At 63.5% G+C, this 42,190-nt stretch carries 45 protein-coding genes and 1 pseudogene (1 of these 46 running past the window's edge); 23 read left to right on the forward strand and 23 right to left on the reverse strand.

Features of this window, described 5'->3' with window-relative positions; translation table 11 throughout:
- The 6 genes from KNN17_RS13650 to KNN17_RS13675 form a co-directional block, all read left to right on the forward strand.
- Positions 1 to 57: the 3' end of an FAS1-like dehydratase domain-containing protein gene (locus KNN17_RS13650; protein WP_241709580.1), read on the forward strand. 828 nt of this gene lie to the left of the window's left edge; only the last 57 of its 885 coding nucleotides appear in the window; the start codon falls outside the window, past its left edge; it ends in the stop codon at positions 55 to 57.
- 41 nt (positions 58 to 98) lie between these two features.
- Complete coding sequence (locus tag KNN17_RS13655; RefSeq protein ID WP_241709581.1) at positions 99 to 1,295, forward strand: acetyl-CoA C-acetyltransferase; 1,197 nt, start codon at positions 99 to 101, stop codon at positions 1,293 to 1,295.
- A gap of 1 nt (position 1,296) precedes the next feature.
- Entirely contained in the window at positions 1,297 to 2,508 is a 1,212-nt protein-coding gene (locus KNN17_RS13660; RefSeq protein WP_241709582.1) for a CoA transferase, read from the forward strand.
- 60 nt (positions 2,509 to 2,568) lie between these two features.
- A complete protein-coding gene (gene fabG, locus KNN17_RS13665; protein WP_241709583.1) occupies positions 2,569 to 3,312 on the forward strand; it encodes a 3-oxoacyl-ACP reductase FabG in 744 nt (247 codons plus the stop codon).
- 387 nt (positions 3,313 to 3,699) lie between these two features.
- On the forward strand, positions 3,700 to 4,806 hold the full coding sequence (locus tag KNN17_RS13670) for an IS110 family transposase (RefSeq protein ID WP_241709584.1): 1,107 nt from the start codon (positions 3,700 to 3,702) through the stop codon (positions 4,804 to 4,806).
- Between the two features lie 444 nt (positions 4,807 to 5,250).
- Positions 5,251 to 6,300, forward strand: a complete 1,050-nt coding sequence (locus KNN17_RS13675) for an IS110 family transposase (RefSeq protein ID WP_241709585.1) — start codon at positions 5,251 to 5,253, stop codon at positions 6,298 to 6,300.
- Positions 6,301 to 6,465: 165 nt separating this feature from the next.
- On the opposite strand, the gene KNN17_RS13680 is transcribed toward KNN17_RS13675, so the two are convergent.
- From KNN17_RS13680 to panD, 3 genes are all read right to left on the reverse strand, one after another.
- Positions 6,466 to 7,518, reverse strand: coding sequence for an MBL fold metallo-hydrolase (locus KNN17_RS13680; protein WP_241709586.1), 1,053 nt, complete (start codon positions 7,516 to 7,518; stop codon positions 6,466 to 6,468).
- A gap of 123 nt (positions 7,519 to 7,641) precedes the next feature.
- Positions 7,642 to 8,523, reverse strand: a complete 882-nt coding sequence (gene panB, locus KNN17_RS13685; RefSeq protein ID WP_241709587.1) for a 3-methyl-2-oxobutanoate hydroxymethyltransferase — start codon at positions 8,521 to 8,523, stop codon at positions 7,642 to 7,644.
- Positions 8,520 to 8,963, reverse strand: coding sequence for an aspartate 1-decarboxylase (panD, locus tag KNN17_RS13690; protein WP_241709588.1), 444 nt, complete (start codon positions 8,961 to 8,963; stop codon positions 8,520 to 8,522). Before panD ends, panB begins: the two co-directional genes overlap by 4 nt.
- Before the next feature lie 114 nt (positions 8,964 to 9,077).
- Between panD and KNN17_RS13695 the strand changes: the two genes are divergently transcribed.
- The 3 genes from KNN17_RS13695 to KNN17_RS13705 are packed head-to-tail and all read left to right on the forward strand — an operon-like array spanning position 9,078 to position 11,180.
- Positions 9,078 to 9,518, forward strand: coding sequence for a MarR family winged helix-turn-helix transcriptional regulator (locus tag KNN17_RS13695; protein ID WP_241709589.1), 441 nt, complete (start codon positions 9,078 to 9,080; stop codon positions 9,516 to 9,518).
- Positions 9,511 to 10,923, forward strand: coding sequence for an MFS transporter (locus tag KNN17_RS13700; RefSeq protein ID WP_241709590.1), 1,413 nt, complete (start codon positions 9,511 to 9,513; stop codon positions 10,921 to 10,923). The genes KNN17_RS13695 and KNN17_RS13700 overlap by 8 nt, the downstream gene beginning before the upstream one ends.
- Positions 10,924 to 10,949: 26 nt before the next feature.
- On the forward strand, positions 10,950 to 11,180 hold the full coding sequence (locus KNN17_RS13705) for a hypothetical protein (RefSeq protein WP_241709591.1): 231 nt from the start codon (positions 10,950 to 10,952) through the stop codon (positions 11,178 to 11,180).
- Here KNN17_RS13705 and KNN17_RS13710 read toward each other — a convergent pair.
- The 6 genes and pseudogenes from KNN17_RS13710 to KNN17_RS13735 form a co-directional block, all read right to left on the reverse strand.
- A complete protein-coding gene (locus KNN17_RS13710) occupies positions 11,109 to 11,474 on the reverse strand; it encodes a transposase (RefSeq protein WP_241709624.1) in 366 nt (121 codons plus the stop codon). The two genes, KNN17_RS13705 and KNN17_RS13710, sit on opposite strands and share 72 nt — an antisense overlap.
- A gap of 127 nt (positions 11,475 to 11,601) precedes the next feature.
- Positions 11,602 to 11,885, reverse strand: a pseudogene (locus KNN17_RS13715) (carboxymuconolactone decarboxylase family protein).
- A gap of 70 nt (positions 11,886 to 11,955) precedes the next feature.
- Positions 11,956 to 12,678: a flavodoxin gene (locus KNN17_RS13720; protein ID WP_241709592.1), complete on the reverse strand. Its 723-nt coding sequence runs from the start codon at positions 12,676 to 12,678 to the stop codon at positions 11,956 to 11,958.
- Between the two features lie 17 nt (positions 12,679 to 12,695).
- Positions 12,696 to 13,553, reverse strand: coding sequence for an aldo/keto reductase (locus KNN17_RS13725; protein WP_241709593.1), 858 nt, complete (start codon positions 13,551 to 13,553; stop codon positions 12,696 to 12,698).
- Positions 13,554 to 13,585: 32 nt separating this feature from the next.
- Positions 13,586 to 13,996, reverse strand: coding sequence for a (R)-mandelonitrile lyase (locus KNN17_RS13730; RefSeq protein WP_241709594.1), 411 nt, complete (start codon positions 13,994 to 13,996; stop codon positions 13,586 to 13,588).
- A complete protein-coding gene (locus KNN17_RS13735) occupies positions 13,993 to 15,366 on the reverse strand; it encodes a DHA2 family efflux MFS transporter permease subunit (RefSeq protein ID WP_241709595.1) in 1,374 nt (457 codons plus the stop codon). Before KNN17_RS13735 ends, KNN17_RS13730 begins: the two co-directional genes overlap by 4 nt.
- Before the next feature lie 130 nt (positions 15,367 to 15,496).
- On the opposite strand from KNN17_RS13735, the gene KNN17_RS13740 reads away from it, so the two are divergent.
- The 8 genes from KNN17_RS13740 to KNN17_RS22695 all read left to right on the forward strand — a co-directional run bounded on the left by KNN17_RS13740 (position 15,497) and on the right by KNN17_RS22695 (position 22,239).
- Positions 15,497 to 16,402: a helix-turn-helix transcriptional regulator gene (locus KNN17_RS13740; protein ID WP_241709596.1), complete on the forward strand. Its 906-nt coding sequence runs from the start codon at positions 15,497 to 15,499 to the stop codon at positions 16,400 to 16,402.
- Between the two features lie 102 nt (positions 16,403 to 16,504).
- The gene (locus tag KNN17_RS13745; RefSeq protein ID WP_241709597.1) at positions 16,505 to 17,236 is read left to right on the forward strand and encodes an SDR family oxidoreductase; all 732 of its coding nucleotides are present in this window, start codon (positions 16,505 to 16,507) and stop codon (positions 17,234 to 17,236) included.
- Between the two features lie 104 nt (positions 17,237 to 17,340).
- Positions 17,341 to 18,228 (forward strand): aldo/keto reductase, encoded by an 888-nt coding sequence (locus tag KNN17_RS13750; RefSeq protein ID WP_241709598.1) that lies wholly within the window; start codon positions 17,341 to 17,343, stop codon positions 18,226 to 18,228.
- Positions 18,225 to 18,986: an SDR family oxidoreductase gene (locus KNN17_RS13755; RefSeq protein ID WP_241709599.1), complete on the forward strand. Its 762-nt coding sequence runs from the start codon at positions 18,225 to 18,227 to the stop codon at positions 18,984 to 18,986. The genes KNN17_RS13750 and KNN17_RS13755 overlap by 4 nt, the downstream gene beginning before the upstream one ends.
- A gap of 586 nt (positions 18,987 to 19,572) precedes the next feature.
- Entirely contained in the window at positions 19,573 to 19,740 is a 168-nt protein-coding gene (locus KNN17_RS13760) for a hypothetical protein (RefSeq protein ID WP_241709600.1), read from the forward strand.
- Between the two features lie 48 nt (positions 19,741 to 19,788).
- Positions 19,789 to 20,634 carry an oxidoreductase gene (locus KNN17_RS13765; RefSeq protein WP_241709601.1) on the forward strand — a complete coding sequence of 282 codons (846 nt, stop codon included), beginning with the start codon at positions 19,789 to 19,791 and terminating at the stop codon, positions 20,632 to 20,634.
- Positions 20,631 to 21,452, forward strand: coding sequence for an oxidoreductase (locus KNN17_RS13770; RefSeq protein ID WP_241709602.1), 822 nt, complete (start codon positions 20,631 to 20,633; stop codon positions 21,450 to 21,452). Before KNN17_RS13765 ends, KNN17_RS13770 begins: the two co-directional genes overlap by 4 nt.
- Positions 21,453 to 21,987: 535 nt before the next feature.
- Positions 21,988 to 22,239 (forward strand): isochorismatase family protein, encoded by a 252-nt coding sequence (locus KNN17_RS22695; RefSeq protein ID WP_372489684.1) that lies wholly within the window; start codon positions 21,988 to 21,990, stop codon positions 22,237 to 22,239.
- 232 nt (positions 22,240 to 22,471) lie between these two features.
- Here KNN17_RS22695 and KNN17_RS22765 read toward each other — a convergent pair whose 3' ends face one another.
- On the reverse strand, positions 22,472 to 22,924 hold the full coding sequence (locus KNN17_RS22765; protein WP_443627612.1) for a hypothetical protein: 453 nt from the start codon (positions 22,922 to 22,924) through the stop codon (positions 22,472 to 22,474).
- Positions 22,925 to 23,727: 803 nt separating this feature from the next.
- Here KNN17_RS22765 and KNN17_RS13780 point away from each other — a divergent pair.
- The 3 genes from KNN17_RS13780 (at position 23,728) to KNN17_RS13790 (ending at position 25,969) form a co-directional block, all read left to right on the forward strand.
- Positions 23,728 to 24,120: a hypothetical protein gene (locus KNN17_RS13780; protein ID WP_241709603.1), complete on the forward strand. Its 393-nt coding sequence runs from the start codon at positions 23,728 to 23,730 to the stop codon at positions 24,118 to 24,120.
- A 3-nt stretch (positions 24,121 to 24,123) separates the two neighbouring features.
- Complete coding sequence (locus KNN17_RS13785) at positions 24,124 to 24,831, forward strand: RES domain-containing protein (protein ID WP_241709604.1); 708 nt, start codon at positions 24,124 to 24,126, stop codon at positions 24,829 to 24,831.
- Between the two features lie 238 nt (positions 24,832 to 25,069).
- Complete coding sequence (locus KNN17_RS13790) at positions 25,070 to 25,969, forward strand: hypothetical protein (RefSeq protein WP_241709605.1); 900 nt, start codon at positions 25,070 to 25,072, stop codon at positions 25,967 to 25,969.
- A gap of 337 nt (positions 25,970 to 26,306) precedes the next feature.
- Here KNN17_RS13790 and KNN17_RS13795 read toward each other — a convergent pair whose 3' ends face one another.
- From KNN17_RS13795 to KNN17_RS13855, 13 genes are all read right to left on the reverse strand, one after another.
- Complete coding sequence (locus KNN17_RS13795; RefSeq protein ID WP_241709606.1) at positions 26,307 to 27,248, reverse strand: glucose-6-phosphate dehydrogenase assembly protein OpcA; 942 nt, start codon at positions 27,246 to 27,248, stop codon at positions 26,307 to 26,309.
- The gene (gene zwf / locus KNN17_RS13800) at positions 27,245 to 28,804 is read right to left on the reverse strand and encodes a glucose-6-phosphate dehydrogenase (protein ID WP_241709607.1); all 1,560 of its coding nucleotides are present in this window, start codon (positions 28,802 to 28,804) and stop codon (positions 27,245 to 27,247) included. Before zwf ends, KNN17_RS13795 begins: the two co-directional genes overlap by 4 nt.
- A gap of 46 nt (positions 28,805 to 28,850) precedes the next feature.
- Positions 28,851 to 29,060 (reverse strand): hypothetical protein, encoded by a 210-nt coding sequence (locus KNN17_RS13805; protein WP_241709608.1) that lies wholly within the window; start codon positions 29,058 to 29,060, stop codon positions 28,851 to 28,853.
- A 138-nt stretch (positions 29,061 to 29,198) separates the two neighbouring features.
- The gene (hxlA, locus tag KNN17_RS13810; protein ID WP_241709609.1) at positions 29,199 to 29,822 is read right to left on the reverse strand and encodes a 3-hexulose-6-phosphate synthase; all 624 of its coding nucleotides are present in this window, start codon (positions 29,820 to 29,822) and stop codon (positions 29,199 to 29,201) included.
- Between the two features lie 55 nt (positions 29,823 to 29,877).
- Positions 29,878 to 30,465, reverse strand: a complete 588-nt coding sequence (hxlB, locus tag KNN17_RS13815; protein WP_241709610.1) for a 6-phospho-3-hexuloisomerase — start codon at positions 30,463 to 30,465, stop codon at positions 29,878 to 29,880.
- A gap of 82 nt (positions 30,466 to 30,547) precedes the next feature.
- A complete protein-coding gene (locus tag KNN17_RS13820; RefSeq protein WP_241709611.1) occupies positions 30,548 to 31,657 on the reverse strand; it encodes an alcohol dehydrogenase catalytic domain-containing protein in 1,110 nt (369 codons plus the stop codon).
- A 32-nt stretch (positions 31,658 to 31,689) separates the two neighbouring features.
- Complete coding sequence (locus tag KNN17_RS13825; RefSeq protein WP_241709612.1) at positions 31,690 to 32,007, reverse strand: 2Fe-2S iron-sulfur cluster-binding protein; 318 nt, start codon at positions 32,005 to 32,007, stop codon at positions 31,690 to 31,692.
- Between the two features lie 43 nt (positions 32,008 to 32,050).
- Complete coding sequence (locus KNN17_RS13830; protein WP_241709613.1) at positions 32,051 to 33,286, reverse strand: NAD(P)/FAD-dependent oxidoreductase; 1,236 nt, start codon at positions 33,284 to 33,286, stop codon at positions 32,051 to 32,053.
- Positions 33,283 to 33,840: a cupin domain-containing protein gene (locus tag KNN17_RS13835; RefSeq protein ID WP_241709614.1), complete on the reverse strand. Its 558-nt coding sequence runs from the start codon at positions 33,838 to 33,840 to the stop codon at positions 33,283 to 33,285. Before KNN17_RS13835 ends, KNN17_RS13830 begins: the two co-directional genes overlap by 4 nt.
- Positions 33,833 to 34,504 (reverse strand): 4-carboxy-4-hydroxy-2-oxoadipate aldolase/oxaloacetate decarboxylase, encoded by a 672-nt coding sequence (locus KNN17_RS13840; RefSeq protein ID WP_241709615.1) that lies wholly within the window; start codon positions 34,502 to 34,504, stop codon positions 33,833 to 33,835. The genes KNN17_RS13835 and KNN17_RS13840 overlap by 8 nt, the downstream gene beginning before the upstream one ends.
- A gap of 10 nt (positions 34,505 to 34,514) precedes the next feature.
- Positions 34,515 to 35,450 carry an ABC transporter substrate-binding protein gene (locus tag KNN17_RS13845; protein WP_241709616.1) on the reverse strand — a complete coding sequence of 312 codons (936 nt, stop codon included), beginning with the start codon at positions 35,448 to 35,450 and terminating at the stop codon, positions 34,515 to 34,517.
- Between the two features lie 37 nt (positions 35,451 to 35,487).
- Entirely contained in the window at positions 35,488 to 36,516 is a 1,029-nt protein-coding gene (locus KNN17_RS13850; protein ID WP_241709617.1) for an amidohydrolase family protein, read from the reverse strand.
- Positions 36,513 to 37,694 carry a cytochrome P450 gene (locus KNN17_RS13855; RefSeq protein ID WP_241709618.1) on the reverse strand — a complete coding sequence of 394 codons (1,182 nt, stop codon included), beginning with the start codon at positions 37,692 to 37,694 and terminating at the stop codon, positions 36,513 to 36,515. Before KNN17_RS13855 ends, KNN17_RS13850 begins: the two co-directional genes overlap by 4 nt.
- A 314-nt stretch (positions 37,695 to 38,008) precedes the next feature.
- On the opposite strand from KNN17_RS13855, the gene KNN17_RS13860 reads away from it, so the two are divergent.
- From KNN17_RS13860 to KNN17_RS13870, 3 genes are all read left to right on the forward strand, one after another.
- Positions 38,009 to 39,586, forward strand: coding sequence for an FAD-binding oxidoreductase (locus KNN17_RS13860; RefSeq protein ID WP_241709619.1), 1,578 nt, complete (start codon positions 38,009 to 38,011; stop codon positions 39,584 to 39,586).
- A gap of 233 nt (positions 39,587 to 39,819) precedes the next feature.
- On the forward strand, positions 39,820 to 40,422 hold the full coding sequence (locus KNN17_RS13865; RefSeq protein ID WP_241709620.1) for a TetR/AcrR family transcriptional regulator: 603 nt from the start codon (positions 39,820 to 39,822) through the stop codon (positions 40,420 to 40,422).
- Between the two features lie 547 nt (positions 40,423 to 40,969).
- Entirely contained in the window at positions 40,970 to 42,055 is a 1,086-nt protein-coding gene (locus KNN17_RS13870; protein ID WP_241709621.1) for a Gfo/Idh/MocA family protein, read from the forward strand.
- Positions 42,056 to 42,190: the final 135 nt, after the last annotated feature.

Here is a 42,190-nt window from a genome sequence, read left to right on the forward strand (position 1 = left end):
GCCGTCATAGCCTCTGGCGGGCAGGCAGCCGTCACTGCACGCATCAGCTTCCGCTGATCCCCACTCACTTTCCAGACCTTTACGAAAAGAGACACGAGATGTCCAGAGCCGCCATTATTGCCCCCGTACGCACCGGAGTCGGTGCCTTCGGGAAGTCCCTTCTGCCTGTCAGCGTCGAGCAACTCGGCGCGGCTGTTGTAAGGGCGGTGATCGAGCGTTCGGGCATCGATCCCCAGCTTATCGAAGATGTCGTGTTCGCGCAGTCGTACGCGTCGAGCGAGACGCCGTGCGTGGGCCGCTGGGTCGCACTCCAGGCCGGGCTACCGATTCACACCGCCGGTCTGCAGCTGGACCGCCGCTGCGGCGGGGGGCTACAGGCGATCGCCACCGCCGCCATGATGGTGCAAACCGGTGCCGCCGACGTCGTCATCGCCGGGGGCGTCGAGAGCATGAGCAACATCGAGTACTACTCCACGAACATGCGGTGGGGAGCCCGCACGGGCAACACGACCTTCTACGACCGCCTGGATCGCGGCCGTGAGCGCTCCCAGCCGGAGGAACGCTTCGGCTACATCTCCGGGATGATCGAGACCGCAGAGAACGTGGCCTATCGCTATGGAATCACACGGGAGGAAGCCGACGCATTCGCTGTGCGCAGCCACCACAACGCCGCGGCCGCGTGGGAACGGGGAGCCTTCGACAATGAGGTCGTCCCCGTCAGCGTGCCCCAGCGCAAGGGCGACCCCATCCTCTTTGCGCGGGACGAGGGCATTCGCCCCGATACCAGCATGGAAACCCTCTCCAACCTGCGTCCGCTGATGAAGGACGGGATCACGACCGCGGGCAACGCCAGCCAACAAAACGACGCGGCCTCCGCGTGCCTCATCGTTTCAGAGGACAAACTCGACGAGTACGGCGTCGAACCAATCGCGTTCCTCGAGGGCTGGGCCGCCGTAGGATGCGAACCGGCGGAGATGGGACTCGGCCCGGTACCGGCCGTCGAGAAGCTCTTCAAACGCGCGGGCCGCGGCTGGAGCGACATCGACCTCGTGGAACTCAACGAGGCCTTCGCCGCCCAGGCGCTTGGCGTATTGCGCGGCTGGGGATGGGAGGACCTGGACAGGCTCAACGTCAACGGCTCGGGGATCTCACTCGGACACCCGGTCGGCGCGACGGGCGTGCGCATCATGACCACGCTGTTGCATGAGCTCCATCGCCGCGGGGGCGGACGCGGACTTGAGACCATGTGCATCGGAGGCGGCCAGGGCATGGCGGCGCTCTTCGAGGTGGTGTGAAATGTCCCGGCACACACCCCGCCCGGCTCCGCTTGCGGGCCTTCGCGTCGTCGAGATCTCGGCCTTCGTCGCAGCCCCCCTCGGCGGCATGACGCTCGCCCAACTCGGCGCCGAGGTGATCCGGATCGACCCCATCGGCGGGAACATCGACCACAGCCGCTGGCCAGTCACGGATGACGGCAAGAGCATTTACTGGGCGAGCCTGAACAAGGGCAAACAGTCGGTGACGCTCAACCTCAACAGCATCGAGGGCCAGGCGATCGCGACCGAGATCATCGCCTCCGCGGGCACGCTGATCACGAACCTTCCGAGCCGCGGATGGCTCAGCTACCAGAATCTCGTTCAGCAGCGCCCTGACCTTGTGATGCTGAGACTCACCGGCAGTCACGATGGCTCCCCCGCCGTCGACTACACGGTCAACGCCGCAAGCGGATTTCCCGCGATCACCGGTTCCGACATGGAACCAATCAATCATGCCCTCCCGGCATGGGACATTGCCGCCGGGCTTTACATTGCGATGGGCGTGCTCGGCGCGGAGCTCGAACGGCGTCACTCCGGCGAGGGACAGGAAATCAACATTGCCCTGTCCGACGTCATGCTCGCGACGGTGGGAAATTTAGGCTACGTGGCGGAGATCCAAGTCAACGGCGCTACCCGCGGCCCCCTCGGCAACGGACTCTACGGCGCCTACGGCCAAAGCTTCACCTCCTCCGACGGGCGCGACGTTATGGTAGTCGTCATCTCAAATCGGCACTGGCGCTCCCTCGGCGAGGCGACGGGGCTCACAGACAAGCTAGCGATGATCGGTCCCATGCTCGACGTGGATCTCGGGAGTGAGGGCGGCCGCTATGAAGCACGCGAGGCCATCGACGCGGTGCTGAGACCTTGGTTCGCAGGGCACACCGCCGAAGAAGCCTCGAAAGTGCTCGCGAACGCAGGCGTGCTCCAGGGCATATTTCAAACCTTCGAGGAACTCGTCACGCGCGATCCGCGCTGCTCGACCGCGAACCCGCTCTTCACCGAGATTGACCAGCCCGGAATCGGACGGGTGCTCGCGCCGCGAATCCCGCTCAGCTATCTGGGCTCACCCCTCGCCGACGCTCAACCCGCGCCGGTGCTCGGTGAAAGCACTCATGAGGTCCTAACCACGGTTCTGGGTCGATCGTCGGACGAAATCGCTCGCCTCAGAACAAGCGGGATCCTCGCCTCCTGACGACCGGCTGAGCCGCCCCGGCCGCCGGCACCTCAACATCACCCTGCAAGGAGAATCACCATGGCATTACTCAAAGACCGCACGGCCGTCATCACCGGCTCTGCACAAGGGATCGGCTACGCGATCGCCGAAGCATTCGCCGCCGAGGGTGCAAACGTTGTCATCGCCGACATCAACGCCGATGCCGCTAACGAGGCGGCGGCACAGCTTGCGATCGGTAATCGTGCCATCGGCGCCGCCTGCAACGTCGCGGTCGCCGAGGACATTGACGCGCTCGTACAAGCTGCAACCAACACCTTCGGAACCCTCGACGTATTCGTCAACAATGCGGGCATAACCCGCGATGCAACAATGCGGAAGATGACCGAGGAGATGTTCGACCAGGTTATCTCCGTGCATCTGCGGGGCAGCTGGCTAGGCACGCGCGCTGCTTCCAACATCATGCGCAATCAGCGGCATGGAGGATCCATCGTCAATATCTCGTCGATCTCCGGCAAGGTTGGACTGCTTGGCCAAACCAACTACAGCGCAGCGAAGGCTGGCATTGTAGGACTCACGAAGGCCGCTGCAAAGGAGGTCGGTTTCGCGAATGTGCGGGTCAACTCCGTGATGCCAGGGCTCATCCGCACGCCCATGACTGAGGGCATGCGTGAGGACATCAAGGAGGCACGGCTGAAGGAGATCGCGCTCGGTCGCATGGGAGAACCCGCCGAGATCGCTCAGGCTGTGCTCTTCCTTGCCAGCGACATGTCTAGCTACATATCAGGCGCAGTGATCGAGGTTACGGGCGGGCGACACATGTAAGCATTTGCCCGGGTGGAAATGACCGGGATCAGATTCCAGAGCTGCTGAAACTCAGGCGACCGGCCTGCAGGATACAAAGGGCGTCAAACAGGTGCGGTAAGTTGCCTAGAGATATGAAGTGAGGGTTGCGGATCTTTCCGTCCGGGACGGGCATTATCGCCGGGGCGGTCCCGCAGTGCCGGCTTAGGGTGCTCCGCTGCGCCCGGATGGAGGGCGGCGCTGCGGGACCTGGAACCCGGCGGTGATGTCCTTTATTCCGGACGGGCAAGTGGGGCCGGGGCCTTCTGTTTCACAGGGCCGTGGGTTGCCATTAACGGCTCCCTTGGCCTGACGGCTCCTCGGGGGTGCAATGGTAGTGCCACATGTGAGGTTTGGGAGGTCCCGGCTATGTTTGAGCATACTTTCATTGGTCTGGATGTTCACGCGGTCAACGTGGTGGGACATGCGCTGAACCCGGCCACCGGTGAAGTCAGCGCCCACACGATGCCCGCTGACCCGGCCCTGGTCCTGGAATGGATCCGCCGGTTCGCCCCGCCGGTCAAGGTCGTCTACGAATCCGGCCCGACCGGGTTCGTCCTGGCCCGTCACCTGCGGGCCGCGGACGTCAACTGCGTGGTTGCGGCGTCCTCGAAACTGCTGCGCGCTCCCGGGGACCGGGTGAAAAACGACCGGCGCGACGCCCAGGTTTTGGCCGAGATGCTCGCCGTCGGGTCGGTCACCGAGGTGCGGATCCCGGACGCCGAGGAAGAAGCCTTGCGGGATCTGTCCCGGCTGCGCTCCGGCACGGCCACGGGCCTCGCGCACGCCCGCCAGCACGTGAACGCCATCCTGCTCCGGCACGGCATCCGCTACCCGAAGGACACCCGGTGGACGAAGGAACACCGCGCGTGGCTGCACCGCCAGCGCTTTGACGAACCGGCCCTGCAGTTCACCTATCAGGCCGATGTCGAGCAGGCCGAGCTGCTCGCCGCGCACCTGGCACGGATCGACAAACACGTCACCGCCACGGCGGCGGCCTGCCGCTACTCCCCGGTGATTGAGGCGTTGATGTGTCTGCGGGGCATCCGGATCACGACCGCGTTCGGGCTGGCCGTGGAGATTGGGGACTGGACGCGCTTCACCGGTTCATCCATCGGCTCCTACCTCGGGCTGGTGCCCAGTGAGAACTCTTCCGGCCAGTCCCGGCACCAGGGCCCGATCACCAAAGCCGGCAACACCTACGCCCGCAAACTCCTGATTGAAGCCGCCTGGCAGCACCGGCGCCCTTACACCCGGCCCGGGGAGCGGCTGCTGCGCCAGCTCGACCATGTGGGCCCGGCAACCCGTATCCGGGCCCTGGAGGGAAACCACCGGCTCCACCACAAATGGGAAGTCTTCGATCAGCGCCACAAAATGTCCGTCAAGGCCAACACCGCGATCGCCCGCGAGCTCGCCGGCTGGTGCTGGTCCGTGGCCGCCCCGCTCCAGCAGGGAGAACGCATGACCGCGGCCTGACCCCGAACGTGCCCCCGGGACGTGATGCAAGTGCGATGGCAGCACCCGGAGCTAACTCGAGAGCCAACTATGAGCAGACGGCCCCAACCGTCGACGCCCGATCCTAGACACCGATAATGCTCCAGCCGAACAGATCGTCATGCGGTAACCAACCCGCGAATATCTCTAATGGTTAGTAGCCGACCCGAGGCCGGCTGGCAGACTGGCTGCCATTCCTGCCGGGCGTGACTCAGCGCATATCTGACCTGTTCGCTATTGCAGTGTCTTGAGACTGACCCGTCCGCCCGGCCGGAGCGGCACCAGTCTGACCCACTGCGATGGCTTGATAGAAGGTTGTCCGACCCGCCCGTGACCGGCCGGCCGTGACTCGTTAGAGATTTGCCTCGAAGTGACTCTTCCCCCGGACCGGCGCCGTGATGGCCCCTAACGAAAGGAGACGCCACAGTGACCATCGTGGCAGAGAAGTACACGCACGTCATCGGGGTGGACACCCACTCAAGAACGCACACGTATGCCGTGTTGGCCGCGGCGACCGGTCAGGTCATCGACACCTCGACCTTCCCGGCCAGCCAGGCCGGCATTTCCCGCGCCATCAGCTGGATGCAGCGACGAACAACAATCGGGGAAGTCCTGGTCGCGGTTGAAGGCACCGGCTCATACGGGGCAGGCCTGACCCGTGCCCTCCGCGCCGCCGGCCTTCCGGTGTGTGAGGCCAGACCGCCCAAGCGGCAAAACCGCGGCAGCATCGGCAAGTCCGATGAGATCGACGCCCGCGCCGCGGCACGGGCCGTGCTCGGGACCGACATCGCAGCCCTGGCCCAGCCACGGGCAGAAGGCGCACGGGATGCCCTGCGGGTTCTGTTGGCCGCCCGGCGGTCCATGGACGGTCAACGCACCGCCGACCGTCATGCCCTGACCGCACTGGCCCGCACCATGGACCTGGGCATCGACGCCCGCAAGGCCATCACGGACCGACAACTCCACACGATCGCGGCCTGGCGTGATCGCCCAACGGACGACGTCAGCACAAAAGTTGCCCGATCCGAGGCCACACGCCTCGCCACCGCGGTGCTCCGGCACACCAGCGCACTGGAGACCAACCGGGCCGATCTGGCGCAACTCGTGGATCAGATGGCCCCCGGCCTCCAGGATCTCCGGGGTCTTGGACCCATCACCGGCGCCATCATCCTGACCGCCTACTCCCACCCCGGCCGCATCCACTCCGAAGCCGCCTTTGCCGCCCTCGCCGGCGTGAACCCGATACCGGCATCCTCCGGCAACACCACCCGGCATCGTCTCAACCGGCACGGCGACAGGCAACTGAACCAAGCCCTGGACGTCATCGCCCGCACCCGCATGGCATCCGACGCCGACACCCGCGCCTACCTCGACCGGCGCACCCAGGAAGGCAAAACACGCCGAGAAATCCGCCGCTGCCTCAAGAGGATCATCGCCCGGCAGATCTACCGCAAACTCACCACACTCATGGCTTGACACCACCCATAGAAGGGTCAGCCTGACACTGCCAGTCGAAAAAGACCCGCCAACACCTCCACCACAACCGGCCGGCACCCAATGAGCGGCCCCCGGAACAAAACCCAGGAGCCGCTCATCCACGCCCTCTTGACAACCAAGTCTACTTCATGATCAACCCTCCCGTCAGAGGCCGTCAACCAGAGCCGGCTCAGTTATGGGTACGTCGATTTCATGGCCCTGAGAGCGTAGGTAGACGACATGGCTGGCTGTCTCCGAGACCGCTAGTCGTAGTGAGAATGCCTGCAGGGACCCCCAGCCCCGAGACCAGGTCAGGTGCTTGGCAATGTCCCACACAGTTTGTGGCCGGTGACTTTCTAGCACCCGCAGTACCTCGTGGGAGCGATCAAGGTTGTGCTGGATTAGCTGTGCGACGCGCCGCTGCATACCGATGAAACGGTACTCGTGCGCAGGGCATACCTCCATCGCGTCCTCGAAAGCGATGACATCCAGAGATTCGTAGTAGTTCTCGAGCGGATTGGGCAGTCCGGGGAGCTCCAGCGGTATGTGCGGAGAGATGCGGGGCAAGACATGGTCCCCGCTGAAGATCAGGCCGTGAGGCTCATCCACCAGGCAGATATGTCCCGGCGAGTGCCCGGGCGTTGTAATGACCCTCAGCTCCAATCCTCGGGCGGGTACCTGGCTTCGGTCTGTGAGCCGTAGGTCCGGACTGGCAAGGTTCTGCAAGTGGGCAACGGTAGGCCTGTCCATGGCCACTTCCAGGAGTCTGTCCGCCGGAACTCCCCATAACGTCAGTTCCTCGCGGTCGCTCTGCACGAAACGGTCCACGTCCTCATACGCCTTCAATCCGAGTGACTCCCGCTCGCCCAAGGCGACCCAAGCTCCCGACGCCACCCGCAAACGGGCAGCCATGCCGAGATGGTCCGAGTGATAGTGCGTGACGACAATTCCCGTGAGGTCGCTGAGGCCGAAGCCAGCTTGCCGCAGGCCTGCGGCAAGGTGTTCGAGCCCTACATCGCTGTCCCAGCCCGGATCGATCAGGATCGCCTCACCGTCCCCGATCAGAAGATAGCTCAAGGTATAGCGCATTGGATTGTTCGGAAACGGTATCGGGATGGACCATACGTCACCGTTGAGGCGTTCAATCGGCGGCAGCACCTTGTTCTGCCATGCTTCTTTTTGGGCATGACCTGTGACAGTAATCAAGGGCAGACGCATGGATTCCTTTCCAAGCAAACAGTTTTTTCTCTCTGCGAATTCCAGAACGCCGATCCCCTTTCCATTCGGAGGATTGAGCGGATCACCCCCAAGAGACATGCGCCTGCTGCTGGCCACCGACAGCTAATAGGAGTGCTCCAAGCCCGGAAACTGCCCCGAACGCACTTCCTCGCCATAGGCCACGGCGGCGGCGGCCAGGAGGGTGCGCAGGTCCGCATATTGCTTCACGAACTTGGCCATTCTGCCGCCGCGTAGACCGGCCATGTCCTGCCAAACGAGCACTTGGCCGGTTGTTGCATTGCCGGCGCCGATGCCGACTGTGGGGACTTCGACGGCCTCATTCACGGCTGCCGCCACCGAGGCCGGAACCATTTCCATCAGCACGCAGAACGCACCTGCGTCTGCCAGCGCCACAGCGTCCTCAATGAGTCTCTCGCGATCACTTCCTCGCCCCTGGACCCGATAGCCGCCCAAAGCATGCTCACTTTGCGGCGTGAAACCGATGTGCGCCATTACGGGGATACCCGCCTCAACCATAGCTCGAACAGTTTCAGCGTAGAACTTTGTTCCCTCTATTTTGACCGCATGCGCAAGTCCCTCCTTGAGGAACCGCACTCCCGTAGCGACAGCCTGTTGGGCAGAAACCTCATAGCTGCCGAATGGTAGGTCCGCCACCACTAGGGCCCGGCGGGCCGACCGGGCCACAGCACGGCAGAGCGGGAGCAACTCCTCCGTAGTGACGGGAATGCTCGTTTCGTTACCGAAGACATTATTCGATGCCGAGTCACCTACCAGCAGAACTTCGATCCCCGCTTGGTCGAATATCTCCGCCGTGTACTGGTCGTATGCGGTGAGCATGGCGAAGTGTTCACCCTTGACCTTTGTGTCGCGTAAGTGATGGATGCGGATCCTGTTCACTGGTTTCCTGGTCTCGTCCACCACCTGAGGACCGGCAGCTGCGACATGCGCTGCGGATTGTATGCCTATGCCATTGCCTAGGGTCATGACGTAGTTACCTTCCGGTATTCTCCGGTCCTCATCGCAAAGGGCGGGCGCTGCAAGTCGGGGCTAATGCTTTCCGCTGGGTCACTTCCCAGGCGGACTATCCTGTTTTTGTGGTCTACGTGGACCACCTTGGCCTCGAAGGCCCTCGCTTCTTCCGTGGTCATGTCCGCAAATGTAATGAGGATTACAATGTCGTCGACATCGATCAGGTGCGCGGCTGCACCATTGATCCCTATCACGCCGGATCCACGCTCTCCCGCAATGGTGTAGGTCTCCAGGCGGGCACCGTTGGTGACGTCCACGATCGCCACATATTCGCCCGGCAGGATGTCGGCGGCCTCCAACAGGTCCATATCGATGGTCACGGAACCGACATAATGCAGGTCGGCGTGCGTGACCGTGGCCCGGTGAATTTTGGATTTGAAGACTTTCCGGTTCATAGGGTCCTATCCATCCGCCTACTCTGAGGGCGGTCGCCTGTCCTTTAATATAAAAAATATACTAGGACCTAGAGTGTACAAGAAAATTGATCAAGTTACTTGTATAGTTGCAGGATGACGAGTATCCCGGTTGCGGAGCAGACCATGGCCTTTTCCCTAGCCGAGACGCTGTACCCGCTCCTAGTGCGTTTGAACACCCACAGGACGCTCTCCTCGGGAAAGCTAGGAGTGCTCCGCTACCTGACCGAACGCGGGCGTGCCACCACCTCCGAACTAGCTGCCGTCGTGCACGTGAGCCCGCAAGCCATATCGCTGGCCGTTAGGGAGCTCCACGATCTCCGGCTCGTCGTCCGAGTGCCAGACCACGAGGATCGTCGCAGAACCTGGATCGAACTCACTGATGCGGGCAAGCAAGCACTGATTCAAGAGTTGTCGGCGGGAAGGGCCTGGTTAGACCGCGCAGTAGCGGAGCGTTTGAGTAGCAATGAGCAAAACCTGCTCGAGGCAGCCATCCCTGTCCTCGTGAAGCTGGGGTCGGAGAAGTGGATTGCCTGAAGCAAAGGCCCATCCGCGGCTGCAGATGGGGTTGATCTATGCGGCGTTGTCCACAGCCATCGTCAGCTCGCTGGGCATGCTCTTGGTGCCGTCCATCTCTCGCGAAATGGACGTGTCAGTCAGCGCAGCGCAGTGGATGCTGACCCTCAACCTCATGGTCGGTGCCGTCGCAACGCCGGTCATGGGACGGCTCAGCGACGGGCCGCACAAAAAGCGTCTCCTGCTGTCGGCATTGTCAATCATCCTCGTGGGCTCCATGCTCGCAGCAACGGCGCAAAACTTCACGGTGTTCCTGATCGGACGGGGGCTGCAGGGCTTGACCTACGGAATCGTTCCTGTCACCATTTCCCTTGCCCGCCGCTACCTCCCCAAGGAACACGTGCAGTCAAGCATCTCTAGCCTCTCCGTAACGGTGTCCAGCGGACTCGGGGTCGGATACCCCTTGACTGGCATCGTCGCCGGGATTTTCGACTTCCGATTCGCATTCTGGTTTGCCGCGCTGTTTGTGGTGACGGCTATCATCGTGGTCTCCCGAACCGTGCCGGCACGACCCGACGGCCATGCGGCACTGGTGCCGTTCGACTACGTTGGGGCGTGTCTACTCGGCCTCGGGTTGGGTGCCCTGCTCTTGGCAGTCAGCGAAGGGCCGAATTGGGGGTGGGGCTCACCCTGGACGATCAGCGCCTTCATCCTTGCGGCCTGCGTCCTGACGACCTGGGTTCAGGCCGGGCTGAGGACTCCTCATCCACTCATCAATCTTCGAGTCTTTCGGAATGCGGAGGTGCTGCTCGCGAACTGCACCGCCATCGGGCTGGGCGCAGCCCTGTACATCGGCATTTCCATGTCGAGTCTTGTCGCTCAGGCTCCATCATCAACTGGCTACGGCGTTGCGCTTCCTGTGTTCTGGGCCGGTTGGGTGATGCTCCCGCTATCAGTCGGAAGCTTCGTTGCAAACCGTCTCGTGCGTCGTTTGTCGCACCGCATTCGTCTCGCGACGCTACTGTCGGTTGGCGCCGGCATTGTGGCGGCATCCGGAATACTCCTTTGGTTTGCCCATACTGAGCTCTGGGAGATCCTTCTTGGGATGCTGCTGTTCGGATTGGGAATGGGCGCGAGCTACGCCGCCATGCCGGCTCTGATTGCCCGCAGCGTAGCCGCCGCAGAATTGGGAAGTTCGGTGAGCTTCAACCAAGTCCTGCGCACTGTAGGAAGTTCCTTCGGTACAGCGGTCTCAGGTGCAGTGCTGGCAGCCAACATGGCGCCGGATCTGCACGCAACGGGCGGTGGAATCAGCACGACATTCGCGATCGGGGCGCTCCTTTGCACGGCAGTATTTGTCGCACTGCTCCTTCACAACCTAATGTCTCGTCGTCTACGGGCTGGCGAGACAGATCTCGTCGGCTAGACGACCCTTCCATCGTCGCCGTCACGATGCTCGCCCCGCAGGCCAACGGCACGGCTCGCGTGACCGTTGTCGTGACCCAAGTGATACTGACCTTTGCCACGATGCACTTGGCAATGCGCTTTGCATCATCTGTCCAAAAGGTCCTGGTAGAGGACAGCATTGAGCCGGTGGCTTGCATCACGAGCTTATTGTTGTCCGCTACAGCTGTTCAGATGATTGCGGACTCGCTCCCGGATTTTGTAAGAACTTGGGGTTGAACCCACCCGAGCTCGGACCGTAGTCAGTCTCATCTCGACCGGGCCGATCTCGGTCAGCACGGTCTTCGGCCTGGTGCCGTTGCGCATGTCGGCTGCGATCGGCGTCTGGCCATGCTCGTGGCCCAGGTGCTCGGTCAGTTCCGCTTCCAGCGCGGTCTCCAGCACGTTTCTCGTAAGCTGGTTCAGCAGCCCGCCCGGGCCTACCAGGCTCACGCCCTGCTCCTTGGCCTGCGTGAGCACCCGCTCCGCAAGCTCCTTCTGATCGATCATCTCTCCCGTCACAGAATCGATCATTACCCCTGTCATCTCGGTCGTGGACTCTGACACGGCCGTCTCCTTTCGGATCAGGCCGGACCCTCACACACCGTTTTTGTTACAGTCCCAGCACAGTCCGTGTTAGCGACGGGAGGGAATTGCACAGTCAGGGGGTGAAGATTTCTTTGGCGATGGTGATGGCGGACATTGCTTTTGGCCACCCGGCGTAGAAGGCCAGGTGGATGATGGCTTCTTTGAGTTCAGCTTCTGTCAGCCATTGTCCTTGGCCCTGGTGAGGTGTCCGCGGAGTTGTTCGGTGCTGCCGCCGGTTACCAGACTGGCAACCGTGACCAGACTGCGGTCCCGTGGCGACAGTTCCGGTCGTTCCCAGATGTCTCCGAAGAGCACGTTGTCCGTGAGGTCGACGAGCTTGGGTGCGAAGTCGCCAATGAGTTGCTGTGCGCGGGTCTAGTTCAGTCCTTGGGGTTGGGTGGAGTACGTTTCGGGCTTGCCGGGTTCGCTAGTTGCTAGGAAGCCTGGTTACTTGCAGCCAGGACTGGATGTCAGGTCCGGCGTCCCGGACTTCCTCCCCCTTCACCGCCAGGCCCTGCCCCATGGCCGCCCCGCGGCAGGACCTGGCGTAGTCGCGTTCGGTGTTGCCCAGCCCGCTCATGGCATGGGTAGTGACGGGGTGGATTGTCTTGCCGGTGAAGTCATAGCTTTCGGCGAAGGTCGTCATGATCATCGGTGCCCGGACGTTCCAGATGCCGCTGGCCAGGAGCACGGTGTCGTACTGCTCGATGCGGGGCAGGGGGTTGGCGATGGCCGGGCGGGCCTCAATGTTTTGTTCACGGACGTTGCGGGCCACAGTCGCGTCGTAGCCGTCCGGATAAGGGTCAGCGGCTTCGATGCGGTGGACATCACAGCTAATGGCATGGCTGATCATGCCGGCCAGAACTTCCGTGTTGCCGATGTCCAGGTTGGTGCGCCCGCCGTAGTAGTAGTTTTCCCCGGCACGGGAGAAGTAGGCCAGCAGAACCCGACGGTCCTTTTGGCCCGGGCCTGTGCCCCCCGTGGCGGAGTCGGCGGCGGTTGGGTTGGGGCTGGTGTCTGGTGAGGGCACTGTGGTTGTTCCTTCTGGTGTGCAGCCTGCTGTTCCAGCGGCCAGCAGCGCTCCGGTCAGGCCTGCGGCCGCGCCGTGAAGCGCGGTCCGCCGGCTGATGCTTGGCAGGTGGGTTGTCATTAGGTGCCTTTCTGGAATCAGCTGTACCGGCGTACGCCCAGCCAGCTCACCATTTCGGGGTCGCGGTGGTCGAAGAAGAGGCTGGCACCGGTGTCCAGGGTGGCGATCTTGCCCATCTGTTCCTCGGTCAGGGTGAAGCCGAAGGCGTCGAGGTTCTGCGCCATGCGCTCGGGGCGGACGGACTTGGGAATGACGACGACGTCCCGCTGGATGAGCCAGCGCAGCACCACCTGGGCCACGGACCTTCCGTGTGCCTCGGCAATTTCGGTGAGCAGCGGGTCGGTGAACAAGTTATTGCGGCCTTCGGCGAACGGCCCCCAGGACTCGATCTGGACGCCTCGTTTGCGCATCAGCGCCTGGTCGGCTTCGCGCTGGTGGAACGGGTGGGTCTCGATCTGGTTGACCGCGGGGACGATCTCGTTGTGGTCAATGAGGTCCACCAGGCGGTCGGGGTGGAAGTTCGAGACGCCGATCGCGCGGGCAAGGCCTTCCTTGTTGATCTCCTGCATGGCGCGCCATTCGCTGTAGTAGTCACCGAGGGGCTGGTGGATCAGGTACAGGTCCAGGTAGTCCAGGCCCAGGCGGTCCAGTGAGTTGTCGAACGCGCGCTTGGTGTCGTCCTGGACGTTGCCGGCGGGGGCGTGCTGGATCCAGAGCTTGGTGGTGACAAAGAGCTCATCGCGGGCGATCCCGGACGCTTTGATCGCCGCGCCGACGGCCGCTTCGTTGCCGTAGGAGGCGGCCGTGTCCAGGTGGCGGTAGCCGGCGGCGAGGGCAGCTTCGACGGCGGCCTGGGTTTCCTCGTCGGGGATCTGGAAGACGCCGAAGCCGAGGATTGGCATTTCGACGCCGTTGTTCAGGGTCACAGTCTTCATGGTGTTCCTTTTGTTTGGGACAGTGGTGAGGGTTAGCGGATGGCTTGGGTGTGGGCTGTTGCGTAGTCGAGGTCGGTGACCGGTTCGAGCCATGTGGCGCTTCGCCCGTTGTCGTGCTCGACCATGGCCAGGTGGCACATGAGGCTGTCGGGCACGGCGCCGTGCCAGTGTTCTTCGCCGGGCGGTGTGTGGACTGTGTCTCCCGGGCGCATGAGGATGACCGTGCCGTCGCGTGTGCCGACCAGCCCGGTCCCCTCGGTGCACCGGAGGGTCTGCCCGAGGGGGTGGGCATGCCAGTTGGTGCGGGCCCCGGGGGTGAAGTGCACCAGCGCGGCCACCAGCCTCGACGGCGCCTCGCCGGCGTGGAGCGGGCTGAGGTAAACGTCTCCGGTGAACCTCTCGACCGGGGCCTGTGCAGTGGGTGCTGGGTCGATGAGTTTCATGCTGCTTTCCTTTGATCGTGGCGAAGGCTCAGGGAGGCAAAGATGAGAATGACGAGGATCAGCGCGGTCCAGCCCAGGCTGGCGCGCAGCCCTTCCATGAAGCCCTGCCCGGCGAGGGCTGCGCCGAAGATCGCGACGCCGAGGGAGCCTCCCACTTGCCGGGCCGTGTTGACGACGCCGCTGGCCGTTCCGGCGCGTTCGGCGGGCACGTTGTCCATCACCAACGCGATGATCGGCGGCACGGTGAAGGACCCGCCGACACCTACCGGCACCATCATGAAGGCGACGAGCAGTACCGGTGCGTCCCCGGGCAGCAGGCACAGCCCGGCGAGGCCCAGTGCCATGACCAGCTGTCCCGCCGCGATCATGGCTACCGGCCCGAATCGGGCCATCAGCCGGGCCACCAAGGGATTCAACAGGGCAACCAGGGCGGTCATGGGCAGGAACAACAGTCCGGTCTCCAGCGGCGTAGCCCCGCGCTGCTGTTGGAAGTACAGGCTTTGCAGGAAAACGACGCCGTAGAAGGCAGCCATCGTGACTACCGCGATGGCCAACGTGGTCGAGACCGTACGGGAACTGAACAGGTCCAGCGGCACCATAGGGTGCCGGCCGCGGGCCTGCGCCAGCACGAAGGCCACCGTCGATGTAACGGACACAGCGAACAGGGTGAGGATTTCAGGGCTTCCGTAGCCGACCTCCGCGCCTTCGATGATGCCGTAGGTCAGGCTGGCCAGCGCCAGCACCGCGGTGATCTGGCCCAACCAGTCAAAGGGCATCGGGCGCCGACGCGAGGGAGCGACGCGTGAAAGGACGAACAGTGCGGCCGCCCCGACCGGAAGGTTGACGAAGAAAATAAGGCGCCAGTCAATCTGGGTGAGGACACCGCCGAGCACCGGACCGGCCGCGGCTGCCACGGAGCCGCCCAAGCCCCAGTACACGATGGCCCGGCCCCGCTGCACCGCGTCCTGGTAGGCCTCCCGGATGAGGGCCAGGGAAGCAGGGGTGATCAGTGCGGCTCCGATGCCCTGCAGGATCCGTCCCGCGACCAGGGCGGCGAGGCCCGGGCTGAAGGCGCAGGCAGCGGACGCCGCGGTGAACAGGATCATCCCGATCCCGTAGGCGCGGCGGGCGCCTGCCCGGTCCGAGAACGTCCCCGCGAAGAGTTGGAGTGACGAGAACATCAGCGTGTAGCCCGTGACCACCCATTGAAGCCCGGCCAGTCCGCCGCCGAAGTCGTTCCGGATCGCGGGGAGGGCGACGTTGACGATCTGGGCGTCCAGGGCAACGACGAAGAAGCCCAGCATGGCCACCGCCAGGGAAGCGCGGGGCCGGGCGGCGGTAGTCGAAGGGCTGGCAACAGAGGGGGTCATGTGTGCTTTCAGTGACGGCAAAGGTGAACTCATTCAAGAAAACCAGTCCTTACGCCCGCGTGGGAGTACCTGTTGTGCGGTGTACTGCCAGTTCCTGTTAGAGCCGTCCGGACCGTCGTAGCGTAGAGGAATGGACAACACCACGGACGTCCGCGAGTTCCTCATGAGCCGCCGAGCGCACGTCACCCCCGCCCAGGCCGGCCTGACCGCCTACAGCGGAACCCGGCGGGTCGCCGGGCTCAAACGCGAGGAAGTCGCGATGCTGACCGGCGTCAGCACCGAATACTACGCGCGCCTCGAACGCGGAAACCTGCGGGGAGTCTCTGAGTCCGTCCTCGACTCGCTCGCACGGGCCCTGCAGCTCGATGAAGCCGAACGGGCCCACCTGTTTGACCTGGCCAAAGCCGCCGCACCGTCCCGCCCAGCCGGCAACCGCCGCGGACGCGCGGAGGTGCGGCCCAGCGTCGAACGGATCCTCGCCGGGATGACCGGCACGCCCGCGTACGTCCGGAACTCCCGGATGGAGATCGTGGCAGCGAACAACCTCTTCTTCGCCCTCTACACCGGCATCCTCAGCTCCGACACCCTGCCGTTGAACCTGGCCCGGTTCATGTTCCTTGACCCCCGCTCACAGGACTTCTTCGTCGACTGGGACACCCTCGCGGACGATTTCGCCGCCGCACTGCGCGCCGAGTCCGGCCGCAACCCCCGCGACCGATACCTGAACAGCCTCATCGGCGACCTCGCCGCCGGAAGCACCGAGTTCTCAACCCGCTGGGCCCGGCACAACGTCCGCTTCCACCGGACAACGCGTAAAACCATGCGCAATCCCCTCATCGGCGAGATCGAACTCACCGGCGACGCACTCGAACTTCCCGGAGAAGGCATGACAATGATTGCCTACACCGCCGAACCAGGCAGCCACGCCCAGGAACAACTCGACTTCCTCGCCAGCTGGAGCAACACCGTGAAGCATCCGGCCGAACCGGCCGTTGCCAGTCCAGCCCCGCCCAAGCCCTCCCAACACGATCAATAGGCAGCACCAGGGCGCACCTTGCGTTCTATGCCGGCTGGCGGCAGACCATGTCCGCCTGCCAGGTCGCCAAGCGCGTGTCCGCGCAGTAAGGAAAGGAATTTCATGAATGCACACCACGAGCCCACCCGGGTCGCACTGGTCACCGGCGCGTCCTCGGGGATTGGGGAAGCGGCTGCTCGCGCCTTCCATGCCTTGGGCTTCAAAGTCGCGCTTCTCGCCCGCCGCACGGAACGGATCGAGGCCATCGCGGACGAGCTCGGCGAAGGTGCGATCGCGGTTGCAGCCGACGTCACCGACAGGGACGCCCTCGTCGCGGCGGCCGACAGGGTTAGGACAGAACTGGGCCGGGTGGACATCCTCGTCAACAACGCCGGCATCATGCTGCTGGGCCCGTTCAGCTCAACGCAGCGTGAGGACTACCGCCGGATGATCGAGGTGAACCTGCTCGGCGCGATCACCGCGACGGAGGTTTTCCTCGACCAACTCGTCGACGGTGGTGGCGATATCGTGAACATCTCCTCGGTGGCCGGACGCACCGCCCGCGCCGGAAATGGTGTGTATGCGGCGACGAAATGGGGCATGAACGGTTGGTCCGAGTCGCTGCGGCAGGAGCTGCTGCCGGATGTTCGGGTGACGCTCATCGAGCCGGGAGTGGTGGCCACCGAGCTGCCTAGTCACATCACCCACGAGGCGACGAACGCGGCGGTCAACGAGATGTACAGCGCGGCAACCGTGACGGCCGGGGACGTCGCCGAGGTCATTGCGTTCGCTGTTCAACGGCCAAAACACCTCGCGATCAACGAGATCCTGCTGCGCCCGGCAACGCAGGCCTGATTAGCCGAATGAACACGCAGCGTGGGGCCGCCGACAATCATGACACTGAGGACCGGGAACGGGCGACCCCTCTGCGCCGAAGGAACCAAGAAAAAGGAGAAACTATGTCATCCAACAAGCGCTTGACCCTGAACAACGGCGTCGAGATGCCTGCCCTGGGCTTCGGCGTCTTCCAGACGCCGCCCGCCGAGACCGCCGAGGCCGTGAGCGCGGCGCTGTCCACCGGATACCGGCTCATCGACACGGCGGCCGCCTACGGCAACGAACGCGGTGTGGGTGATGCGATCCAGGCAGCCGGTGTTGCGCGCGACGAGGTCTTCATTGAATCGAAGGTGTGGATCAGTGACTACGGCTACGACCAGACCCTGCACGCGTTCGACAAAAGCGCCCGCAAGCTCGGAGTCGAGGTCATCGATCTGTTCCTCTTGCACCAGCCCCTGCCGGGCGAGTTCGCCAAAACTGTTGACGCGTACCGGGCGCTGGAGAAGCTGCTCGCCGATGGCAAGGTCCGGGCGATCGGCGTGAGCAACTTCATGCGCCCGCACCTCGAGGCCCTGCTCTCCGAGGCCACGGTGGTTCCCGCGGTCAACCAGATTGAGGTGCACCCCTACTTCACGCAGGCGGAGCTGCAGGCGTTCGGGGCCGAGCATGGAATCCTCACCCAGGCCTGGTCCCCCATCGGCGGCATCACCTCCTACCGCGGAGGGGAAACAACGAGCACCTTCGAAGACCCGGAAATCCTGGCGATCGCTGAAGCCCACGGCAAGACCGCCGCGCAGGTCATGCTGCGCTGGCACCTCCAAGAGGGCCGCGCTGCCATCCCCAAGTCCGTGAAGCCGGCCCGCATCGCCGAGAACTTCGACGTGTTCGACTTCGAACTGACCGCTGATCAGCTAGCCCGGATCGACGCGCTCAACACCGGTGTGCGCGGCGGGCCCGAACCCGAAGCCATCACCCTGGAGTCCTTCGGACGGGACATCCCCGAAGAATGAGCTACACAACCCCTCGCACTGTTCTCGTCGTCGGCTCCACCGGCAGCATCGGAACTCCGACAATCCGCGAAGCACTCGCCCAGGGCTTCCAGGTGCGGGCGCTCATCCGCGACGCCGGACGAGCGGCGCACATCCCCGCCGGCGCCGAACCTGTCGTGGGAGACCTGACCCGGGCGGAGACCCTCGCCGATGCCGTCGACGGCGTGGACGCGGTGATCTTCACCCACGGCTCCCACGGCGGCCGCGGCCAGGCCGAGATCGTCGACTACGGCGCCGTGCGCAACACCCTCCTCGCCCTCGACGGGCGGCCTGCCCGGCTCGCGCTCATGACCGCGGTGGGCACGACCGATCGGGCGACCGAGGGTCACGACTGGAAGCGCAGGGCCGAGCGTCTGGTCCGCGCCTCCGGTAACCCCTACACGATCGTCCGTCCAGGCTGGTTCGACTACAACGCACCCGATGAGCGGTGCATCGTCATGCGGCAAGGTGACACGCAGAGCACGGCCTCACCCGCCGACGGCGTCATCGCCCGCGACCAGATCGCCCGCGTGCTCGTCGACAGCCTCCGCAGCGACGCAGCCGACCACAAAACCCTGGAACTCGTCGCCGGGAAAGGCGCCGCGCAGGAAGACCTCACCGCCACCTTCGCCGCACTCGAACGCGATGACGGACCGGACGGCGCCCTGGACAAAGACAACATGCCTCTCGCCGCCGAACCTGTCCCCGTAGTCGACGACCTGGACCAGATCCGCAACTGAAACCACGGATAACGGCCCGAGAAGCCAGTGAAGAAGCTACTCGTGCCATCATCGGCAGCGCTCTGGGGGCGACGTCCCTGATCGTCGCCCGCTTCACTTCAGCCATGCAGATCCTCATCGGTACCGGCAGGGGTGAGTTCAAAGAGAATGCCGACGTAAAGCGCGAGGGGCGTTGAAACGGGGCCGGCGGTCGAAAGCAACAGCAACCGGCAGGAGACTTTGCGTTCTGGCGGACTTCGCTCCAGCCCTTAAGGCGCGAGGTCCCGGGCAGGCAGTTGAGGCCTTCGACCCTGGAGGGCACGATAGGGAACCCCCGCTCCGCATTGTCGCTGACTACTGGGCTCGTCGTCGTTAGGCTTCGAGCGCCCGCCGGATGAACTCTTCCCGTGCGGCGAGTGATGCCAGCGAGATGGCCCGTAGGCCCACAGGCCCGGGGTGTTCTGTGCAGGTGGAGGAGAAACTCCGCCACCTCCGCTCAATGCTCCATGCCACCAACGCTAGCGGCACCGCTGTTCGGAGGGAGGAACTGCCAGCAACAGATCCCATCACACTCCTACTCCAGTGCATTATGTGCTGGAATGGGCGCATGGGTCCTGGTTCCGTGCTTGCAGACGATGAGCAGGACGACTACCACGGTCCCGTCAGCTCCCCCGGACGGGAGCCGGCCGGACCTGTCGATGCGGTTCGGAAGATTCTGGACCCACCAGCGGAGTCCGTGCTGGCTGTCCTCCGCTGGGACGGCGTCCGAAAATAGCCTCGAATTAGCGTCGGCCGCAGGGATACATGCGAAGGAGAGACGAACATGGGTACTTGGTTCATCACGGGGGCATCGAGTGGTCTGGGAGCTGCGCTGGCGCGGGCTGTCCTCGACCACGGCGATAACGCGGCGATCAGCGCCCGCAACGCCGACCATGTGCAGGACCTGGCTGACGCGTATCCAGACACTGCGTTGGCGGTGCAGCTGGACGTCACAGACCACGGACAGGTGGTCGCAGCGGTCAACGCCGCCACGGACCGGTTCGGCGCCGTCGACGTGCTGGTCAACAACGCCGGGCACGGGTACCGGGCCGCGGTCGAGGAAGCATCTGTGGACGAGGTGGACGGGCTGTTCGCGACGAACTTTTTCGGCCCGGTGGAGCTGATCAAGCAGGTGTTGCCGCAGATGCGTCAGCGCCGCTCGGGCACCATCGTGAACGTCTCCTCGATCGGCGCGCCCCGCTCGAACCCCGCATCCGGTTACTACACCGCGACGAAGGCCGCCCTTGAAGGCATGTCCGACGCGTTGAACCGTGAGGTCGCGCCGCTCGGAATCCGGGTAATCGTGGTAGAGCCGGGCGCGTTTCGCACCGACTTCTCCGGCCGCTCCCTGATGCAGTCGCGCACGGCGATCGATGACTACGCCGACACCGCGGGGAAGCGCCGCAAGGAGAACGACGAAACCCACGGCACCCAGCCGGGCGACCCCGACCGGGCGGCGCAGGTGATCATCGCCACCGTCGAAGGCGAGCGGGCCCCGTTCCGTCTGCTGCTCGGAACCGACGCGGTCCGGATCGTCCGCGACGAGCTGCGGGGGCGCATCGAAGAGATCGACGCGTGGGCGCACGTCAGCGTCACCACTGACTTTCCCTCCGAGGAGGCCCACGCATGACGACGTGGCTCATCACCGGGGCATCCAGCGGGTTGGGCCGCGCCCTCGCTGAACACGTTCTCGCCGCCGGGCATCAGGTCGTCGCGACCGTGAGGAAGACGTCCGCACTCGACGACCTCGCAGCGGCATACCCGGACACAGCGATGATCGCAGCGCTTGACGTCACCGACTCGTTTTCTATTGATGCCGCCGTCACGACAGCCGAGGAGCGCTTCGGCGGCATCGACGTGCTGGTGAATAACGCCGGCTATGGGTACACCGCAGCCGTCGAGGAAGGCGAGGACGAGGCCGTGGCCCGGTTGTTCGCCACGAACTTCTTCGGCCCGGTCGAGATGATCAAGGCGACTCTGCCCGGCATGCGGCGCCGCGGGAAGGGCCTGATCGTGAACATCTCATCCGTGGGCGTACGGATCACCATCCCCGGTGGCGGATACTACTCGGCTGCCAAAGCCGCGCTGGAGGGACTGTCCGGATCGCTCCGCAAGGAGGTTGAACCGTTAGGGCTGCGTGTCATGGTCGTCGAGCCGGGATCGTTCCGCACCGGCTTCCGCGGACGCTCCGCCGACCGGTCCGCCGTCCGGATCGACGCGTACGACCAAGTGCTCGGACGGACCGGAAACTCCGCGCCTAGCCCGCAGCGTGGCGCACCGGACCAGGCGGCGGCGGCAATCCTGCACGCAGCAGAAGACGTCAAACCGCCGAAGCTGCTCGTCCTCGGCAGCGATGCTCTCGACGGCTTCCGGGCAGCCGCCGCTGACGCCGCCCGAGATGTCGATCGATTCGAACAGCTCAGCCGCAGCACGGACACGACAGCGTGAGCGCCAGCCCTCCAACCTGACGGACCGTCGTCGAGCCTGTCTCCCGCGGGACATTGATCTGACCGGTCCGCTCTTGGTCGGCACGGTCTTCGTGGGGTCCCGCTGCGGGAGTTTCCGCTTCCGTCTGGACACCTTGTGTTTGCCATCGGCCCGTCTCCGCACCGGGGGGTGCCTCTACGGTTTTCGTCAAGTGCCCGAAGGTGTTCGCGGTTCGTAGAAGGTGCCGTCTCTGGGCATGGCGTAGAGGGTGTCGCGGCGGCTGGCTAGGGCGATGAGCCCCGGTCCGCCGCCGCTAGCGCCAGCAGTGAGATACCTCTGAGGAATCGCACGTACCTTACCGACGAGCGAACCAGTCGTGGGAGACCTGACCCGTGTGGAGACACTCACCGGGGCCGTGAACCATGTGGATGCGGTGATCTTCACACACGGCTCCCACGGCGGACACGGTCAGGCCGAGGCCGTCGACTACGGCGCCGTGCGGAACACCCTCCTCGCCCTCAACGGACGGTCCGCCCGGCTCGCGCTCATCAGTAGCGTGCTGTCCTCCTTCCGCGGCCTTAATAAGGTTGACACCGTAATCATTACGGGAACGCTGAAGGAAGTCTGCTGTGAGTCCACGGCTCGAAGCGCTTACATGAACGATTTCAAAGTCGCGTTCGTTTCGGATGCCACCGGAGCCCGCTCGGAGTCTCCAGAATGCCACGCTGGAGGCGGGCGAGGAAAGCACGGCCGAGAGCGCCGTCGGCCATGTACTGCGCCGCCAACTCGTAGGATCCAGAACCGTTGAAATACGCGCAAAGACCTTCATGACGGGAAAGTCCAATTGTCACGTCGAGCGGAGCCAGACGAATCCGAATTTGGAAACTCTCCAAGCGATCGCGCAGACCTTTGAGGTGCACGTAACCCCAGATACTGAGGATGCACGTCGGATCGATCCTGCACGCGTCTCCTGAGAGGGTCCTGCGAGCACACGATCTCACCAGATCCGCGGCCAGCACGGTGACAGATACGCGGACCTGTCACAGGACCCGGCCCTCGCGTTCGGCGAAGGGCTCTCCTACACCAGCGTGGAGTACAGCGGGCTGCGGCTCCTTGAGGAGAAGATATCGGCCGACGACGTGCTTTGCGCAGAGATCACGGTGCAGAACACAGAGAAGCGGCCCGTTCGCGAAACAGTGCAGGCCTACATCAGCGACCGCGTGACCTCCGCCAGCTGAACCGACCAGGAGCTCAAGGCCTTTCAACAGGTAGAGCTTGCCCCCCGGGAGAGCGCCCGGCTCGCGTTCGCAATCCCCGCGCGAGAGCTTTCCATCGTAGACGCCCAAGGCAGCCGCGTGGTCGAAGCAGGCGAATTCGAACTGCGCGTAGGCGCGTCCAGCCGTGCCGAGGCCCAGCTGCTGGTGGTCTTCAGCGTCATCTAAAGTCCCCTGCAGCTGAGAGGAACGCCAGTCCATGGCCTCGGAATATCCCATATGAATTCCTGTTGATAGCACTGCCGCAGGCGCACATCCCAACCCGGATTATGCTGACGCGGGCACACCGGCCCGTGGAGACGTCCCGTTCGTGCTGAGTGTGGCGTCCGCTACACAATCACGACGTTTGCACTCGGCCGGGAATGGCGGACGGAGTCTGTGGGATGACCGATACCTGAAGCAGTCATGAACCGGTCCTACTTGCTGGCTGTACGCGGTTGCCTCCTGCACGGACTTGCGACGGACATCAAGGCGGCCTTTCCGCACATGCGTGGCTTCTCCCGCCGAACCTGTTCTAGATGAACCTTTGCTGGCGAGTGGGACGTAGTCGTGATCGGTAACGCCGGTTGAGGCTGCCACGAGTGCAAAAGACGCGACCTCCTGTATCCGCTTCCACGGATTCACGTGTGCAGGGTTGAACTACACCCCATCCTGACGTGAAAGCCGCCTGACAAGGGAGGATTTGGCCTGTGGACGGAGTTCCTGCTTGTTCTCAAAGGCCCGCCCAGTCACGACATGTGACATAGCCACCCCATGTCCCAAACGGCCTTCATCGAGTCCAGATTCTTTGGACTATTTCGACAATTCTCGGGCTACCCACCCCGTTTCCTTCCCCTCCGAATGTCAGGGTGGGATCTGAGAACATCATGAGCCGCCGTCAATAAATCGGAATTTCGCGCTATTCTGACGCCGCCACACGAAGCGGCGGGAGGACCGAATCTCCATTACTGCGTTGCCGGCATGTGATTGGGGGTGTGATTTAGCCGTTGAAACTTACTGCTGTTCCATGGCACGATGAGAGCATGACAGCCGTTGCAGGAGCCCGTGGCGGGCTGAAAGCGCACCAGGATTCCGTTCGGCTTTCCGAGCCTGAATTGGTCAGGGACCTGCGGGACATCCTGGGGGCGAAGCTCGTTGCTTACATCGGGTCGGTTAAGGAAACCCGGGCGGTGCGTCAGTGGGCCGACGGTGAGCGGAAACCGTCAGCCGAGGTGATGACCCGGCTGCGTCATGCCTACCACGTCGCAGCTCTGTTGGCTGAGCGGGACTCCCGGTCCGTGGTCCAAGCCTGGTTCCAGGGAATGAACCCCCAACTGGACGATGTGCCGCCCGCGCGACTACTGCGCGAAGGCCAGGTCGACGACGCGGCACAGGCGGTCCTTGCCGCTGCCAGGGCATTCGCGGCAGCAGGCTGACGGGTGGGTTCGGAGCAACAACTGGCAACAGCCACTGCTGACACCCGGGTTTGGCGCATTGGTTTCCGCCCGGATCCTTGGGCGTGGAGTGGCTGGGAGTGGGCAACCGATGGCAGGTTCCCCGGCCGGTGGGATGACCTGCACGGAAACTTCCGGACCGTCTACGCCGGCTCCAGCCTGAGGGCATGCCTGCTCGAGGTTCTCGCCGCCTTCCGCCGTGACGCGAGGCTGGCCGTGGAGCTGGACGAGATCGTCGAGGATGACGAAGATGCGGTGCTGCACCCGACACTGGTTTCCGGGCAGGTGCCCCGGGAATGGCTTGACGCCCGCGCAGCGACGTCAGCCAAACTCACCGGCACGTACTGCGCCGTGACGGACTCCCGGTCGATCGCTGTCCTGCATCCGCACTTCATCGGAGTGGCTCTCAGCCTCGGGCTCTTGGACCTGGACGCCGCAGCCCTAAAAGATGCCCGGCCGCGCCGGTTGACCCAGGCAATCGCCGCTTGGCTCTACGAGACAACCGACCTCGACGGAGTTACCTTCGCGTCCCGCCATGGCGACGACCTGAAACTCTGGGCAATCTTCGAACGACCAGGCGACCCTTACGTCAGCCCGAAGCTAACTCACGCCAAGCCCGAGGAACTGCACCACGACAGCGATGCGATCAAGGACGCCTTCCGGATGCTCGGCCTGACCTGGGGGAGCGAATAGTCCGCTCCCCCGGCTCCTCGCCCTAGCTTGACGCAATCTCCATTATCGGCGGCCAAATAACGGGAGTAGAAGCAGCTGCGACAACTCCCGTCCTGCGACGAATCCGGCGTTTCCGCAGGTCAGCACGCCTTTGAAGCAAATGAACGTTCTTGTAGGTTGAGCCTGAGTTTGCCCTTGGATCGCTTGCCACTGCAGGTTTCCTGCATCCAATGCATGTTTCCATGGTTTAGGGGTCGTTGTGAGTGATGCCGTTCCGGGTTTCGTCCCGCGGATGCTGGTGGATCCGGACATTGGGCTGTTCCGGGCTGATGAACGGGTTTTCACGGCCATGCTCGAGGGCTGGCGGGCGCAGATGTTGGCTCGTGGCCTCACGACGGAGACCATCAAGAAGCGTTGCCAGTTGCTGGAGCGTTTTCAGGGCTTCACGGGTGAATTTCCGTGGCGATGGGGTCCGGCCGACATCGAGGACTTCCTGGGCGATCTGCGCTCGGGCGAGAAGCCGATCAGCCTGAAGACGTTGCGCTCATACAGCAACGCTGTGGCGATGTTCTGCTCCTACCTGACCCATCCGGGCTATGGGTGGGGCGAGTTCTGCGAACGGACTTTCGGTGATATTCCGAGCCAGATCTGCTTCGAGTGGAACATGCCACGGCACACGACCGATGATGCCGTCCCGGCGAAGAAGCGCTCGTTCACCAAGGCGGAACTGCAGCGGCTGTTCGACTACATCGATGACCTCGTCGACCGGGAATACGCCGCCGGCAGTAAGCGCTGGCTGCCCCTGTTCCGCGACTCGGTGGCGTTCAAGGTCTGTTATGCCTACGGGCTTCGCCGGCGTGAAATGACCATGCTGGACCTGGAGGACTTCGGCCCGAATCCGCACGTCAGCGACTACGGCCGGTTCGGGGCAGTCCAGGTGCGGTTTGCCAAGGGCACTGCGGGCTCAGGACCCAGACGGCGCACCGTGTTGACCGTGCCGGAGTTCGACTGGGTGGTGGACCAGCTCAAGACCTGGACATCCGGCGGGATGCGGCAGCAGTTCCCGACAGCTGAACGGTCTTCGGCGCTGTGGCCGAGCGAGCGTGGCGCCCGCCGTTGCCGACTTCGTTCTGGAGCAAGTCGCGAACCACGCGGATAGTGCTCGCGTACCCTCGCTAACAACTCCCCGAACCGACGGTTACCCAAGGACATGCCTGGTCAGCGCCGTCCGCTTGCAGCCAAAGCACGCTGCAATCACTGGCAATCATGTCGACACGCCCGGATGCGACAGACGTTCCATGCTCATAAATCACCACTTCATCGGTGGGTGACAGACGGGCCCAGGCACGGATCGGCGTCAAGTCCGGAGGGTTCTGCTTAGCGTCAGTTTCCATCCAGGACGTGTAGGCGTGACCCAAGGGATTCCTTTTCCTTATCTGGTGACGTCGAGGCATGGCAATCCCTGATGGGAATCGGTGCCGCTATCCTGCGGAAGCTCACCGGCGCAAATCAATAGTGTGTTTTATGGCATTGAAGCCGGCCTGGAGAGCGTCGCCGAAGACCTCGTCCGGGTCAAGACGGCGCAATTCCTCGACCAGGCAGTCCTGCAGGGTGCGGCGGGGCAGGGAGATCCGGTGTGCGGGCTGGCCCGGCTGGGTCAGTTCCGCGACGGCGTTTCCGGGCCGGAACAGCCGAATCTCACCACAGGCCCGGGTGAGGCGGACGCCCCGGATCCCGGTCCCTGCGGGGTGCCCCACGATGGTGACAGGAACGTCCAGGGCGCTCTGCAGCCAAGTTGCCAGCAGGATCGTACTGGGTGAGTCGGTGGCGCCTTCGACGGCGATGGCCGAGACGGGGTCGGCGTCCATTTGGTCGAAGACCGCGGCGAGTTGCATGCGCCAGTTCGTCAGCCGGGTCCAGGCCAGGTCCGTGTCGCCGGCCTTGTAGGTGCGGCGGATGTTCTCCAGCGCCGCGGCCGGGTCTGCCTCGTTGGCGGAGTCGGTGATGCGGCGGTGCGCGATGCGTCCGATGGAGGTATTGCTGGCCCGTTCCGGGGCGCTGTCCGGCCACCAGGCTACGATCGGTGCGTCCGGGAGCAGCAGCGCGGCCACGAGGGATTCGCTTTCGTGGGCGAGCTGGCCGAAGCCGCGGAGCACGATCACTTCGGAGGCGCCGGCGTCCCCGCCGACGCGGATCTGGGCGTCGAGCCGATCCGGGGCTTCGGTGCCGGCGTCGGCGTCGGCGAGCACGATGATCCGGCAGGGGTGTTCGCGGCTGGCCTCGTTGGCGGCCTCGATGGCTTCTTCCTCGAGCCCGGACTTGGTGACCACCACGAGGGTGAGTACCCGGCCCAGGGCGATCACGCCGCCTTGTTCGCGCAGGGCCATGAGCTTCTTGGAAACGTTCGAGGTGGTGGTGTCCGGCAGGTCCACAATCATGGCCTTCTCCACGTTCGTCCGTCGCGGGCCAGCAACTCATCGGCACTGGCCGGGCCCCAGGAGCCGGGGGCGTAGGGCTGGGGTTGTTCGTCCAGGGAAGCCCAGTAGTCCTCGAACGGGTCAAGGATCTTCCAGGACAGCTCCACTTCCTCGTGCCGCGGGAACAGTGGCGGCTCGCCCAGGAGCACGTCCAGGATCAGCCGCTCGTACGCCTCCGGGGACGATTCGGTGAACGAGTGGCCGTAGCCGAAGTCCATGGTGACGTCGCGGACTTCCATCTGCGTGCCCGGGACCTTCGACCCGAAGCGGATGGTCACACCTTCATCGGGCTGGACCCGGATCACCACGGCGTTCTGGCCGAAGTCATCCTCCCCGTGGTCACGGAACAACAGGTTGGGTGCACGCTTGAATACCACCGCGATCTCAGTCACGCGCCGGCCCAGGCGCTTGCCCGCGCGGAGGTAGAACGGCACCCCGGACCAGCGGCGGGTGTGGATGTCCACCCGGATCGCCGCGAACGTTTCGGTGGTGGAATTGGCGGGGATGCCTTCTTCCTCCAGGTAGCCCTGGACCTGCTCGCCGCCCTGCCAGCCGCCGGTGAACTGGCCGCGTGCCGAGTGCGTGGACAGGTCCTCGGGGAGCTTGACGGCGGCGAGGACCTTTTCCTTCTCCGCGCGCAGGTCGTCGGCGTTGAAGGAGATGGGTTCCTCCATCGCGGTCAGCGCCAGCAGCTGGAGCAGGTGGTTCTGGATCACGTCGCGGGCCGCGCCCACGCCGTCGTAATAGCCTGCCCGGCCGCCGGTGCCGATGTCCTCGGCCATGGTGATCTGGACGTGGTCCACGTAGTTCGCGTTCCACAACGGCTCGAACAGCTGGTTCGCGAACCGCAGCGCCAGGATGTTCTGGACCGTTTCCTTGCCCAGGTAGTGGTCGATCCGGAACACCGCATCGGGGGGGAACACGGACTCCACGATGGCGTTCAGCTTCCGCGCCGACTCGAGGTCGTGACCGAAGGGCTTCTCGACGACCACCCGCCGCCACTGCCCGGACTTCGCCTGGGCGAGGCCGTGCTTGGACAGTTGCCGGCAGACCTGCTCGAAGGCCTTGGGCGGGATGGAGAGGTAGAAGCCGTGGTTGCCGCGCGTTCCGCGGCTCGCGTCGAGTTCATCGAGCACGTCGCCGAGGCGCTCGAAGGCGTCGTCGTCGTCGAACTCTCCCTGGACGAAGCGGATGCCGGAGGCGAGCTGTTCCCAGACGGCCTCGTCGAACTTGGTGCGCGCGTGGGCCTTGACGTTTTCCTTGACCTCGGCGGCGAAGTCCTCGTTGTCCCAGTCACGCCGGCCGAAGCCCACCAGCGCGAAGCTGGGCGGGAGCAGGCCGCGGTTGGCAAGGTCATACACGGCTGGCATGAGTTTCTTGCGGGCGAGGTCGCCGGTGACTCCGAAGAACACCAACGACGACGGCCCGGCAATGCGGTTCAGGCGCCGGTCCCGCGGATCCCGAAGGGGATTACGCAGCCCGGTCCTGACCTTCGGATCAACGTGGGTAGCAGTCATTGTTATGTCTGGCTTTCGACAATGGGGTGGGGTCGCCGACCGAAGGTCACGAGAGTATCTGCTCACGGGTCTCCCCAAAGGGGACCGCATCGCTGAGCGCGAGCGTGTACCGGAAAGGATCATGACGGGTGACCAGGATGCCGGCAAATTGTTGGGGCATTTGCCGGAGCGAGGCCTCTGCATCGTCGAGCAACTCGTAAAGACGAGCAGGATCGCTAACGTGGATTTCCACGTGCTCGGCAGTCTGACTACGCATGATGAACAGCTTCCTTCCCAGGGGTGTGGTTCCCCCAAGTGCCAAACGCTCATCCTTGAGCGTTTGATGAGCCTTCAAAGCTGTACTGCCCGCGGCGACGTTCTCCGCGGGCAGTACAGCCACCATCACTGGGGACGGTTAGACGATTGCAGCGCGGAGCTGCTTGGCTGCCAGTGCCGGGTCGGCTGCGCCGTAAATGGCGCCGCCGGCTACGGCGACATCGGCGCCGGCCTGCTGGACGGCCGCGATGGTGTCGAGCTTCACGCCGCCTGCAACGGAGAACGGAACGCGGGCTTCTGCACCGGCGCGGAGCAGACCGTTCAGGTCGAAGCCGGGCTTTGCCTGCTCGTCCAGTCCGGCGTGCATCTCAACGAACTTGGCGCCCAGGGCGCGGGCTTCCTTGGCACGGGTTACCTTGTCTGCGACGCCGATGAGGTCAACGACGATGCCCTTGTTGTGGGCCTTGGCAGCCTTGACGGCACCGGCGATGGTGGAGTCGTCGGCGGTACCGAGCACGGTCATCAGGTCGGCACCGGCCTTGAAAGCGATGTCGGCTTCGAGTTCTCCGGCGTCCATGGTCTTCATGTCAGCGAAGACGATCTTGTCCGGGTGGGCGTTCTTGACGGCCGTGACCGCGGAGAGGCCGGCAGCCTTGATCAAGGGGGTTCCGAGCTCGATGATGTCAACGAACTCGGCGACCTGAGCGGCCAGTTCGAGGGCGGCTTCAGTGGTCAGGACGTCCATAGCAACTTGGAGTTTCATGGTGTTGTTTTCCTTCTGTTAGGAACTGCGGTGGGTGTGGAACATTCTCGGTTGCTTATTCGAGGTTTGCGTGCCTCAGCCAGAGCTGTTCGGCCGGTACGTCGGTGTTGTCCCAGAGGGTCTGGAACACGGATTCTGTGGCGAGGAACAGGACCTGTTCGAATAGGCTTCCTGAGTACTGGCGGGAAAGATTGGATCCATGGTCGGTCTTTTGCGCTGCAGGAATGATGACCAGTTCATCGGACAGCGCTGCGAGCGGTGATTCTGGGTTCGTGGTGAATGCAGCGATCCGCGCTCCCGCCCGGGATGCGGTCTCAGCTGCCTTGACCACTCCGGGCGTGGTTCCGGAACCGGAGGCAACCATGAGCAGGTCGCCGGAACTGATTGCGGGTGTGGTGGTGTCTCCGGCGACGTGAACCGTATGGCCCAGGTGCATCAACCTCATTGCTGCCATTCGAAGGACCAGGCCGCTCCGCCCGGCTCCGGCGGCGAAGATTCTGTCTGCCGGTCCGATACTGGCAGCCAACAATGCCAATTGCTTCTGGTCTATCCCGGCGGCTGTTGCAGCGATCTCGTCGCGTATGAGGGACAGGTTACGGGTCAAGGAATTTGCTGTCTTATCTGACGTCGTTGGGCTGGTCATTCGCGAGTCCTTCCGGGCTGTGTCTGCGGTCTGTTCGTTTGTCCTTCCCGCGGGTTTCCTTCCGTGAGCGCTTCTCGTGCGGTCAGACTTCTACGAGATAGCTCGTGAACCCGCCGTCGCCACTGGCCGCCCCTGAGATCGCTTCATTGATCTCGTCCAAGGGCCAGCTCTTGGGCTGGAGTACGGAGATGTCGAGCGCTCCGCTGCCCAACATTCCGGCCAGTTCCATTGCCTCGGCCGAGGTAAACCAGACGGAACCCAGCAGTTCCATCTGTTCGTCCATCCACCACTTCACATCGACGCTGAGGTCGCCGGCCGTTCCGCCGATGTTGATGATGCGCCCGCCCCGCCTCACCCCGTGCATTGCGTCCTTGAGCGAGTCGAGCGAGGCGACGGCGCCGAGGGTATCAGCCATCAGGTCTGCCCCGCCGCCGTCTGTCAGGGACTTTACCCAGGTCTCGGTGCTTCCTTCACTGTTCGAAAATGTCTCGATTCGTTCCGGCGCGAGTTGTTTCAGCCGCTCCAGCAACGGCAGCCCTCTGGCGACGGCGAAGATGCGCGAGACACCCAGGGCCAGGGCAATGAGCGTGACTCCGACGCCGAGCGTTCCGGTTGCACCGTTAATGATCAGCGATTTTCCGGCCAGCGGGCCCATCTTCTTGACTGCCGCATAAGACGTGCCGAGGTAACCCATCCTGGTGGCCTGCCGGAACTCGATGTTGTCCGGGAGCTTCACGAGTGCGCTTTGTGGGGCACGCATATATTCACAGAAGCCACCGTGGGGATGGTTCTTGAACATTTCGAGGCTCTTGGCGTTGTAGCCGAAATAGCCGTTCAAAGTCCAGTAGTCGCACCGCTGAGGGGTTCCCGAAGCGCAGGCGTGACACGCGCCGCAGGAGCGGCCGGGATTGACATAGACACGGTCGCCGGGCTCGACGTTGACCACGAGCTCGCCGACCTCATGGACGACGCCCACCGGGTCGAGCCCGAAGATTGCCGGCCGCGGGGGAAGTGGCATCTGGGGATACCACGTCTCCCAGTTCGCCAGAACGTTGGCAAGGTTAGGCACCATGCCACAGCCCTTCACCTCAACCACTACATCGGTGCCGGCGGCCCGCGGCCGCTCGACGTTCTCGATCAACATTTTTTCGCCGACGGTGTGCAGCCGCGCGGCACGCATTGAATTGTCCATCTGTTCCTCTTCTCGAACCAGCAAGTAACTGTTTAGTCTTCGGGGGCTACGGTCACCCGCATGCCCTGAAGGCCGGCGTCGAACGTCAGCTGGCAGGACAGCCGTGAATGTTCTTCGAGGAAGTCGGAGGAGTCGAGGAGGTCCTCTTCGTCCCGTGACTTCGCAGGAAGTTCGACGCCGGCCGGAAGGTCTTCGATGTAGACGTGGCAGGTGGCGCAGGAGAGTGCTCCTCCGCAGATGGCCTGCAGCTCATCTATTCCACCGTTGCGGATGCTTTGCATCAGGGAGATGCCGGGCCGGCCCTCCACCTCGTGGGTTACGGAATCCCGGGTAGTGACGGTAAATTGCATGATTACTCCTCTTCTTTGAGTAGGAAATGCCGCAGCGCGGCACTCAGATCGCCGCAGCGACCTCTTTGAGTGGTGTTTGTGCGTCGGCCAAGATTGCCGCGTCGACATGTGCGCCTGTTTCGACAAGCCGGCGCCCCTGCATGTAGTCCCGGGTCGCGTTAATGCAATCCATGGCAATGACCGCGCCCCGCTTCAGGTAAATCAGCGAAAAGCTGCGGCTCTCCGGGTCGCCGCGAAGGACCGTTTGGTCGTAGCCCAGGCTGAGTCCGATGGTCTTGAGCCGAAGGTCGTACTGGTTCGACCAGAACCACGGGACCATGTTCAGCGCCTCGGCCTGGCCGCTGATCGCCTTTGCCGCCGTTTGCGCCTGTTCGATAGCGTTCTGCCGCGATTCAATGCGGATGCCCGGCCCCTCCCGCAAGACCGCGCAATCGCCAACGCAGTAGACATCGGGGAGACTCGTGCGGCAATGGTCGTCAATCAAGACGCCGGTGGAACCCGCCGTTGCCTCCGCTCCTGCGGTCAGGAGCGGTTGAATCGCAGGGATGATCCCGATCCCTACAATCACCTGGTCCGCGTCGATGACGGTTCCATCGGTGAGCCGTACCCCGGTCACCTCGCCATCGTGGCCGAGGATTTCGGCGACGCCCGTACCGAGATGAACCGACACCCCGCGGTCCCGGTGCTCGTTTTCGTAGAACCGGGACACCGGTTCGGCGGCGACCCTGGCCAGAAAACGATCCAGGGCCTCGATGATGGCCACTTCCTTGCCCAGTTCCCGGAGCACGGCTGCTGCTTCGAGTCCGATGAACCCGCCGCCGATCACGGCGATGCGGCGGCTCTGTGGCAAGGCCGACATAAGCCTGTCGCAGTCAGCCATGTCGCGGATCGCGTGGATGCCGTTGAGGTCGTGTCCGGGGCAGTCGAGCCGGCGGGGGCTGCCGCCGGCGGCCCAGACCAGCGAGCCGTAGCCCACCATGGTTCCGTCGTCGCAGGTGACCGTTTTGTTGTCAGTGTCAACACCCACCACATGCACGCTGAGGCGGAGGTCGACGTCGTGTTCGGCCCAGTATTCTGTGGGGCGCAGCAGAAGCTGGTCGAGGCTTTTTTTGCCGGCGAGGTATTCCTTGGACAGGGCCGGACGTTCGTAGGGGTGCACGGCCTCATTTCCGAGGAGTCCGATGCTGCCCGCGAAGCCCGTTGCGCGCAGGGTGATGGCAGCCTCGGCTCCGGCATGTCCGCCGCCAACGATCAGGCAGTCGAAGTGTTCGTGAGTCATGTCTGTTCTCCGCCTATCAGTACGAAAATGATTTTTGCGGTGCGGGTGCCCTTGTTCCGCCATGCGTGCCGCGTTCCGCACTGGACTACGATGTCTCCCGTGCGCAGATGGGTTGTGTGCCCATCGTCGAGTTCGAGCCAGATTTCACCGTCAAGGACTATGCCGTAGTCAACGGTCTCGGTGGTGTGCATCCCGGGTACGTCTGCCTCGAAGCGCTCCGCCAGGCCCGGGATGAATTCCCGCTGTTCGGCATCGGCGGCCCCCGGATCAAACTCGGGGTGCGCGAATCCGGAGTCCGGAGGAAATGCCACGATCATGAGGCGGGTCTCGCCGGGCTTCGGAAGGACATGCATGCGCGGCGGCGCCGCTTCGGCGCTGTGCTGAGGCAGGCTCGGGGGTGCCCCGGTCGAGTACACAACAGAGGTCATCATGCCCGGGATGGCAGTGTAGTGGTGTGCGTTCGGGACGGGACCGTCACTGACAACGGCGGATTTCCCGTCCCTGAATCCGGTCACCACGCGGCGCGGGACAGTGGACGCGTCCGGCTTATTCATGTACGAGTCCTTTCCGGGTGAGGCGCGCCCGCATGTCGTTGACGTCAAGACTCAGGTGGCCGGCTGCATACAGTTTTCGTTTCTCTTCTTCCATCGCTGCGCGTCCGCGGGCGTTCTCAAGCACCGCGCCCGCCGTGCCCTGGGGCACCAGGCAGATGCCGTCGTCGTCCGCGACGATCACGTCCCCCGGGGTGACCAGGACGTCACCGCAGATGATGGGAACCTGGACGTTGGCGAGCGTTTCCTTCACCGTTCCCTGGGCGCTGACTGCTTTGCTCCAGACGGGGAAGCCCATGGCACGCAGCTGGGCTACGTCGCGCACACCGGCGTCGATGATGATCCCGCGGATCCCCCGGGCCATCGCGGAGGTGGCCAGGAGGTCACCGAAATACCCGTCGTCGCAGGGCGAGGTCGGGGAAACCACCAAGATGTCCCCCGGCTGTGCCTGTTCCAGGGCCACATGGATCATCCAGTTGTCACCCGGAGCTACTTCGCAGGTCAACGCCGGACCGGCGATGGTCATCCCCGACTGGCGCGGGCGCAGCCGACGGTTCATGAGTCCGGTCCGGGCCTGCGCCTCGTGGGCCGTCGCCACGTCGAGCGAGGCGAAGCCTTCACAGATCGCGGCGTTAGTCCGGGCGATCCCGGTCACTACTCTTGCCATGGCCAATTCCTTAACTTGTGGCCGGCGGGGCGGCGGAAACAGCCGACACAAAGCTCGGGTCAACGGTGGAAGCCGCAGCAGCGACGTGTTCCGGCGTGAGCAGGCCCACGCGCAGCATCAGGTCCGTGGTGGCCGCGAGGGCTGCCGACGGGACCTGCAAATTGCTGGGCCACATGCCCATCTCCCGCGTGTAGGCGAGCCCCTTGGCCGCCAGTTCCTGGTCGTCGGGAGTTGTGAGCCGCTGGTAGATGGGCAGTGTGACCGCATCATTGGACGGATCGTTGACGAAGTCATGAGCCTCGGCCAATGCCGCCACCAGCTTCTCGACCGTCTCCCGGTTCTGGGAAAGCCAGCCCGCATTGCCGATGACCGCGGCAAAAACAACCTCAGGGATTACGTCGTTTGTTTCACCAATGCAGCCGTACCCCTGGCGTTCAGCCAGGAAATTCCATGGCGCGGGCTGCGGCGCGGCGTCAATCTCGCCGTTCTGAAGGGCGGTCCACCTGGCCGTGTGCACTCCGGCAAGGACAAAGTCGTAGTCGTCAGGGTAGGACAGCCCTTCCTGCTGCAGCATCATCTGGGTGTAGATGGCGGTTCCCTCGGTCAGGGAGGACGTGCCGATCCGCTTACCACGCAGCTGAGCAATGGTGGTGACGCCCGGGCGGGCGACCAGCGACATCGGCAGGCGAACCGAGTTGGCTCCGACGATGCGCAGGTCCCCGCCGGATACGAAGTCGGCAATTGCACCCTCCGGCGGCGTAATGGCCAGATCGGCCGAGCCGTCGCGTACCGCTGAGGTTGCCTTATCGACGGAGCCGAGCTTCAGGTAAGTGATCTTCAGCCCGTTCCGCTCGAAGATGCCCTGCTCTTCGGCAACAAAGACCGGAAGCCAGTTGAAACCCTGGGCGCCGCCGGCGAAGCGGACCTCTGTCAGTGCTGTTGTCATGGTGGGAACTCCTATGTCCTGGACGCTGAGCGCGGGCTCAGCGTCCTTGTGCTGTGAGAATTGAGTCGAGCCGCGGGTAAACCCGCCGGGCGTTGCCTTCCAGCACCGCGTGGCGCGTTTGCCGGTCCAGGCCGAGTGCGTCGACGTACCGTCTGGTGTCGTCGAAGCTGTGGCCGGTTTCGGGGTCCACGGCGCGCACGGCGCCCAGAAGCTCCGAGCCGAAGAGGATATTCTTCGGCTCGACCACCGTGAACAGGATGTCGATTCCGGCCTGGTGATACACGCAGGTGTCGAAGTACAGGTTTTGCATCAGATGCTCGGTCAACGGCGGTTTGCCCAGCATCATCGACAGTCCCCGGTAGCGGCCCCAGTGGTACGGGGCCGCGCCGCCGCCGTGAGGGATGATGAGGCGCAGCTTGGGATGGCGTTCGAAGAGGTCACCTTCGATCAGCTGCATAAAAACGGCGGTGTCGGCCGCCAGGTAGTAGGCCCCGGTGGTGTGCATGGCACGTTCGCAGGATCCTGAGACGTGAATCATCGCAGGGACGTCGAGCCTGGTCATGGCCCCCCACAGCGGGTCCCACCACGCGTCGTACAGGGGCGGGGCGGACCAGTGCCCGCCCGAAGGATCCGGATTGAGGTTGCAGCCGATGAAACCATTGGCCACACAACGCTCCAGTTCGGCGATGACCGGGCCAAGGTCGCCGTCGACGGTCTGGGGAAGCTGGCAGACGGCAGCGAAGTTCTGCGGGAAGAGCTCACAGATCCGCTGGATGGTGTCGTTGGACAGGCGGGCCCATTCCTCGGCGCATTCCAGCCCAGGGACGTGATGGCCCATTCCCGACGCACGGGGAGAGAGGATGGTGAAGTCCGATCCCCGCTCCCGCTGAAGCCGGAGCTGGTTGGTGGTGATGATCTCTCTGAGTTGGGTGTCCGGGATCCCCGCATAGGCCGGCCGCTGCTCCGAATGGCCTTCGGCGAAGGCCACCTGCGCCTTCCGGAAAGCGTGGAATTCCGGCGGTTCGGTGGTGAAATGACCGTGCCCGTCGATAACCAGCGTGTTCATGCGTTCCATGTGGCGGGCAGGTCCGATACGCCGCGGAACCGCCAGCCCTTGAAGGTCATTTCGCGGCTGTGGTCCTGCCGAAGGCCGGGGAGCTGCCGGAAAGCCTCTTCGAGTGCGATTTCACCCATGGCGCGAGACAGGGCATGACCCGAGCAAAAGTGCGGGCGGAACCCAAAGGTCAGGTTTGGCCGCTTTTTCCGGAACATGTTGAAGCGGTCGGGTTCCTCAAAACGGGCCTCATCCCGGTTCGCTGACGCCATGACTATGGCTACGGAGGCACCGGCGGGGATAACGCTGCCGGCGATCTCAAAATCCTCTGCGGCAACGCGCGGCGTTACGCCAATGGGTGCGATCCACCGCAGGCCCTCGTCAAAGGCCCGCAGCGCGTGTTCCTTCGGATCCGCCACCATGGCCTGCGTCTGATCAGGGTCGAGCAGCAGGCCCGCCGCGGCGTTGGCTGCCGCGTGGCCGGGCTCCTGCAGGCCGCCAAGGATGATGACCTTCATGGTGGGCATGATCTCTTCGGCGCTGCGAACCTTCCCTGCCGGCATCCCGCCATGCATCACATGGCTCATCAGGGTGTTGTTGGGCTTCGCCAGGGACCGCTCATAGAGTTCGCCCATCTGGGTGTCGATGTCTGCAAGGGCCCGGTCGAGGCGAGTCCAGACTGCTGGGTCATTGTTCACATTCTGGAGGCCCGCGCTCATCGCTTGGAACCATTCGACCAGCGTCTCGTTCGGCGTATCGGTCAGGCCGATAACGTTTCCCACGCAACGAACGGAGATGGGCTCGAACAGGTCTGCCGTGAGGTTTCCTGCGCCGCGCGGTTTCAGGTCCTCGAGGTACTGCTTAACCACCGGCCGGGTCAGTGCGTCAACAAAACGCCGCACGGATTCCTGCGTCAGGTTCTCATCAATCGCCTGCCGGAGCCTCGTGTGCTCTTCCCCGCTCATGCTCAGCACGTTCGGCATGCCCATGACGCGTGCCTCCGGCCGATCGGGGCTGCTGGATGGGCCGAATACGCGATCGTTGGATCCGACGGTGCGGCAGTCGTCGTAGCGGGTGATGAAGTATTCCTTGGTGCCTTCGAAGAAGGCCACCGGTTCTTCCTGGCGCAGCCTCGCGTAGACCGGATAGGGATCGCGGTACAGGTTGTCGCCTGTTAGTTCTGTCGACATGTCTCCTCCATTGCAGCTTTGTCATGTCCTTGGGGTGTGGAATACACGCTCAGATTCGAACTGAAATTCGCTTGAGCATTCAGATACCAAAGAGTATCCCGCTGCAACTTCTTCGTCAATGGGCGCGATTCGATACCGGGCCGCCTTGATGGAACAGTAGGATACCGCTTAGTATTGAAATACCACACGGTATTTTTGTCATTACTGAAGCAACAGTTGGCGGTGTACCTATCGGGCTTGCCCTCCTGGGAAGTTCCACCTACATCAGCACGTCCCGATCCGTTGGGATGCTCCGGTCTTTCGAAGGAGAGAGAATGAACGACATCACCGCGGACCTGCCCACTATTCCGGAGCAGATGATCCATGACTTAGCTGCTGTCGTCGGCGAGGATTCGGTCCACATCGAGCGCGAAAGGGTCGACGAGTTCAAGGACCCCTACGGTTTCCCTGGAGACGAGACATTTGCCGCCTCGGCGGTGGTGCAGCCGACCTCCACGGAGCAGGTCCAGGCAATCCTGCGCATCGCCAACCGCTTCGAAATTCCCGTGTGGCCGCACAGCCAGGGTCGAAACGTTGGCCACGGCGGCCCGTCGCCGCGCGTCCGCGGCTCCATTCAGATCGGCTTCCAAAAGATGAACCGCATTCTGGAGATCAACGATGAACTTGCCTACGCCGTGGTGGAACCCGGCGTCCGCTGGTTCGACCTCTACGACGCGGTAAAGGCGGCAGGCTTCAGCCTGATGACCCCCTGCCCCGACCTTGGCTGGGGTTCGGTCATTGGCAACTCCATGGACAGCGGCCACACCTACCAGTTCTACGGCTCCGACTACATGTTTCCCACCGGATTCGAGGTGGTGCTTCCCGACGGGGAACTCCTCCGAACCGGTGCAGGCGCGGTCCCGGAGAGCAAGGCTTGGCACCTCTACAAGCGAAGCCTCGGCCCATCCCTTGATCCCCTGTTCGTCCAGTCCAACCTCGGCATCGTCACGAGGATGGGCGTCTGGCTCAAGCGCCTGCCCGAAGCCTACGCACCCCTCATGCTCACGATCGGTGAGGATGAGGACCTCGAACGTGCAATCGACACGCTCCGGGAATTGCGGCTCGCCGGGCATCTGGAAGGCGTCCCCACGCTGTATTCCACCCTTCGGGCATCGGTGATGCTCCGCGATGAACCCGGCGCCGCCCCCGGCCTTCTTACGGCTGCCCAGGTCCGCGAGATCGGGGAACGGGCCGGGGTCGGTGCCTGGGCTGCGAGGGCGGCGGTCTGGGGCGATGCAGAAATCGTCCAGATCCGACTCAAGCGCATCAACGACGCCTGGTCGAGGATCCCCAGCGGGACAGTCGTCGCCCCTCGAACCTATGCCCCAGACGAGTACCACCAAATCGTCTACTCCGCGGATCAAATCATGGCCGGCATCCCGACGATGAAAGCCGTCGAAGGCATGCCTGCTCATGTCGCCCATGTGGACTTCTCCCCCATCGTCCCAATGCAGGGCACCGAAGTACGATCTGTCACCGACGAAATCCGCAGGCACCTCAAGGCCGGAGGATTGAACTTCTCGGCCGCCGTCATGTTCACCAGCGAACGTTCCGGCGTGGTGCTCTCGGGTGTTCGCTACGACAAAACAGACTCCGCAGCGGTGCGGAACGCCTTCGACGTCGTGAAGAAGATGGTTTCCGAACTTGGAAAGCGTGGCTATGGAGTCTGCCGGCCACATCTGGAGTTCATGGACCTCGCGGCCGCGCAATACTCTTTCAATGACCACGCCTACAAGCGCATAGTCGAGAAGATCAAGGATGCCATTGATCCCAAGGGCATCCTTTCGCCCGGCCGACACGGCATCTGGCCGGCAGCATACCGGGATGGGGGTGCCCGCAGTGACCGAGTGTAGGAACAAAGGACGACCAAGCCCACCGGGGAGCAGGCAGCCATGCATCTGGGAGAGCGGCTCCATCCGCTTGCTGGCGGAGCATGAGGCAATATTTTCAAAGACTGTTGAGTATCTCAATACCCGCATGCATACTATTGTTGATGGACCCGGTTGCAGCCGCAGCTGGGTCGTCGCCCCGAAAACATCCCCGGGCGGCAGGTATTCGTGGGTGAATTGAAGCCTGAGGGGCATTGATGGCACGGCTTACGCGAGAACAGAGTCAGGCACTTACACGGGAGAAGCTTCTCAAATCCGCTGGCGACGTCGTCGCGCGCTACAGCTATGACGGTGCTTCCGTCGAGCGGATTGCTGAAGAAGCAGGATTCTCGAAAGGGGCGTTCTACTCGAATTTCTCGTCCAAAGAGGACATCCTGCAACAACTGCTTGAAGGGCACGCTGGCAGCGACGTTAAGGATTTGGCTCGCCTACTTCAGGACGTCCAAAATCCTGGCGACGTCATAGAAACGGTCGCTCAATGGAGTGATGCGAGAGCAGCAGAACAGAAGTGGGGCCTAATCGCCATCGAAATGCTCCGCCGAGCGCAGCGCGACGGAACGTTGAGCGACGACCAGCGGAGGCTTTTCGCCAGCCAATGGGAGGAAGTTGGAGAACTGCTCCGCGGCAAGCTCTTCCCGGATGGTGAACCTGGAATCAGCGCTCTCGACCTCGGGGGTATCGTGCTCGAACTTACCTACGGCGGCATCGCGATCTTTCTCCAGGTACGCACATCAGGACAAATGTTGCGACACGTGCTCTCATCCCTCCAAGTCTCGGGCAGGGTGGCACACGCCGGGTAATGGCCGGCCCAGGAGGCAATAGGCCTCAGGTGCCAGTGGAGCAAATACAAGTCCGCCGTTGAGTCTGATTCCCTCGGAAGGATGGAACCCCTTGCTTTTCCTCACGCGACGGATCGGCATCTTGAGGTCCCATTTCGCCGGTGACGTGGATTCTAAGGGACATTATCCCTTTCAGGGCGCGCCTGCCCCGTCGGATTGTGACTTTCGAGGATTGGGAACCTGGCGGGCATGAACCTACCAGTCCCTTCAAAACCAATACCAGGCAGTCGATCGATCCTTCCCGAGGACATCATTGGGATTAGTGCTCGGACGCTAAGGACACACTCTGGCCATTCGGACAGTGCGCCAGGTCGGAGAACAAACCCTCTGGCGACCGAACACTTGTCCATCGTCCAGTCGCAGGTCGGCGCCAGGGCAGCCATCATTGGCGGCGGGGGCCTTGTGTATCGACCCTGCGCTCTCGCCCAAGGGCATGGTCTCAATGATTGCGGCCTAGCACCGCGTCGCGCGCAAGCCGTGGGCCGTCAACACAAAGAAATGGATAGCAATGACCGAAAGCAAGGTCCGCCTCGGCGTGATCGGAACGACCTGGTATGCGGAGACGCACCTCCGTAACATCCAAAGCCATCCGGGTGCTGAGCTCGTGGCGATTACGGGAAGGGACCGCAACAAGGCGACTGAGGTTGCCGGCCGGTACAACATTCCCTTGGTCTACACCGACTACCGGGACATGATTGACGGGGGAAACATCGACGCCATCGTCATTGTCGCCCCCGATGAGATGCATCTGCCCATCACCATGGATGCGCTCGATGCGGGATTGCATGTACTGTGCGAGAAGCCGCTTGCGACCACCGCAGCCGACGCACGTGCGATGTACGAGCGGGCTGAGTCCACCGGGCAGAAGCACATGAGTTTCTTCGCGCTTCGCACGTCTGTGCACCATCGTTACCTGCGAACCCTTATTGAAGACGGTTACCTCGGACAGGTGTATTCGGCGCAGTTCAGCCTTGCCCACGGGTTCTTCCGTGGGGATGACTACCAATGGCGTTTTGACTCCGCGCGCGGAACTGGAGCGCTTGGCGATTTGGGATGCTACGTGATCGATCAGGCCAGATGGTACATCGGGGATATCGCACGGGTGAGCGCAAACCTTCGCAACACCATCGCCCGGTCGCATCCGGAGGGTAACGCTTACCGCCCGGCGAACGATGCGGCGATACTCGGAGTCGAGTTCCGAAACGGGGCACAGGCAACGATGTCGACCAACGTGGTCGCCTACCAGGCCGACCGCATGCAGACCAACACGGTGGTGTTGCAGGGCGAAGGAGGCACACTCGAACTCCAGCACACGTTCGCGGGTGCGGTGTTGCGGGGAGCGCGGGCGGGCGACAACAAATTTCGCACACTTGAGATACCGGTTGACTGGTGGGAGGGCGTCGATCCAAACGACCCGGGGACGGTCGGCCAGGTACATTCGGTCGGCGATCGGGCCTTCATCGACGCGATCATTAACGACGAAACCATCCTGCCCAGCTTTTATGACGGCTGGAAAGTCCAGCAGGTCATCGAAGCCGCCTTCGACGCCAACACTAAGGGCTCTTGGGAGTGTGTACCGGGGGACGGAACATGATCCGCTTGGCTATGCTCAGCTTCTGGCACTTGCACGGCGAGGACTACGCCCGCGCGGCGCAGGAACACCCGGAAACCGACATTGTCGCCGTCTGGGATGAGGATCCGGTACGTGGTCGTGCGGAGGCGCTGCGCT

The sequence above is a fragment of the Arthrobacter bambusae genome (genome assembly GCF_022606295.1).
In the GTDB taxonomy this organism is placed as follows: domain Bacteria; phylum Actinomycetota; class Actinomycetes; order Actinomycetales; family Micrococcaceae; genus Arthrobacter; species Arthrobacter bambusae_A.

What these genes read in the sequence shown, in the direction of transcription:
- KNN17_RS13820 (WP_241709611.1), bottom strand. Translation starts at nt 31,657, where the DNA reads ATGGACAATTCAATGCGTGCCGCGCGGCTGCACACCGTCGGCGAAAAA.
- KNN17_RS13850 (WP_241709617.1), bottom strand. Translation starts at nt 36,516, where the DNA reads ATGAACACGCTGGTTATCGACGGGCACGGTCATTTCACCACCGAACCG.
- KNN17_RS13750 (WP_241709598.1), top strand. Translation starts at nt 17,341, where the DNA reads ATGTCATCCAACAAGCGCTTGACCCTGAACAACGGCGTCGAGATGCCT.
- KNN17_RS13670 (WP_241709584.1), top strand. Translation starts at nt 3,700, where the DNA reads ATGTTTGAGCATACTTTCATTGGTCTGGATGTTCACGCGGTCAACGTG.
- KNN17_RS13740 (WP_241709596.1), top strand. Translation starts at nt 15,497, where the DNA reads ATGGACAACACCACGGACGTCCGCGAGTTCCTCATGAGCCGCCGAGCG.
- KNN17_RS13825 (WP_241709612.1), bottom strand. Translation starts at nt 32,007, where the DNA reads ATGCAATTTACCGTCACTACCCGGGATTCCGTAACCCACGAGGTGGAG.
- KNN17_RS13705 (WP_241709591.1), top strand. Translation starts at nt 10,950, where the DNA reads ATGCTCGCCCCGCAGGCCAACGGCACGGCTCGCGTGACCGTTGTCGTG.
- KNN17_RS13720 (WP_241709592.1), bottom strand. Translation starts at nt 12,678, where the DNA reads ATGACAACCCACCTGCCAAGCATCAGCCGGCGGACCGCGCTTCACGGC.
- KNN17_RS13725 (WP_241709593.1), bottom strand. Translation starts at nt 13,553, where the DNA reads ATGAAGACTGTGACCCTGAACAACGGCGTCGAAATGCCAATCCTCGGC.
- panB (WP_241709587.1), bottom strand. Translation starts at nt 8,523, where the DNA reads ATGACCCTAGGCAATGGCATAGGCATACAATCCGCAGCGCATGTCGCA.
- KNN17_RS13770 (WP_241709602.1), top strand. Translation starts at nt 20,631, where the DNA reads ATGACGACGTGGCTCATCACCGGGGCATCCAGCGGGTTGGGCCGCGCC.
- KNN17_RS13745 (WP_241709597.1), top strand. Translation starts at nt 16,505, where the DNA reads ATGAATGCACACCACGAGCCCACCCGGGTCGCACTGGTCACCGGCGCG.
- KNN17_RS22765 (WP_443627612.1), bottom strand. Translation starts at nt 22,924, where the DNA reads ATGGGATATTCCGAGGCCATGGACTGGCGTTCCTCTCAGCTGCAGGGG.
- KNN17_RS13760 (WP_241709600.1), top strand. Translation starts at nt 19,573, where the DNA reads ATGGGTCCTGGTTCCGTGCTTGCAGACGATGAGCAGGACGACTACCAC.
- KNN17_RS13680 (WP_241709586.1), bottom strand. Translation starts at nt 7,518, where the DNA reads ATGCGTCTGCCCTTGATTACTGTCACAGGTCATGCCCAAAAAGAAGCA.
- KNN17_RS13840 (WP_241709615.1), bottom strand. Translation starts at nt 34,504, where the DNA reads ATGGCAAGAGTAGTGACCGGGATCGCCCGGACTAACGCCGCGATCTGT.
- KNN17_RS13695 (WP_241709589.1), top strand. Translation starts at nt 9,078, where the DNA reads ATGACGAGTATCCCGGTTGCGGAGCAGACCATGGCCTTTTCCCTAGCC.
- KNN17_RS13660 (WP_241709582.1), top strand. Translation starts at nt 1,297, where the DNA reads ATGTCCCGGCACACACCCCGCCCGGCTCCGCTTGCGGGCCTTCGCGTC.
- zwf (WP_241709607.1), bottom strand. Translation starts at nt 28,804, where the DNA reads ATGACTGCTACCCACGTTGATCCGAAGGTCAGGACCGGGCTGCGTAAT.
- hxlB (WP_241709610.1), bottom strand. Translation starts at nt 30,465, where the DNA reads ATGACCAGCCCAACGACGTCAGATAAGACAGCAAATTCCTTGACCCGT.
- KNN17_RS13860 (WP_241709619.1), top strand. Translation starts at nt 38,009, where the DNA reads ATGAACGACATCACCGCGGACCTGCCCACTATTCCGGAGCAGATGATC.
- KNN17_RS13805 (WP_241709608.1), bottom strand. Translation starts at nt 29,060, where the DNA reads ATGCGTAGTCAGACTGCCGAGCACGTGGAAATCCACGTTAGCGATCCT.
- panD (WP_241709588.1), bottom strand. Translation starts at nt 8,963, where the DNA reads ATGAACCGGAAAGTCTTCAAATCCAAAATTCACCGGGCCACGGTCACG.
- fabG (WP_241709583.1), top strand. Translation starts at nt 2,569, where the DNA reads ATGGCATTACTCAAAGACCGCACGGCCGTCATCACCGGCTCTGCACAA.
- KNN17_RS13780 (WP_241709603.1), top strand. Translation starts at nt 23,728, where the DNA reads ATGACAGCCGTTGCAGGAGCCCGTGGCGGGCTGAAAGCGCACCAGGAT.
- KNN17_RS13795 (WP_241709606.1), bottom strand. Translation starts at nt 27,248, where the DNA reads ATGATTGTGGACCTGCCGGACACCACCACCTCGAACGTTTCCAAGAAG.
- KNN17_RS13710 (WP_241709624.1), bottom strand. Translation starts at nt 11,474, where the DNA reads ATGATCGATTCTGTGACGGGAGAGATGATCGATCAGAAGGAGCTTGCG.
- KNN17_RS13865 (WP_241709620.1), top strand. Translation starts at nt 39,820, where the DNA reads ATGGCACGGCTTACGCGAGAACAGAGTCAGGCACTTACACGGGAGAAG.
- KNN17_RS13655 (WP_241709581.1), top strand. Translation starts at nt 99, where the DNA reads ATGTCCAGAGCCGCCATTATTGCCCCCGTACGCACCGGAGTCGGTGCC.
- KNN17_RS13765 (WP_241709601.1), top strand. Translation starts at nt 19,789, where the DNA reads ATGGGTACTTGGTTCATCACGGGGGCATCGAGTGGTCTGGGAGCTGCG.
- KNN17_RS13855 (WP_241709618.1), bottom strand. Translation starts at nt 37,694, where the DNA reads ATGTCGACAGAACTAACAGGCGACAACCTGTACCGCGATCCCTATCCG.
- hxlA (WP_241709609.1), bottom strand. Translation starts at nt 29,822, where the DNA reads ATGAAACTCCAAGTTGCTATGGACGTCCTGACCACTGAAGCCGCCCTC.
- KNN17_RS13845 (WP_241709616.1), bottom strand. Translation starts at nt 35,450, where the DNA reads ATGACAACAGCACTGACAGAGGTCCGCTTCGCCGGCGGCGCCCAGGGT.
- KNN17_RS13730 (WP_241709594.1), bottom strand. Translation starts at nt 13,996, where the DNA reads ATGAAACTCATCGACCCAGCACCCACTGCACAGGCCCCGGTCGAGAGG.
- KNN17_RS13735 (WP_241709595.1), bottom strand. Translation starts at nt 15,366, where the DNA reads ATGACCCCCTCTGTTGCCAGCCCTTCGACTACCGCCGCCCGGCCCCGC.
- KNN17_RS13755 (WP_241709599.1), top strand. Translation starts at nt 18,225, where the DNA reads ATGAGCTACACAACCCCTCGCACTGTTCTCGTCGTCGGCTCCACCGGC.
- KNN17_RS13870 (WP_241709621.1), top strand. Translation starts at nt 40,970, where the DNA reads ATGACCGAAAGCAAGGTCCGCCTCGGCGTGATCGGAACGACCTGGTAT.
- KNN17_RS13830 (WP_241709613.1), bottom strand. Translation starts at nt 33,286, where the DNA reads ATGACTCACGAACACTTCGACTGCCTGATCGTTGGCGGCGGACATGCC.
- KNN17_RS13835 (WP_241709614.1), bottom strand. Translation starts at nt 33,840, where the DNA reads ATGAATAAGCCGGACGCGTCCACTGTCCCGCGCCGCGTGGTGACCGGA.